We start from the raw sequence: 57,671 nt of genomic DNA, 5'->3' as shown, positions 1-57,671 counted from the left end.
ACGGCGGAAGTAATAGGGCGATTCCGTATGCAGGATTGGCGCGCGCGGCAGATCGAATGCGTTGTGGAAGGTTGCAAGCCCGGTCATGCTGCCCGTCATGATGCCCGAACCGTGATATCCGCGCCACCGTGAAATGATCTTCTTCTTTTCCGGGCGCCCCAGAATATTGTTGTAGTACCAGATCAGCTTAATGTTGGTTTCATTCGCGTCCGAACCCGAAAGACCAAAGTAAACGCGGCTCATATGTTCGGGCGCGCGGTCGATAATCATCTTGGCGAGCGTGATGGACACTTCCGTGCCATGACCGACATAGGCATGATAATAGGCAAGCTTGCGCGCCTGTTCGGCAATCGCATCCGCAATTTCCGTGCGGCCATAACCTACATTGACGCAATAAAGACCCGCAAAGGCATCAAGGCTCCTGCGACCGTTCACATCGGCGATATAGACCCCCTCACCGCCTTCCAGCACCCGCGTTGGCGTTTCACCACGCGCATGCATGCCCATATGGGTGGAGGGGTGAAAGAAATGATCCCGATCCCAGGCAGTAAGTTCATTGCTATTGTTCAACATAAGTATGTTCCTTTCCTGTGGCCATGCTTTCACGCGGCGGTATCGATGCAGAGATATTTGAGTTCGGTGAAGGCTTCGATGCCTTGATGGGAGCCCTCACGGCCAAGGCCCGAATGTTTCCAGCCGCCAAATGGGATCGGTGCGCCGGTGATCTTCGCGCGGTTGACGGCTACCATTCCATATTCAAGTGCACGTCCCATGCGGAGCTGCCGAGCGCCGTTTGCCGTTACGACATAGGCAACGAGGCCGTATTGTGTCGCATTGGCACGCACTATGGCTTCGTCTTCATCATCAAAAACCGTGACGGCAGCGATTGGTCCAAAAGTCTCTTCATGCATGATCGCCGCATCGTCCGGTACATCGACCAGCAATGTAGGCTCGAAGAGCAGAGTATTTTCTCCAAGCCGCTTGCCACCGACGAGCACCTTACTGCCCCGCTGCTCAGCGTCCCGCACATGATCGTCGACCTTGTCGACCGCGCGGCTATGCATCAGAGGCCCGATCTCGATATCGGGATCAAGCCCGTTACCGACCTTCAGCGCCGCAATGCGCACCGCAAACGCCTCGGTAAAGGCTTTCAAAATCCCGCGCTGGACAAAGATACGGTTTGCAGCAAGGCAGTCCTGACCGGAGGTCGCAAATTTTGCGGCCATGGCCACATCGACCGCCCGGTCGACATCGGCGTCATCAAAGACGATCAAAGGTGCATGCCCGCCGAGTTCCATGACTAGCCGTTTCATGGTGTTTGCGCATTTGGCGGCGATCAGCTTGCCGATCTCGGTTGAACCGGTGAAGCTCAGCGCCCGTACGCGCTCATCGCGGCACAATGCATCGACAATTGGCGCGGCCTTGCCCGTCACCACATTGAATATGCCCGCAGGCATTCCGGCACGCTCGGCCAGTTCAGCCAAGGCAAGCGCGGACAGCGGTGTTTCGGAAGACGGATGCACGACGACCGGGCAACCGGCGGCAATCGCCGCGGCTGCCTTGCGGGTAATCATGGCGTTCGGAAAATTCCACGGCGTAACAAGCGCAACGACGCCCAGCGCCTCGCGGCGCACGAGCATCTCGGCGTTAGGCAGATGGCTCGGTATGGTTTCGCCATTGAGCCGCTTGGCCTCTTCGGCAAACCATTCGATGAAGGCTGCGCCATAGTCGATCTCGCCGCGCGATTCCGCCAGCGGCTTACCCTGCTCCAGCGTCATCAGTAATGCGAGGTCTTCGCGGTTTGCCATAACCAGCTCGAACCAGCGGCGTAAAATTGCAGCTCTTTCCTGCGGCAACTGATTGCGCCAGGCCGGGAACGCCCTTGCCGCAGCATCGATCGCAAGCGTCGTTTCCGCTTCGCCAAGACTGGCCACGCGCGCAAGCCGCCCGCCGGTTGCAGGATCGAGAACGGCGAAGGTTTCAGCCTTTCCTCCTGCTACCCAGCGCCTGTCGACATAGCCAAGTTCGCGAAAAAGATGCTTGTCGCGAAGCCTGCCAAGCCCGTCATGTTGTATCGGATGATCCAGAACGGCATTCATTGTTCTTCTCCCAATTCAGGAAGAAGTTTGTCACAGGATGGCTCGGGATTCGGACCAAAGACATCTCAACGAACGGATGGATTGGACTAAATTGAAAAGCCAGACAGTCTGTTTGGGCTAATTAACGACATCCTTGAACAAGGCCAAGGGTGCATTCGCCTTCTCGTCCTTGACCAGTTTGGTCACGATATAAGTGAAATAGCGCTCGATGCCGATGTTCTGGTCCAGAAGACGGTCAATCAGGCGCTGATAACCGTCGATATCGCGCGCCACGATCATCAGGAAATAGTCCACACCGCCGCCAACTGACCAGCAGGACACTATTTCAGGAATAGCTGTGATGGCTCTCTCGAACCTGTCAAAATCGCTTTGGCGATGGTTGCCAAGCGTAATCTGCACAATGACATGCGCAATGGGGGCAATCTTTCGATAGGCAATGCGCGCGTGATAGCCGGTCACGATGCCCGCCTCTTCCAGTTTGCGCAGTCGCAGCCAGCAAGGCGTTGCAGAAAGCCCGACCTTTTCCGCCAGGGCAAGCTTGGTGATCCGCGCATTCTCCTGAACGGCTTCGAGAATACGCAAATCGACGGCGTCGAGCTTCAGGGCGGCTTTCATTTTGTTGATCCAGCATCTGCACACATTCCTGTTCTCATTGGCATGGCCCTGCTTCGCTGACAAGGCTCAAGCGTCGAAAAGTCGTTACAGATCAAAATTGTAATGATCCAATATAATCATTGACATGATCGGCATGGTCTTTCACACATAGGGACAAGAACAAAAATCAAGCATATGGGGAACGAAGATGCGGCCTTACGGTTTCGCACATGGTGCATTATTGCGCCTTTTGTCCGCTCATCCGTTGCCGCACTCGGCAAAACTCGACGCAGCTTTCCCCATTGCCATGACGCTATGAGAGGCGGCGCCGTGCCAAAAACGACTAATGAGACGATTGGTCTTGAGGAAATCGAAGCAGCGCGCGACAGGCTGAACGGTCTTGTCGTGCGAACGCCGCTCGTGCGTTCCGAATATCTCAGCGAACTTGTCGAGACACCAGTTTATCTGAAACTTGAAAATCGACAGACGACCGGCAGCTTCAAGCTGCGCGGCGCGACCAATGCCGTCCTTAGCCTGCCGCCGGAAGAGCGCAAGCGCGGAGTTGTGACCGCCTCAACCGGCAATCATGGCCGCGCCCTTGCTCACGCAGCGACCCAACAGGGATTGAGCGCTACGATCTGCCTGTCATCGCTGGTGCCGCGCAACAAGGTCGATGCGATCCGCGATCTCGGCGCAGACGTGCGTATCGTCGGGAAATCGCAGGATGACGCCATGGATGAGGTCACGCGACTGGCCGGCGAAGAAGGAATGAACGTCATTCCGCCATTCGACGATCCGCGCATTATTGCCGGACAGGGCACAATCGGTCTGGAAATCATCGATGACCAACCGGCCACGGAAACGGTCCTTATTCCTCTTTCGGGCGGGGGACTTGCTGCCGGTATCGCCGCAGCCGTCAAAGCCCGGCGCCCCACAATCCGCGTGATCGGCATTTCGATGTGTCGTGGAGCAGCCATGGATGCCAGTCTCAAAGCCGGCAAGCCGATCAATGTCGAGGAACTGGAAACACTGGCGGATTCACTGGGCGGCGGCATCGGGCTGGACAATCATTGGACTTTCGCCATGTGCCGCGCCTTGCTGGACGACGTGGTCCTGCTTGACGAAGAGGAGATTGCCGCCGGGATCAGACATGCAGCGACGCAGGAAGGCGAAATCATCGAAGGCGCGGCAGCGGTCGGCATTGCTGCCTTGTTGAGCGGCAAGGTCCAGCCAACGGGAGCAACCGCCATCATTATCTCGGGTCGCAATATCGATCCAGAACAGCATCGCGCAATCGTGGAAGATCGCTATCGGAGGGCAGGCTGATGGCCGAGATGAGAATTCTGACGGAAGCAGATCTGCGACAGATCATATCTCTCGACCTTGAAAGTGTGGCTTGCGTGGAAGGTGCTTTTCGGGCCCTCGCCAGCGGCGGCGTCAGCATGCCGCCCATTCTTCGACTGGATATCCCCGCCGAACGTGGCGAAGTTGACGTGAAGACGGCCTATATTCCGGGGCTTGACAGTTTCGCCATCAAGGTAAGTCCCGGCTTCTTCAACAATCCTTCCATCGGCCTTTCGTCCACCAATGGGCTGATGATCCAGTTTTCGGCTAAGACCGGGCTTATCGAAGCACTGTTGCTGGATAATGGCTATCTGACCGATGTGCGCACTGCGGCTGCCGGCGCTGTCGCCGCAAAATATCTGGCGCGGGAAGACGCCCATGTGGCCACCATCTTCGGCGCGGGGATGCAGGCAGCAATGCAGCTTGAAGCATTGACGCTCGTGCGTTCCATCCGCGAAGCAAGGATTTGGGCTCGAAACTTTGAAAATGCCGGGAACGCCGCCCGAACCCTGACCGAAAGGCTGGGAATAGCGGTCAAAGCGGTCGCAGATGCAAAAGAGGCCTGTGACGGATCTGACATCATCGTCACGACAACCCCGTCGGAAACCCCGCTCGTCAAGGCAGAATGGCTGGCGCCGGGGCAGCACCTCACTGCGATGGGCTCGGATGCCGAACACAAGAACGAGATCGATCCTGATCTGTTCCGGCGCCCAATCATCTATGTTGCCGACAGCCTGTCCCAGACGCGCAGGCTGGGTGAATTGCATCATGCAATTTCAGCGGGAATTATTGCAGCGGATACCGTCTTTCCAGAATTGGGTCAAATCGTTCTCGATGCCGCCGCATTCCAGCGGCAGGCAGACGACATAACCTTCTGCGACCTCACGGGCACAGGTGTTCAGGACACTGCGATAGCGCGCCTCGCAACGGAGCGTGCCAGCCTGCACGACGCAGGCGCGAAAATAGATTCAACCAAAACTGCAGGAGCCAGTCGATGAGTGTGGAACTCAACTTCACCCGCGCGGAATACGATCAGCGAATAGCCAAAACCCGTCGCGCCATGGAGAAGGCAGGCTTCGATATTATCATCGTCACTGACCCCTCCAATATGCATTGGCTCACCGGCTATGACGGTTGGTCCTTCTATGTTCATCAATGCGTTGTGCTTTCGATGGAAGATGAGCCGATCTGGTACGGTCGCGGTCAGGATGGCAACGGCGCGAAACGCACTGCATGGCTCAGCCACGACAATATTATCGGCTATCCCGATCATTATGTGCAGTCGCTGGAACGACACCCCATGGATCTGCTGGCATCAATGCTGGAAGAAAAGGGCTGGGCTAACAAAACCATCGCCGTCGAGTTCGACAATTACTGGTATACAGCTGCCGCGCATCATGCTTTGCAGAAACACCTGCCGAATGCCCGCTTCATGGATGCGCAAGGACTGGTCAACTGGCAGCGCGCCGTCAAAAGCCCGACGGAAATCGACTATATGCGCAAGGCCGGTCGCATCGTTGAAGCCATGCACCGGCGCATTGTCGACAAAATCGAGCCGGGCATGCGCAAATGCGATCTGGTTGCTGAAATCTACGATGCAGGCACGCGCGGCGTTGATGATTTCGGCGGCGATTATCCAGCCATTGTGCCGTTGCTGCCTTCCGGACCCGACGCATCAGCACCGCATCTGACCTGGAACGATCTGCCGATGAAGACCGGCGAAGGCACCTTCTTCGAAATTGCCGGTTGCTATAAACGCTACCATTGCCCGCTGTCGCGCACGGTATTTCTCGGCAAGCCGACGCAGGCATTTCTCGATGCCGAAAAGGCAACGCTTGAAGGCATGGAGGCGGGACTTGCCGCCGCCCGCCCCGGCAATACATGCGAAGACATCGCAAACGGCTTCTTCGCCGTGCTGAAGAAATACGGAATCATCAAGGACAACCGGACGGGTTATTCCATCGGCCTGTCCTATCCGCCCGATTGGGGCGAACGCACGATGAGCCTGCGCCCCGGCGACCGCACCGAATTGCAGCCCGGCATGACCTTTCATTTCATGACAGGTCTCTGGCTGGAAACCATGGGGCTGGAGATCACCGAAAGCATCGTGATCACCGAAACGGGCGTGGAATGCCTGTCGAATGTGCCGCGCAAGCTCGTGGTCAAGGATTAGGACGCCGCGATGATGCACACCTCGCCTCCCTCACGTCCCTCCCCGATCACGCCGACCGTCGATCTCGACCGCGACGGCGTGCAGCACGGGCATTTGCGGCTGCCATGGTCGAGGGACGATTCCGCCTGGGGATCGCTGATGCTGCCCATCTGCGTGATCCGCAACGGCGATGGTCCAACGGCCCTGCTGACCGGAGCCAATCACGGCGACGAATATGAAGGCCCGGTCGCTCTCTACGATCTCGCCGCCAATCTGAAGCCTGAAGAGATCAGCGGACGGGTCATCATCGTTCCTGCAATGAACTTTCCTGCCTTTCTGGCGGGAACGCGCACATCCCCCATTGACAAGGGCAACCTCAACCGCAGTTTTCCGGGGCGCCCGGATGGCACCGTCACAGAAAAGATTGCCGATTATTTCACCCGCTACCTTCTGCCCGCAGCCGATATCGTCATGGATTTTCATTCCGGTGGGCGAACGCTCGATTTCCTGCCTTATGCCGCCGCACACGCCTTGCCCGACACAGCACAGGAAGCTCGCTGTTTTGCGGCCGTCAAAGCCTTTTCGGCACCTTTCTCCATGCGGATGATCGAGATCGACGCTGTCGGCATGTACGATACGATAGCGGAAGAAGCGGGCAAGGTATTCGTCACGACCGAGCTTTCCGGCGGCGGCACGATTTCCGCCCGCACGGCCTCCATAGCCAAACGCGGCATCCGCAACCTTTTGCGTCATGCAGGCATTCTGCAAGGGGAAATGGAGCTATCCCCCACGACATGGCTTGATATGCCGTCGCAGGAATGTTTCGGCTTTGCCGATACGGAAGGCCTGCTCGAGCCTTTGGTCGATCTCGGTACGGAGTTACGCAAAGGCGACCTCATTGCGCGCGTTCATACCGTCGCCCGCACCGGCGTGGCTCCGCAGGAATACCGCGCAGCGCTCGACGGCGTTCTTGCGGCCCGGCATTTTCCCGGTCTCATCAAGATGGGCGACTGCCTGTCGGTCATTGCCACGATCAGTAAGGAGCCTGCCTCGAAGTAAACCGATCAATACCAGCCACCGACAAGCCGGGCAAAAACAACCGGCATTCATAAAGAGGAGTGAACACGATGCGCATGAAACTTCATACGATTTCCGCCCTGTTTTCGACAGCTGCGGTTCTCGCTCTCACGCTTCCGTCACAGGCCGTCACGGTCGACGATCTCAAGAGTGCGGGCTTCGTTCGCGGAGCGACAGCCAACGAAGTCCCCTATGGCTACATGGACGAAAGCGGCGCGGCCAAGGGCATCGGCCCTGATGTCGCGGCTGCAATCTTCAAGAAACTCGGCATCGAGGAAATCGACTGGACAGTTACTCCGTTCGGCTCGCTCATTCCCGGCCTGAAGGCGAAGCGGTTCGAATTCGTTGCCGCAGAGCAAAACGTCCTGCCCGATCGCTGCAGGCAGGTGCAGTTCACCGTTGCGAATTCGAGTTACGGTGAGGGCCTTCTGGTTCCCAAGGGAAACCCGAAGAACATTCATTCCTATGAAGACATCAAGAAGGACCCATCGCTGAAAGTCGCGATCGTTTCCGGCGCGGACCAGATCGATTTCCTGCATGGAATGGGCATTGATGAATCGCAGATCGTCATGATCCAGGGCAATGCCGACGCGCCATCAACGGTCCAGACCGGGCGCGCCGACGCCTATGCGGCGACCGAGCTGACGGTGGCCAAACTGGTCGATAATTCACCGGAACTGGAACAGGCGCACCCATTCACCGATCCGGTTGTCGACGGCAAATCCGCCAGAAGCTTCGGCGCTTTCAGCTTCCGCCCGGAAGACAAGGAATTCTATGAGGCCTTCAACAAGGAACTTATCGAATTCAAAAAGACCGATGACTACAAGAAAATCCTGATGAACTACGGGCTTAGCGAAGAAAGCGTAGAAGCTGCAAGAACCGTGGATACGGCCAGCCTCTGCAACGCAAAGTAAATCGATTTGCGGCCCGCCGAACCGGCCAGCGGCTCGGCGGGCATTGTCTCATCTCAACCGGGAGACGACCATATGCACTGGACGGAATATCTTCCCGCCCTTTTCAAGGGGGCGCAAATCACCGCCATTCTTGCCCTCAGTTCGATGGCCATCGGCACTATACTGGCATTTGCAGCCGGGATTGCCCGTTTCGCCGGCGGGCCGGTCCTATCCACGATTGCGGTGATCTATATCGAGATATTCCGCGGGACGTCTCTGCTCGTGCAACTGTTCTGGCTCTACTATGCCTTGCCGTTGATCGGCATTTCGTTCGATCCGATCACGACGGGCATCATGGGGCTTGGCCTCAACATCGGCGCCTATGGCGCGGAAGTGGTGCGCGGCGCCTTGCAGGCTGTTCCCGAAGCACAGCACGAAGCCGCACGCGCACTCAATTTCAGCAAGGGGCATACCCTGTTTCACGTCATCCTGCCGCAGGCGGTGGTCGAAATGATGCCGGCCTTCGGTAACCTTGCAATCCACAATCTCAAGGATACCGCGCTTGCCTCGCTGATTGCGATCAGCGACCTGACCTTCCAGGCTCAACGCTTGCGCAATCTGACCCTCGACAGCGTGACAATCTATTCGCTGACCCTGCTCGGCTATTTTGCGATGGCGCTCATGCTTGCCGCTGCCATTCGCTGGCTGGAGCGGCGCCTGAGACGCCAGACCATGGCTGGAGGTTTCGCATGATCTACGGCTATGCCTGGGACACCTCGTCCACACTTTCCTTCGCGATTTCCATTCTGCCAATTCTCGCAATCGGTCTGACCGTAACGTTGAAGGCTGCTGCCACCGGTTTCGCAATTGCGCTGGTGCTCGGTCTCGTTTTCGCACTGCTGCGCCGCAGCCCATATAAGATCATATCCTGGCCGACAGCCGTTGTGGTGGAGTTCCTGCGCGACACACCGCTGCTGGTGCAGTTGTTTTTCCTCTACTATGTGCTGCCGGTCTACGGCATTATTCTGCCTGCCTTCCTGACAGGCGCTCTGGCACTTGGCCTTCAATATTCAGCCTACACCTCGGAAGTTTATCGCGGCGGCATCGAAGCCATCCCGCGAGGCCAGTGGGAAGCGGCACGCGCTTTGAATCTTACACCGTGGCGTACCTATCGCGATATCGTCATTCCGCAAGCCATTCCCCGGATCATTCCGGCCATGGGTAATTACCTCGTTTCCATGCTGAAAGAGACGCCGGTTCTATCTGTCGTGAGCATTGTCGACATGCTGAACCTCGCCAATTTGATCGGCGACCGTACCTTCGAATATTTAGTGCCGCTGTCGATGGTCGGGCTGATCTTCCTTGTGCTGACTCTAATTTGTTCGGCGCTCATACGCCTGCTCGAACGCACACTTCCAAAAAACGGGATCGCTCTCAAATGACCCAGGAAATTATCCGCTTTCAGGACGTAACCAAGCGCTTCGGAGCACTGACAGTGCTGGATCGCTTCAACTTTTCGGTAAAAACCGGCGAGAAAGTGACACTCATCGGCCCTTCGGGATCAGGAAAGTCGACGGTGCTCCGTATTCTCATGACACTGGAACCGTTTCAGGAAGGCACACTTGAACTCGCCGATATGTCCTATCATGAGCCGAACGGCAAAGGACAATTTCAGGCGAGTGACGGCCATTTGCGCAAGATCCGATCGCATGTCGGCATGGTGTTCCAGAGCTTCAATCTGTTTCCGCATATGTCGGTGCTGCGTAATATCATCGAGGCCCCGGTTCATGTTCTGGGCATGAAGCGTAGCGAGGCGGAAGCTCGTGCGCTCGACTTATTGTCGCTTGTAGGGTTGACTGACAAGAAGGATCATTATCCTTCACAGCTTTCGGGAGGTCAGCAGCAACGTGTCGCTATCGCTCGCTCGCTTGCCATGCGCCCGCGCGTCCTGTTGTTCGATGAACCGACATCCGCACTTGACCCGCAGTTAGTAGGTGAAGTGCTTTCCGTCATTCGGGGGCTGGCGCAGGAACATGATCTGACCATGCTTCTTGTCACGCATGAAATGCGATTTGCCCGCGAAGTCTCTGACCGCGTTTGCTTTTTCGATAAAGGCCGCATTTGCGAGCAAGGCACGCCGGAGCAGATATTCCAGTCTCCAACGGAAGCACGGACCAAGGAGTTCTTGCAGTCGGTACTTTAGAGCGCATTTCGATCTGATTGAATCAGATCGGCTCCAACCTATTTTATTTTAAGCATAATCTTATCGATCCTCGTTTCACTCCGGTCGGATTATGCTCTAATCAATCGACTAGGCAATTGATCCTACATCATAGACAGGCGGCAGTTGGGCAAAAGTCTCACGGATCGTCTCAAGCGACGTCTGCAAAGCCAAACGCGAAAGCCGTCCGCCAAGACAGACCCGGATGCCCCCGCTTCCTCGATCTGCACCAGCCACAAAGGGATCGGACGGCGTGACCGCAACGCCTTTGCTGGCAAGCGCGCGCACCAACCCATCCTCAGACCAGTTGCGAGGAATTTTCAGCCAGGCGCATAGAGAAAGCGGATTGCTGCCTGCCACGAGTGGCCCCAGAATGTCGGTCACTTGTGCCTGACGGGATCGCAACTCGCTGCGCTGAATGTCAATAAGTTCCGCAGCCGTACCATCTTCGATCCAGCGACTGGCCATCTCAGCCATAAGGTTGACACCGCTCCAGCTCGTTACACGAAGAATGGATGTAACCCGAATGGAATAGTGTGTCGGAACAACAAGATAACCCGTACGCAATCCCGTCATGACCGTTTTGGTGAAGCTCGTTACAAAGAAGCCCAACTCCGGCAAAAGTTCCGGCATTGATGGCAGTTTATCTTCGAGAATAGGCTTGTAAACTTCATCCTCTATAACGCAGACATTATATCGTCGAGCGATTTCGGAAATAGCGATACGGCGTTCGGTTCTCATCAGATGGCTGGTTGGATTGCCGAGTGTAGGGATCATCACAAGTGCACGGACGTCACCAATCTTGCAGGCAGTTTCAAACGCATCCGGTAAAATGCCCTGTTCGTCGATCGGGAGCCCGCGCAGAGTGAACCCAAGCACATTGGCAAGACCGATAATGCCATGGTCGGTCAGGCTTTCCGTGAGCACCACCTCCCCTGGCTGGACGACAGCAGCGACAGCAAGAAACAATCCATGTGCAGCACCGTTTGTGATGATGATCCGCCCCGGATCAACGTCTACAGATAAGCTGCGCAGCCAATCTCGCGCGACAGCACGATGTCGATCCAGCCCCGCAATTGGACGACATGGACGCATGAAGCCTGCATTGTCCGATTGGCTCATTTCTTCCAGCAAGCGACGTGAGGCATTCTCATGTGCTTCTGTATAGACGGCCCGAATAATCGACAGATCCGCTGTCCCGCTCGGATCCCGGTCCAGCATGAACCGGTCCGCTCGCTCCGTCACACGGTTGCAGACATAGGTTCCCCGGCCAACCTCGCCGCGCAGATAACCACGCCGTTCCGCCTCTTTGTAGCTGATACTGACCGTCTGCACTGAAAGCCCAAGCTTGTGAGCCAGATCGCGATGAGTGGGCATGCGCGTGGCGGGCAAGAGAATGCCCTTCTCGATATCATCGACAATTCTATCCGTCAAAAGCCGGTGTTTGGTGGCTCCCTTGCGCATTTCCAATATGGGTTCCCACATACGTCCACCGACTCCATCATGACATATCACGAATTGTCTTATTATACTGAAAAATTGTCATGATAATCCAGTCAAAACAGCAAGTCCTGGGAAGCCTTTTCCAGTCCCGATGTGTCATGCCGCGATAGTCAAGAACCGCCCATCAGTGAACACTCGTTGGACGCGGTATATTCCATCAATATTCAGGCTACTTGGCCGGTGTCTTGCATAAAGCTGCAAACAGCGCCCAATCGACGATTCCATGACCAGCATCTTCCCGACCGTCTTCGTCGGCTTTTCACCGCTTACAGCGATGTTCATGACATGGACTGCAAGACTGTGACCGCCATACCGTCCGATAGAAACTGTAACGTCACAGATTTATTGCCATATCAATAAAAAGGGCGCTCATCGGAGCGCCCTTTCACCCGCATTAGAATAAATATGTATCAGGCAGCCTTGCCCACAAGCCCATGCGGATCGAGAACGAACTTCTTCGCCGCGCCCTGATCGAAGCTCTCATAGCCCTTCGCCGCATCCTCAAGCGATATGACCTGAGCGTTGACAATCTCGGCGATATTCAGGCGTCCGTGGAGGATAGCCTGCATCAACTGACGATTATATTTCAAAACAGGTGTCTGGCCTGTATGGAATGACTGTGCCTTGGCCCAACCGAGACCGAAGCGCAGCGACAGACTGCCTTGTTTCGCGGCATTATCGACGGCGCCGGGATCTTCAGTGACATAGAGTCCCGGAATACCGATTGCCCCTGCAGGACGGGTTATTTCCATCATCTGGTTCAGCACAATTGCCGGCTGTTCGCCACCGCTATGACCGCGCGCCTCGAAACCAACTGCATCAATTGCACTATCAACCTCATTGCTGCCAGTGACCTCTGCAATCATATCACCGAGACGGTCACTTGCTGAAAGATCGATAGGCTCAAACCCCACTTTCCGTGCGTGATCAAGGCGCTCCTTATTGAAATCGCCGATCATGACGACCGCAGCACCTAGAATGCGTGCGGATGCGGCGGCAGCAAGACCGACTGGCCCTGCGCCCGCGACATACACAACCGAGCCAACCCCGACTCCAGCCTTGACCGCACCATGAAAGCCGGTCGGCAAGATATCAGAAAGCATGGTAAGGTCACGGATTTTTTCCATCGCCTGTTCGCGATCAGGAAACTTCAGCAGATTGAAGTCAGCATAGGGTATCATGACGTAGCGGGCCTGCCCGCCAATCCAGCCGCCCATATCAACATATCCGTAAGCACCGCCTGCGCGAGACGGATTAACGGTCAGGCAAACGCCAGTGTCCTGAGACTTACAGCAACGGCAACGACCGCAAGCGACATTGAATGGCACCGAAACGATGTCACCCACATCGAGCATCTCGACATCGCTACCCTTTTCGATGATTTCACCAGTGATTTCATGCCCAAGTACAAGTCCGGGCATGGCTGTGGTGCGTCCACGAACCATGTGCTGATCCGAACCACAAATATTGGTTGAGATCACCTTCAATATAACGGCATGTTCCAGCTTCCTCCCGTCCGGTGCCGCTAACGCTGGATCTTCAATATCACGCACTTCGACTGTCCCGGGCCGCAAATAAACGACGCCACGGTTCTTGCTCATGTCTACCTCCTCCAGGTCGAACAACACTGACAGATTTCTAGCAATGCAATGATCGATATTTTTCGGGCATAAGTTGGATACACCCGTTCAAGGAGGTTACAGACTGAAAGCAAGCTATTCAGTCTCAATCGCGACACGTCTCATTCAAATTGACCTTGGGAACGTGGCTTGCAGCAGCATTAATACGTGGCAGGTTTCACGTCTCCCACATCTTCATCAAAAATGAAGGCCGGTCCGACAACGCGAACATTACGATCTGTTATGGGTGCAAACGAGGTTGCGGAAACACTAACATCGGCACCACGGGCCGGGCGTGTATCCGGCATGGGAACGACGACATCTTTGAACGCGCGACCGCGTTTATCATTGGCTCGCAGTTCGCTGATCTTACCGACATATCCGGCCCAGTTACACTTCTTGAAATCACCGTCTCCCTGATAGTTATAGGCCGTCGGCAATTCGACATAAGGCTTACCGCTCGAGACCGAAACCATATCAGCCGTCTCGCCATTCGGATTACTCAAAATATAGAGATCAACGTTTTCGCCCTGACAAATGAACCGGCATCGTGCCATTGTTTCCTTCACATTATCGGAGTTCTGAAACTGCGAATGCGGAGCTGGAAAGAGATAGCCATCCGACAAACGAACGCAGTAAGTCAAAGCGCCTTTAATGCCGTTTGGCACCCATGGTTTGTTGTTGGTCGCAACCGATATAACTTTCGGTCGATCAAGCTTCACTTTCGCGGTCTGCCTGGTCGATTGTTCAGCACATGAACGCGATGCAAGCGAACTAGAGGAAAGTTGCCGCTGGATTGCTGCGATGCGCTGGGAAAGATCGCGGCATGGGTTGAAGAATCCCCCACGCTCGTCGCCACTTTTGCAACCGCGGCTACGTTCCAGCGCGCGCAAAGCTGAGAGCTGGCGCTGCGTCATGATATCCGCAGCATCGGCTGCTCGCGTGCAAGACGCGGCAGCCATCTGCGGAAAACAAAACAGTCCAATCAAAAGAAGCAAGGCGAAAGATTTTGCCACCACAACACCTTTGGAACCTATAACTTTTGATGATCACCTCACTGACAAGAGCTGTAGAGGTGCTTCCATTTCTGAATTCTCTCGTTTGGAGTCCAACACCTCATCCGGATTCATTTCAGATACAAGCGCGGCTAATGCCAATCGTAAATAAAGAGGTGCGTCAGCGCGATTTATAGATTTCAACGCAACTCGCGAGATACCAAGAGAATAGGCCAGCTCTTGCTCGGAAGTGTTTAGGGATGCACAGATTTTCGCGAGTCTTTCATATGCACGTCTACCCATTACCGTTGTTCCCTCCTCTGAAAATATAGCGATCGACTCGACCGCCATTGCCTTCACCATTTTATGTTCAGCCCCAGATTACCTTCCCATATCCGGTTGCGTTCGCCACCGAGATTGGTTGTGTAATCCGCTGTCGCAAACAGGCTAGCCTTTTCAGTAATATCCAAAGTCAGCCCGCCACCCACTTCCAGCGAAGTGCCTTTGAGATCGGTTACAATCGGATCGGTAGCAAAACGCACGGTCTGGTCTGAAGAGAAATTATGCCAGAGATTGGCTTTCAAGTACGGCCGCAGTTTTCCGATCGATGTTTCCTGTTTGCCTTGCAGTCTGAATCCAGCCCGCCCCGTCCACGCTTTATTTGTATCGAACTCTACCGAAGAATAGCGATCAGCCTGATCGTCAAGCGAGAGGCGCCGCCAGATCAACTGCGCCTGAGGCTCCAGTGTCCAGCTTTCGCTCAGAGAGATAGGATAGCCCCCTTCAAGCGAAGCCGTAACCCCATGTCCGTCGAGGTCGATACTCTGGCCACCATTCGAGGTCGCATCACCACCGAACCACGTTCCCATCAGTATGGCGTCGAGATACCAGCCTTGAGGTCCTATATGCGTCCAATATCCGCCGAAACTCGTACCCGTAACTTCGAGATCACCGACAGCGAGATCGTTCCAGCCAAGTGCTTGCCCAGTGACGTCCCCGGTCGCACGCGCATAACCGAAAAACAGGCCGAGACGGTCAAAATGTCCGCCATTCGTCTCACGACCCAGGATATCCTGTCCAGCCTGAATACTAAATAGCTTTCCATCAAGTCCTGGGGCGACCGTACCTTTCCATTTCATGTCGGTGTCTTGTCCGAAAACTCTAGCCCAGCTGGCAGGCAGATATCCGGCCGTCTCAAGCAAGTCCTGTTCACCGCGACGCTCGTGAAAGGTGCCTAGAGTAGAAAGCGCAAGATGATGCGCAACCGGTGGCAAAGCCGAATAGACGGGCACCTCCGCACGATAGAGCGGGATCACGTCCCCCTGAACCCGCGTTGCCCCAGATGAGGGCGGAACTGCTTCATCGAAGGGCAGTGCAACCCCATATTGCTGTCCCGTTCTATTATCTGGAGGGTTGGGTGCCTCGGCGGAATCTGGTGGAGGAGGCGCCGCAGGTGCTGTGGCATCTTCTGTTACTGGAGTTGATGTGTCGTCCGGGTTCCCGTCATTGGGGTCGACGGGCAAAGTTGCTGGTGGCTGCTCAAGTGCAGGTGACGGCGCAGTCGTTTCAGGTTCTTGCGGTGAGACGGCAGTTCCGTCCGTCGTAGACGGTGGCTCGCTCCCGCGCATCAAAGTGGATCGCAGATACCAGTTATCGGCCGTGTTCGCCGTAACACCGCCTTTGAAAAGAAAGTACTCGTAAGCCCCCGCTGCAGCACGACCGTTCAGCGAAAACGCATTCTGGCTGGTGGAGCCGCCATTCAGCGCCTGCACAACCATGATCCCATCCGCGTTCGTTGCAGCACCCGTCCCACCCACATTCGTGACCGCAATACTGGTACTGCCTGATGCAGCGCCCGTGTCGATCACCAGTTTATCAGAAGGGGAATTATCGGAACCGAGAACGGTATCGACGAACAATAGACCATTCTGCCCGACATAATTACCCTTGATCGTAAATATGTCGACAGTACTCGTTCCGCCGTTGGTAAGATCAATTCGCCCGGCATTGAAGACGCTTGCCAGCTGACCTGGGGTGAATGGGTTCACGCTGCCTTTTGCAGCGCCGCCATAAACCGTGCTCGTCCTATCGATGTTAAGCGCCCCCGTTCCTGTTCCGGCGTCGCCCAACGTAAGAGCGCTATCTAAAACAAGACGCGTATCATCGGTAAGATCGATAGTCTCCCAGCTGTCGAAACGGGCAATTTTTCCCGTCTTTACGTTACCGAATGTGAGAACATCGGCCCCCTCGCCGCCGGTAAGCTGTTTGGTCGCGCCGATATTAGCATCCGTCAGATTGGTGAGAATTGCCGTATCGTTATCTGGTCCGAGGTCGATCTTCCCATAGATTATACCGCCGCCATTCCATGAGAACTGGTCGTCACCGAAACCGAGCAGGACATCGCCCGCGACCGTACCACCCGTCATGGTTACACTGTCGGTTCCGCTGCTGATGCTTATATTACCGCCAATCATGCCTCCCGAAATGATAATTGTATCGTTTCCGAGGCCGGCAATCAGATTGCGGTCAATCGTTCCACCGGACATGTTGAAATAATTGTTGTCGAGTTTGAGATTGACACGACCAATCCGGCCATCCGTCATGACGGCGTAATCGCCGTCGTCAAAGGCATCAACGATACGCCCGCCCGACATGGAAAAGTGATCGTAACCATTACCTTGATTAAGCGACCCAATCTCGCCGCCCGTTATCCGGAATTCGTCAATATCCTTTCCCTGACGGACATTTCCTGCGACGTGTCCGCCCGTAATGAGAAAGCTATTAAGACCGTCGCCCTGATCGACATCTCCCAGAATCGAACCGGAATGGACTTCCACATGATCGCCGCCAGAGCCGAAGACAACATCACCGTTTATGGCTCCTGCTCCTCCAGATGGCAGAAGCAACGTGTTGTTGCCGTCGGCATCGGTAAGGCCACCGGAAGATGTACCGCTATCGCAGATGAATGTGTCATCGCTGAACGTTGGAGAGAACGGACATGCAGCCAGGGAAGGAGTGCTGTGCAGCAAAACCACCCCCAAGGATATCAGTGCTGTGCCCGACATAAAACGAATGGCGTGCGAGCCGATATCGCGAGAATGCATTGAAACCCCTCAGCTCTTTACAATGCGGCGCTTGCACCAATAGAAGGGCATTTTCTTTCGTTAGGCAACGTAAAATATCACGTTAAAAATGAAACTACTTCTATAGAAGAAAGATAATCAAAAAATTCAAACAACCCTGCCAGTTGCTCCAATATGAAACACACTCTCACTGAGTAAACTAACTTTACATATACTTAGACCTATAAGCTATTAATTTCATTACAAAATCCATCACACCCCCTTGAACGGGGGAATGCATGCGCGCATAAAAATTACAATTTTTAATGGAAATAATATATTAAAAACAGATTATGATTGCAGATCAATGGTGATTGCAACTTGAGGCGAATATTAACTTTATCTGGGAAAAGTGTATCCGGCTTGCTGCCTTCATTGCATCAACCCGACACAGAGATTTAAATTGATTGCATCTCAAAATTAGTAAGGAATCACTCTTGAGTGGGTGCAACATTCTCACAGCCAAATTCATCGACTTTGGATTTAACCAAGTCAGATAAACAACACAGAAGATAGCTTGAACTTCTAGAAATCGTCTCTGTGTCGGATCGATTGTAGATAGGCGTAAGCCGTACCCAAAAGCACGGGCACAATGACCAAAGCGGTCCAGAATAGAATATTGCTCATCTCTGCCCTCCCTCCCATGGTGCGTAGCGATGTGCATCCTGCATCTTCTATTCTAACACGTAAAAAACCGTTTTGTTCCGGATTATTAACAAAAGGCTAACAACATCAGCTATTCTGAAGAGCGAATATTGCCACAAGCCAGTCAACGAACACCCTGACGCGTGGAGAAAGTTGGCGATCACGCGAATATACGACAGATACAGCTGATGAGCTTGGTGGATAGGCAGCGAGTATCGGCACCAATTTTCCATCAGCGACATACCTCATCGCATCATAACGGGGTATCTGGATAATGCCGAGCCCCGAACAGGCCGCCGCAGTATAACTTTCAGCAGCATTGACTGAAACCGAGGCCGGTATCGTGACAGTTCGCAGAGCACCGTCAATCGTGAACTCCAATGGCATGCGCGCTGTACTGCCGCTAGCCCTGAAACCGATCATCCGATGACCATCGGACAGATCATCTGGATGTTTTGGATGTCCAAATCGTGCAATATAAGAAGGGGATGCAAGGGTGACTTCATCCAGAGTCGTAACACGCCGGGCAATCATGTCACTATCCTGCAATGCGCCAACGCGCAGTACGCAATCAATACCTTCCCGAACCAGGTCGACGAACCGGTCCCCTTCAGTCATATAGAATTCAATCTCCGGATATTTCTCCAGAAAGGCTGGTAATTCCGGCAGGAGAAAATGACGCGCAAGCGTCCCCTGCACTTCTACCCGCAGCAAGCCTCTGGGTGTTGCCCCGGAAAATCCGCCTTCTGCATCTTCAACACTGGCGATAATTTCTATGCAACGCTGATAATATGCCTGACCGTCAAGCGTCGGATTGACATGGCGTGTGGTTCGCAGAAACAGCTGTGTGCCCAAGCGCTTTTCAAGCTGCTTGATCGCGTCCGTAACCGTTGAACGGGGAATCCCGAGATCTTCCGCCGCCAGAGTGAAACTGCGTCGTTCCAATACGCGGGTGAACACCCGCATTGCATCAAACCTGTCCATCTGATTGTTCGCTACTTTCGGATAGTAATGACAAATAATGCCGGATTAAACGGCGTTAGAAAAGTGCGATCTTGCTGTGGGTTGTACAAAACCAAACCACCGGAACGGAGCAGACAATGTCCGATATGAAAAACAAGGTTGCCATCGTCACTGGGGCATCGCGCGGCATTGGCGCTGCCATTGCCGAAAGACTGGGCCACGACGGTTTTACTATCATCGTCAACTATGCAGGCAATGCCGCTCTCGCCGACGCCGTCGTTAACAAGATCGAGGCTTCGGGCGGCATTGCGCGAGCAGCACAGGCTGATGTTGCCGATCCTGCCGCAGTAAAGAGAATGTTCGATGCGACCGAAGACGCTTTCGGCGGCGTAGATGTTCTCGTCAATAATGCTGGCATTATGGCACTCTCGCCTATTACAACAACTGAGGATGCTGATTTCGACAACCTCGTCTCGATCAACCTCAAAGGCACTTTCAACACCATGCGGGAGGCTGGAAAACGCCTTTGTGACAATGGGCGTATCATCAATTTTTCCACCACTGTCGTCGGCTTAAAACTCGAAAACTATGGTGTCTATACCGCGACCAAGGCCGCAGTTGAAACGCTGACAGCAATCATGGCCAAGGAAATGCGCGGACGAAACATAACCGTCAATGCCGTTGCACCCGGCCCCACTGCCACAGATCTTTTTCTGAACGGCAAGTCTGAAGAACTGGTCGCGCGCATGGCCAAGATGAGTCCGCTCGAACGTTTGGGCACCCCGGAAGATATTGCTGGAGTGGTCGCATTTCTGGCCGGACCGGATGGCGGCTGGGTGAATGGCCAGACATTGCGTGCCAATGGCGGTGTCATCTGAAGTACCGGGCACGTTCTGCGATGCGCATATCTCGCAGAACGTACTTTCCTCTAGAATTATCCTAATAGTTGTAGATATCCCCTATTCGCCTTGACAGTTTGTCACGGTGAGGCTTCACATGAGCCGGATTCTTTTCGCTTTTTCTAATAGAACACTAGAATTGGCACCGGTCGACGTGAGGGGATGCAAATGCGTATTGGTTTCAACCGACTTTTATGGGCTTTTGCAGTCACGGCCTGCCTGTCGGCAACTCCGCACGACACACACGCTGCCGAAACCCGACGAATAGAGATCACCAAGGATAGCGATTATTTCGGCTTCGACTTGCGCACGGAGAAGAATGTCTCGCTCGACCAGTGTAAGAACATTTGTCTGGGCGACAATGCATGTCTTGCTTTCACCTATAATCCGAAGGTCAAGTGGTGCTTCTTGAAATCCGATTTCAACAAGCTCAATCAGTCCGTGGGCTCCATTGCGGGCAAGGTCGTAACGCAATCCGCAGCCGCACGTGAAGCTGAAGATATGGGCGCCCCGCCCGCCATCTCGTTCTTTGCCGCCAATCTGGTTGATGAAGCCCGTCGTCTCAAGCGCGAAATCAGCGGCCTTGAAAGCTCTGACAGCCTGCGCGATCTGCGCAATGAAGCAGGCGCTGCTGGGATGAATGGCGATCCGCGCACGGCAATGGAAAAATTCCGACTGGCTGCCAGCATGTCGCCGGACGAAAGCGAAATCTGGGCCGGATATGCGCTGTCAGCGCTTGCGACCGAGCCGTCCAATGGTCAGGAACGTTCCAAGTTCCAGCGCGATGCGACGTCGGCCTCATGGTTTGCCTACCAGACCTCACGCACCAAGGATGAGCGCGCGCAAGCGCTTGCCGTCATGGCGCAGGCACTGGAAAAGCGCGAGCTATCCCGCCCGGCCCTGCAAGCCTATGAAGCGAGCCTCGATCTCGCCAATGCCGCATCCGTTCGTGCGGCCTATGAAGACCTGAAAGCCCGTAAAGGTTTCCGCATCATCGACAACACCGTCGATAGCGACAACGCCGCGCCGCGTATCTGCGCGCAGTTCTCGGAAGAACTGGTGAAAAGCGGTGTCGATTATTCAAGCTTCGTCAAACTCGACAATGGTGCGCCGCAGGCGGTTGAAGCCAAGGATCGTCAGATCTGCGTCGAGGGTCTGGAACATGGCCGCAATTATACGGTGACCTTCCGTCAGGGCCTGCCTGCTGCGATTGGTGAAACACTGCCAGCACCGGTCAATCTTTCCATCTATGTCCGGGACCGCGTGCCATCCGTCCGCTTTACCGGCGACAGCTTCGTGCTGCCAGCCAAGGCACGCCGCGGCATTCCGCTGGTGAGCGTCAATCTCGATGCAGCCAAGGCCAAGCTTTACCGCGTCGGTGATCGTTCGCTGGCACAGCTTCTCTCCGGCTATCAGTTCCTGCGCCAGCTCGACAGCTACGATATCAGCACGGTTTCCGATCAGATGGGTGCGCCTGTCTGGGAGGGTGAGATCGAGGTTGCAGGCAATGAGCTGAACAAGGAAGCAACGACCAGTTTCCCGGTTGATGAAGCACTGCCGGAACGCAAGCCTGGCGTCTATGTGCTGACCGCCGAGCCGCTGGTTCAGAAGTCCGATGATGAATATGGCACCAAGGCAACGCAGTGGTTTGTCGTTTCCGACATCGGCCTTTCGACCTATACCGGACAGGACGGCATCAATGTGTTTGCCCGTTCGCTGGAAAGCGCAGAGCCGCTTAAAGGCGTGAAGCTGACGCTGCTTGCACGCAACAATGAAGTGCTGGGCGAAGCGACCACCGACAGCGATGGCCGGGCGACGTTTACGCCGGGACTGACACGCGGCACAGACGGCATGGTGCCAGCGGTGCTGATGGCAAGTCAGCATGATGAGGATTTCACATTCCTCGATATGGCTCGCGCCGGTTTCGATCTTTCCGATCGTGGTGTGACGGGCCGTGCTGTGCCGAAAGCGCTTGATCTTTATGCATGGACAGAGCGCGGCATTTATCGCGCGGGCGAAGTTGTGCATGTAGGCGCGCTTGCGCGTGACGACACCGCAACTGCAATCGATGATCTGCCGCTCACCTTCATCTTCACGCGTCCCGATGGCGTGGAAGATCGCCGTCTCGTTTCCGACAGCAAACTGGCCGGTGGTCATGCCATCGACCTGACCTTGCCGTCGAACGCCATGCGCGGCACCTGGAATGTTTCGGTCTATACTGATCCCAAGCAGCCAGCGATTGCCACGCAGATGTTTCTGGTTGAAGATTTCGTGCCGGACCGGATCGAATTCGATCTGACGTCTGACAAGCCGGAAATCGCTGTTGGCGAAACTGCCAATATCACCGTGGACGGTCGTTTCCTCTATGGCGCGCCTGCCGCCGGTCTTGCGCTTGAAGGCGAAGTCACGCTTTCGACCAAGCGTCAGTGGGACCGCTTTAAGGGGTATTATTTCGGCCTCGCCGATGAAGAACAGGGCGAAGCCACACGCCTGCCGCTCGATGGCCTGTCAAAAGTCGATGACAACGGCAAGGCGACTTTCCCGGTTACAATCGATGAAATGCCGTCAACAACGCGCCTCGTAAATGCAGCCGTGACCGTTCGTATGCGCGAAACCGGCGGTCGTGCGGTTGAGCGTAAGATCGATGTTGCCATTCAGCCGGAAACCGATCTCATCGGCATTCGCCCGAATTTCGCTGGCGATGAAGTTCCGCAGGGCGGCACTGCAAAGTTCAGCCTGATCGCCTCTGACAGCAAGGGGGATCGCAAGGCGCTTGATGGCGCACAATGGTCGCTGGTCAAGATCGAGCGTAATTATCAGTGGTATCGCAGTGGCAACAGCTGGAACTACGAACCAGTGACTTTCACCAAGGCGATTGCCAACGGCAAGATCGACCTTGCAACCGATAGCGAAGCTGAAATCAGTCTGCCGGTCGATTGGGGCCGTTACCGTCTGGAAATCGAATCCGCTGATGCTTCGGGTCCGGCCACAAGCTATGAATTTGATGCGGGCTGGTTTGTCAGCTCAACCTCGACCGAAACGCCGGACGGGCTCGAAATCGCGTTCGACAAGGAACATTATGCGGCGGGTGATACGGCAGAACTGAAAATCTCCCCGCGTTTTGCCGGTGAGTTGCTCATCACCATTGGTGCGGAAAAGCTGCTCAAGACAATCACCGCAAGCGTGCCGGAAGGTGGCACGACCATCGATATTCCGGTGGGTGAGGATTGGGGTGCGGGCGCCTATGTTACGGCAACGCTGTTCCGTCCGGGTGAGGCTATTGAAAGCCGTATGCCTGCGCGTGCGATTGGTCTTAAATGGCTGAAGGTCGACCCTGCCGACAAGCAGCTTGCAGTCAAGCTCGCCCCGCCTGAAAAGATCGCGCCGCGCTCCACATTGTCCATTCCGGTTTCGGTTGAAAATGCGGGTGGCGAGCAGGCCTATGTCATGGTCGCGGCGGTCGATGTCGGCATTCTCAACCTGACACGCTATCAGCCGCCGAACCCTGAAAACTGGTACTTCGGCCAGCGTCAGCTGGGCCTTGAAATACGCGACATGTATGGTCGCCTGATCGACGGTTCGCTCGGTGTCACGGGCAAGCTGCGCACAGGCGGCGACGGTGGCAATATGGCAGCCGAAGGCAGCCCACCCACCGAAAAACTGCTTGCGCTGTTCTCCGGTCCGGTTGAACTCGACAGCGATGGCAAGACAACGATCACCTTCGACATACCGCAGTTCAACGGCACGGCGCGCGTAATGGCTGTTGCATGGACCAAGAAGGCCGTAGGTCATGCGGTCAGTGATGTCATCATCCGCGATCCGGTGGTCATCACTGCTGGTCTGCCACGCTTCATGGCCCCCGGTGATCAGGCCAATATCCACTTCGATATTGCCAATACGGATGCACCGGACGGCGATTATCATGTGAGCCTTGAAACCACCGATAATCTCGGTGTCGAGGTTGGCTCTTATCCTGAAAGCATTGCGCTGACCGGTGGCAAGCGGCAGTCGATCACCGTTCCGCTCAATGCTGTGGCCACAGGTGCCGGTGGCGTGACGATCCGGCTTTCCAATGATGCGGGCCTCAATGTTGAGCAGGCTTTGGCATTGCCGGTGCGCCCGGTCGATCTGCCGATCACGAGCCGTCATGTCGTCAATCTTGGCGCCAATGGCGGGAGTGTGAGAGTCGATGGCGGCCTTCTGTCTGAAAGCCTGCTTGATGGTGCTTTTGTCAGCGTTGGTGTGACGCGAAGTGCCGCATTTGATGTGCCAGCTTTGTTGATGGCGCTCGACCGCTATCCTTATGGCTGCACAGAGCAGACCACCAGCCGCGCACTGCCGCTGCTATATTTGAGCGACATGGCGGCAGGTACGGAAGCGGCAGCGGGTCTGGAAAGTCAGGAAGAACTTAAAAAGCGCGTACAGGATTCCATCTTCCGCGTGCTCAACAACCAGTCTTCGAGCGGTTCGTTTGGCCTCTGGTCGCCGGGATCGGGTGATCTCTGGATGGACGCCTATGTGACCGACTTCCTGACGCGTGCCCGCGAAAAGGGCTATGACGTGCCGCAGCAGGCGATGCTCTCCGCACTTTCCAATCTGCAAAATGCGCTCGGCTATACCACCGACGTCAAGGAACGTGGCAACGACATTGCCTATGCGCTCTATGTTCTGGCACGTAACAAGAAGGCTTCTGTTGGCGATCTGCGTTACTTTGCCGATACCCAGCTTGAAAACTTTGCAAGCCCGATGGCCGTTGCCCAGCTTGGTGCAGCACTTGCCCTTTATGGCGACCAGCCTCGTTCGGAACGCGTGTTCAATTCGTCGCTCCAGCTCGCAACCAGCCAGTCAAGCTTTGACTATAATCGTTCCGATTACGGTTCGCCGCTGCGTGATGGCGCAGCCATGCTGGCGCTTGCTACCGAGACCAAGCCTGCCCCGAAAGTGCTGCCGTCGTTGATTACGCTGGTCAAGTTCCAGCGTGAAAAGGCGCGTTACTTGAGCACGCAGGATCAGGCGTGGATGCTGCTTGCAGCACGCGGCCTGCAGGATGACAATGGCGCGATCAGCCTCGACATCAACGGCACCGCGCATCAAGGCTCGTTCTCCGAGCGTCTCAATGGCGCAGCCCTTGAAGCACAGCCGCTGGTCGTCACCAATAAGGGTCAGGGTTCGGTCGATGCGGTCGTGACTGCGGTGGCGCCGCCCGCACAGTCACTGCCTGCGGGTGGAGAAGGTTTCAACATCGAGCGCACCTATTATACGCTTGATGGCGAGCTGGCCAATGTCACAGGCGTCAACCAGAATGAGCGCTATGTGGTTGTTCTCAAAATCGACGATCTGCAGGAATGGCAATCGCGTCTGCTTGTGACCGATCTGCTGCCAGCTGGTTTCGAGATCGATAATCCGGGCCTTGTTTCCAGTGCCGATCTTGGCAATTTCCCATGGCTTGAAAGCACACAGGCAGCGCATCTCGAATTCCGCAATGATCGTTTTGTGGCCGCTTTCGACCGCTCTGCAGGCGAGAAGAAGCCGATCACGCTCGCTTATGTGGTGCGTGCGGTGACGCCCGGTCTTTACACGCATCCGGCAGCAACTGTTGAGGACATGTATCGTCCGCAATTTGCAGCGCGCACGGCAACGGGCATGATGGAGGTGGCCGCGCCATAGCGCGGCCAGACGAATGAAAAGGCGGTGGAAAATAACGATTGGCGGTGCCGCGTTTCTCGGCATCGCCGCTGTAGGAACGGTCGCTGGGCTTGACTGGCTCGACCGCGCTTATCCTCCGCCTTTGCCGGAACGGCTGACCATTTCCACCGAAGTCATGGATCGTGACGGCGCTTTGCTGCGTGCCTATGCAACGCCGGACGGCTATTGGCGCTTGAATACCCGCATTGAAGATGTCGATCCGAAATTCGTGAAAATGCTGATCGCCTATGAGGACAAGCGTTTTTACGATCATGGCGGCATCGATTTCAGGGCGCTGTTGCGCGCCGCTTACCAGCTTGCAGGCAGTGGCCGCATCGTGTCGGGCGGCTCGACGCTTTCCATGCAGCTTGCCCGTCTGATCGAGCCGCGCGAAAGCCGCAGCTTCAGCTCCAAGTTCCGGCAGCTGGCGCGTGCGATCCAGATCGAACGACGGCTGAGCAAGTCTGAAATTCTCGAACGCTATCTGACGCTCGCCCCCTATGGCGGCAATCTGGAAGGTGTACGGTCGGCATCATTAGCCTATTTTGGCAAGGAGCCGCTGCGCCTCACCATATCGGAGGCCGCATTGCTTGTGGCTCTGCCGCAATTGCCGGAGCGCCGCCGCCCGGATCGCGAGATGGAGAACGCAGTTGCCGCGCGGGATCGTGTTTTAAAACGCATGGTTTCGTCCGATGTGTTCACGAGCGAAGAAGCCGAGCGCGCATCGCGTGAGCGCATATCCGCTACGCGTCATCCCCTGCCTTCATTGGCCGCTCACTTTGCCGATCTCGCATTGAAGCAGGCGCCGACCGAGGCCCGGCATCAACTGACGCTTAAAAAGTCGGTGCAGGCAGGACTGGAAGCAGTGGCTCGGGAAGCCGCTGCCAAGCTTGGGCCAAAAGTATCGGTCGCCATGGTGCTGGCCGATAGCCGCAACGGCAATATCTTAGGCGAAGTCGGCTCCGCTGATTATTTCGACGGCAAGCGGCAGGGCTGGATCGACATGACCCGCGCCGTGCGCTCGCCCGGTTCCACGCTCAAGCCTTTCATCTATGGGCTGGCCTTCGAGCAGGGACTGATTGCGCAGGAAACCATCATCGAGGACCGCCCGCAGGATTTTGCAGGCTATCGTCCGCGCAATTTCGATATGAGCTATCAGGGCGATGTCAGCATCCGCCAGGCGCTGCAAATGTCGCTGAATGTGCCGACCATCAGCCTGCTTGATGCAATTGGTCCTGCACGGCTAACCACGCGCATTCGCCAGGTTGGCGTCAACCTGCAATTGCCGAAAGGCGAAGCGCCGGGGCTTGCCATCGGGCTTGGCGGCGCGGGCATCACCCTGCGCGATCTGGTGCAGCTTTATACCGGGCTTGCCAATGGCGGGCGAGGAGCAGCCCTTCGTGACGGCACCGAAGGTTCAGAACCTGTGCAGCCATCGGCTCCTATTCTGAGCGAGCAGGCATCGTGGCAGATTGGCGATATTCTGGCTGGTGTCGTGCCGCCGCAAGGCGCGAAACGCCTCGGCCTCGCTTACAAGACCGGCACCTCCTATGGATATCGTGATGCTTGGTCGGTCGGTTATGACGGGCGTTATGTGCTGGGTGTCTGGGTCGGGCGTGCCGATGGCGGCTCGGTGCCGGGGCTGGCCGGCTATGTCTCGGCGGCTCCCATCCTGTTTGAAGCCTTTGTACGGTCAGGCGTTGCGTCCGTTCCGCTACCGCGTGCGCCTGCTGGCGCGTTTCGCACAGCGCGCGCCGATCTTCCTGTGACGCAGATACGGTTTTCGTCGGCAAACGATCCTCTGCCGGTTCTTAAGGCTTCGATTGAGCCAGCGCCGCGCATCGTATTCCCACCGGATGGCGCGCATGTCGAACTGAAAGCCCTGACCGATAATGCATCGCCGCTCGTGCTGAAATTACAAGGCGGACGCGCACCGTTTCGCTGGCTTGCCAATGGTAAACCCATCGCTGAAATTGAGCGGAGGCGGACAACAAACTGGCAACCGGACGGAGCCGGATATTCGACATTGACCGTGGTTGATGCTGCCGGACGGGCCGCCAGTGTGAATATCTTTGTAGAATAGCGAACTACTGGGCCGCTTCGGACAAAACCGCGTTTAGCGCAGTTTTCTTCTCCAGCGACATGATTTTCAGATTGCCGGAAAACAGAATGCCGGTGATCGGAAGCACCGGTTCGGTAGGCAGTTCTTCGTGGTGGGCACTGTCTTTGGGAACATGCAGCCTATGCTCCACGCCCTCTTCGGCTCCAGACAGGGTCAGCGCCACATTTCCGCGAGCCTCCAGCAATTTCGCGCCGTAAAGAAACTCGAAACTCAACATCGAAACGAGAAATTTGTAGGTTCCATCGCGCACGCCGCCCTTCATCATCGCAGCGCGATGCACCTCCCCGCCCATCGCCACATCGAGCGGCGGAATGCGCGGATCGCACACATAGCCAAGCGCCAGCAACTGCCCGTTATCCACCTCAAAGCGCATTCGGTCCAAGCCAAGATCAAGCGCCGAGATCGAAAAGCGGCGATTGCTGTACTGGACCGGCACGCGGCCAAGCCGCTTGCAAAGTTGCTCGCCGCTCAAAGCTCGCGCATTGGCGAAATGGTCGGGATCAATCGCAAAGGGCAGCGCCTTGGCACGATGTGGAACCGACAAGGCTGGTTCAAGAACATCGGCGATCAGATTCGCAACGATGGTTGTCGAGACAGGCCGAGCATAATGGCCCTGATCGAGATAGAAGGCCGGGTTGCTCACGACATCGCGGCCATATTGCTGCATCAGCATGCGTGAGACATCGGCACAGATCGTGCCATACCATTGCGAGATATAATTGATGCCCGCATCGATCGATGGAACGGAATTGAGGAACGAGCCATTGCGCGCACCAAATACGAGCGTCGCAATACGCAGGTTCGGATTGCGTTCAAGTGCGTAGCGGATAATTCCCTCGTAAAATCGTGCCCAATGACGGAATGGACGCCGTTCATCACCATAAACGAACGCATCATTGATGGCATATTCGATCAGCAGCAATTCGCAGTCTTCCAGCTGCTCGAAAATCTTCAGTTGGTAAAGGCCGAAAGCACTCGTCGTACCGCCGACCGCGAGATCGGCCACGATATCCAGCTCGACTCCGCGCCGCGCCATGGTCGAAAGCAGGGTCGGCAGATAACCGGGCAGCATGACGGTATTGGAACCACCAATGATTACAGTCTTGAGTTTCATTTCGTCACCATTGCGGCCTGGCCTGCCGGGGTCAGAGCCCCGCAGCGCCAGACGCCGTAAGTTCCCTCATCCCAATCGAAATAATAAGCGGCCGCGATCTGGCCGCTATCCATCATCTGCCGGAAGCGCTCCCGCGCCTTTTCGACCAATTGCTGGCGATTATTATCATCTGCCGGGCAGGTCTTGGACTTGTTGGCAAAACCCCATTCCGTAATCCAGCATGGCTTTCCATCGGCACCGCCGCAGAAAGAAAGCGCATTGCTGATGTGCTTTGCACGTGCGGCCCGCGTGCCACTACTGCCCGGATAGATGTGAATGCCGTAGCCGTCCGCAGCGCCATCCAGACCATATTTCTTGAGAAGATCGGTAAAGGCGGCTGGGTCGACAGTATCTATCCCGCGCCGATCGGCATCGATGAAGGGGATGTCGGACAAGCCCGCAGATACGACCTTTGCCTTGGCGCTGTATCTGGTTTTCGCCAGTTCCGCACGCACGATTCGCAAAAGTTCGACGTACTTCTCAGCGCCTTTTTCGACCAGAGGCAGCTCTTCCATCTCGTCGAGCGAGCGAGCGGTCTTCATCTTTTCGTTGGGGAGAATGGCAAGATCACCATTATAGGCGCCCCAATTGATCTCGTTGCCGGGTTCCACGGCAACGAGAGGCACCCCAAGCGCATCGATCTTTTGAAGCGCATCACCAATCGCTGTCTGGAAACGTTTCTGATCAATATCCGATAGCCGGTACATGTCCCAGATGCGGCCTCGCCCCGAACGCGGCTTGGTACCTTCCGGATAGAAATCCACATTATTTAGCGAGACTTCCAACAGCACGGCCAGCTTCTTTTCATGCGCAAGCCGCACCGCATCGATGCTCTGGTCGATGGGCCGCGTCAGCGAAAGCCGCACGGCAACGACGCCATTCTTCACCATCTGGTCGAATATCTGTTCGCGTTCAGCGGCGGGCAACCAGGCCATATTGACCCGGTTGACGCCGAAGCGCGTGTCAGCAAAAGCACCAATCGGCATGATGCCGAGCATGGCAGCGCCCAAAAGCGCTGCGATTACCCGTTTTCTGCCCCCGGCGCTCCTAACCGTCAGTTTCATCGGATACCGATATCCTTCAACGCGCCGTTGAAATTGGCTTCGCATTCTGAATAGCGATTGATGGCGGCTGGCACGTCAATCTTCGAAAGGAAGTCGCGCAGGTAAGCCTTTTTCTGTGGCTCGCGATTCCAGACGCTGGCATCGATATGCGGAAAGCCGACAAATCCCAGCATTTCGCGCATACGATCATCGACGGCAATCATCAGCCCCGGAATCCCCGACTGCATGCCGATGATCGTGCCATGGAAGCGGCGGCTCAAACCGAAATCCTGACTGGAAATCCAGCTGCGCCATTTGTGCGTATCAAAGAACACCAGCAGCTCATTCTTGCGCTGCCATTTCTCCATATGCTTGTATTCGACAGGCGCGGTGATGCGGCTTGCCGCCTGATCATAGGCTTCCGAATGGTCTTCGCCGGCCATGTTCATATTGTAGACGATTACTTCATCCTGAAGGACATAGCTTGCAACACTGTCCTTTTCGAGCAGCGCATGCGCATCGACAATCGTATCGGCCACGCTGCCAAGATAGCCGCCGAAGGAGATTTTCTGTGCATCCGCAAGGCTTGGATCAGCAAGTCGGCTCAGCGAGCGCTTCATCTGATCCGGCGCATAATAGAGCGACGGACAGCCGGTCGGGCGGACATATTTCATGCCCGCATCTTTCAGGAATTCCGCCGTGAAATGACCGCGCGTCAGGAAGAAGCTTTCCTTGCGGCGCAGAATTTCAAGGAAACGGCGCGTGCCTTCTGGTAGCTCTTCCTTGAGGTTTTCCTTCTTCTGAATACCGATACCCATGACGACAATCGGCATATTCAGCTTTTCAAAGACGAAGGATTCCGTCGTTGCCGCATAGCCCGGACGCAAAAGATTGGCCGAGGCGAACAGGCATAGATCGAAGCTCTCATTGAGCTTCGCATAGGTGTCGGGTGACTTGAGGCTGTTAGCCAGATGCCAGAACGGAACATAGGTCACGTCGTGGCCGCGCACGGCATTGGCGGCACCTTCGCCGATGAGATAATTGCCCGTATTGGCAATCTTCTTGACCTGATCGATCACATCCTTCTTCGTGCGGATGGGTTCGAAATAGGGGCGATGCTTCACGCTCGCCCCGGAAACGCTTTCGACGGTCCGCATCAAATATGACGGAATGCCGGTAATCATTATGCGCATGATGATCCATCTTCGCTGGAGTTATAAAACGGCTCGTGGAATGGGAGTTATCCAATGCCGATTTCTGAAAGAGCGCTTCGGAAGTTGCGTTCGCGGTCCGAATATTTCTCGATCACATCGGGAATGTTCATCGCCGCAATATGATCGCTCACAAAAGCACGCCGGTCGTTGGCGGCGTTTAGATCGCGCGCGTCGATCTTCGGCAGACCGGAGAAATTGAGCATTTCGCGCATGCGATCGTCGACCGCCACCATCAGGCTCGGCACACCGGCCTGCATGGAAATGACATTGCCGTGGAAGCGGCGTCCGAAGGAGAAATCCATGGTCGAGCACCAGGCACGCCACTGGTTGGTGTCGAGAAAGGCGTGAACGCTGATCTTCTTCTTGAGATCGCCGGAGCCTTTGTAGGTGAGCGGGCCAACCAGTTCGCCGGTGGTTGAATCGTAGGCGCGTCCATTGGCGTCCGGCTCAAGCTGCATGTCGAAATGCAGAAGTTCGTCCTGAACCACATAGGCCGAGCGCCCGTCATCGGAGCTGAGCGCATTCATGTCGCCAATGGTTTCCAGTTCCGCCCCCATATAGCCGGTGAAGACAGTACGCCCCTCACCTACCTTCACTTGCGGCAGACGGCTGATCGCTTTGCGCATATTGTCTGGCCGGAAATAAAGCGACGGACAGCCAACCGGGCGAACATAGGAAAAGCCCTGATCACGCAGATAACCGGCGGCATTCTCGCCGCGCGTGAGGAAATAGTGTTCGCGGCCTTTCAATACTTCGAGCAATTTCTTCGTGCCCACAGGCAGCCCGTCCTCGCCTTCAATATCAGGCCGGTTCTGGATGCCGATGCCAAGCATGACGACGGGCATGTCGAGTTTGGACAGAACAAGCGCTTCGGCATCCGCTGAAAGTCCCTTGCGCAGAAGGTTTGCGCAGGTGAAGACGCAGATATCGAATTCCTTGTTGATCTCTTCCAGACCCGTTCCGTTATTGACACAATTATAGAGATGCCAGAACGGAACATGCTTGGCGGATGGCAGAAGGGCGGTCATGGCGCCTTCTCCAATCAGATAATTACCCGTATTGCTGATGTTCTTCAGCTCCTGGATAAAATTATCCTTGGATTCCGAATCCCGCTGCTTTTCGGAATAATAAACCTGAGCCTTGTCCGCGCGCTGGATAAGGCGGGTCAAATGGCTCGGGATGCCAGTGACGAGAATTCGTGGGTTGGCTGGGCGGCTCATAGGTCGACCTTTCTGGTATAATCAGGCAACCGCGCGACCGGGGAGAACGGCAATCGCGCTGGCATCATCTGTAACGTCCGGCTGTGAAGACCGGGATTTCGGATAGACAGGGCTGATTTCATTGGCCCAATCCGTGAAGTCGGAAAATGCAGCACTCCATGTGCGGTGCGCCGCCGAGGCAAGCGCGCCTTCAGCAGTGCGCATCAGGGCGTCATTGTCCTGCGCAAGAATGGTCAGGATACGCGTCATGTCGGCGACGATTTGCGCATCATTGCCATTGCGGATCAGGATGCCGTCGCGACCATGATTGATGAGTTCATCGACCGCGCCAACTGCTGTTGCCACTGGCACACAGCCAAGCTGCTGCGCTTCGGCGATCATCAATGGAGCGCCTTCCCAACGCGAAGGCATCAAAAGCACATCGGCCCAGGCAAGATGGTTTGCGATGTCCTTGCCGTCGAAAACCGGCGGTGACACACAAACACCCGCGTCCTGCAGCTTCGTCATCCAGGACGCGCTCGGATCGTCGGACAGAATCTCTCCGCCAATCGCTTGCGCGTCGAAGGAAATGCCCTGCTCTCTCAGCTTCATGATTGCATCATGCAGCCGATCAATGCCTTTCTGGCGGTCGAGACGGCCCATATAGAGGATGCGCATGGGTCGGTCTTTGCGGCCTTCCTTGCGGGCAGCCGTCACCTGCGCGCGCTGCTTCGCATCGATGGAGAAGCTCGCGCCATTTGGCACCGAGAAGACCTTCTCAAACGGTACGCCAAAACTGTGCAGATAGATCTTCAGCTGATCCGAACAGGTGAGAAACGCATCATAGGCATGTTCGAAGGCGATAGCCGCATAGGGTTGCCCGGCCTGACGGCGAAAGACCGTCTCGTCCACAACATGGAGATAGCAGGCCGTGCGCGTTCCCTCGGATCTCAGCTTGCCCATCAGCGGATGCGCCGCCATGACATGGTTGTTCACGACCAAATCGAAACCTGAAAGCTGGCCACGGAGGATACTCCAGTCAAGTGGATGGTCCTCGGTGATGAAGTCCTGACCGAGAAAGCGGTTTGTATCGCCCCAGGCAGGAATGCCATCCTTCCAAAAGTGGAGATAATCGAAGGACTGGTCGAACTCGTCCAGCACATCCATGCGTTCATTGCCGAGCACGAAGAGATGGGTTTCAAAGCCCTGATTCTTCAGTTCGCGACCAGCCGCATAGGCCACCTTTTCCGCGCCGCCAAACGATGCATTCGGCACCAGAACAGCAGCTGTCTTTTTCTTCGCGGTATTATGTGCGAGCGGCAGGACAGGCCCACCGCCAAGCTCATCGCGCAGCACTTGATACATGTCCGACAAAGCGGGCAAGCGGCGCGGGCGCCACGTCCAACGGATGGCAGCGCTCTGCTTCAGCGGGCTTGTGGCAATCGATGTGACCAGATTAAGCATCGACTGCTCAGGCCGCGACAAGGCCCGGCGTTGACGTACGCGCGGGAAAGGAAAGCGGACCTTCATCCGCGCCGATGTGGGCCACAATTGCTGTGTACCCAACGAAGCGAACCAATCCAGTGCATCATTTTCAATGATGTCCTTGATCAACTTCGTCGAGACGAAAATCAGATCGGCATGTGGCTGGCGCGTACCCGACGGCATGATCTCGGTGTCGATACGCCGTTCGTCTTCGACATTGGTCAGTTCCACAAAGACGATGTTGGCCTGTTCCGACAGCTTCTCGAGCCGCGACAGGATATTTGGCAACAGCCGTGAACGCGCCAGAAGCTTAAGCGTCTCCGTATTGGACGAGGCAAGGAATGGCGGAAAATGAAAATTATCCGGTTCGGAAACACTGCCCCAGAATGCACGAATTGCATCATCGAACTTAAGATCCGTGGTGCCTAGGCTGAGATCGGTGAAAAGACTGACCGTCCCCTCGCCTGCCCGGATCACGCCATAGCGCGGACATTCCTCATGCTCGAAGCCCACAAGCGTCGGGCGGCGAAACAGCGCCTTGTGCCGCTTGCGCAAAAAGCTGATCGAACCGGAACGATCACGATTGGCTTCCTTGAAACGACTTTCTGCACGCAGGCGATATTCAAAGCCAGTATCGTGACACGGCGCGCCGACAAAACCCGCTTCAATCGCCGAGAGCCAGAACTCCCAGTCTTCAAAACCATTCTGGCGGTCATCGTCGAAACGGACGCCGCTGCGGAAGACATCCGCGGAAATCATCGATCCCGTATCGCAGATATTATCGGTGATACAATGGATCAGACGCGAATAGCCGTCACCATAATGCGCGCGCCAATTTACTGAGAAGGTGTCGATATTAGTGTAGACCCAACCTGCATTCGACGCCAGAAGCTTTCGATAAAGCGTATCGATGGTTTGCGGCTGTACCCGGTTGTCGGCATCGACGAAATACACCGCCTTCACATCTGGCATTTCTTCGAGAATATAATCGACAGCGCGATTGCGCGCGCCACCGGGACCGGCATTCTCACCAAAGATGATGTGAATATTGGGGTGGGCTGCCGCATAGAGCGTCAAGCTGTCGAACACTTCGCGGCGCGGATCGCCATCGACCGACACCACGACCTGGGTTCGAAAAACAGTTTCCGATGCCAGCACGCTTTCCAGCGCTTCAAGCGCCAGCGCCGCATGGCCATAGAGCGGCATGGCAACGACGATCAAATCCTTCGATCTATCGTACATTCGCGGCCTCTTTGGCTATTTCCTGGACGGGACGCGCCTCGATGTGCTTGACCAGCCGGAAGTTGAAGACTTTAAGCCAGGAAAAGTCGACAGAATCTGCGGCTGCCTTGCTCAGGACAACGAGATCCATGGTGCGATCAATCGGTTCTTCAAGCATGAAGTTGATGTCGATCGGGCGATTGGGCGCAACTTCCGACCAGCCGCTGAACAACACCTGCTGACGACGGCGGTCGAGACTGGAAATCGCATCGATTTCCTCCTTCACATCCGAAGCCAGATTGACCAGCAACAGGCCGACCGCGCAGGGCTGGCCTTCCGGATGGTCGATCACGGCACGCGCCGAAACCCGCACGGTACCCGGTGCAACCACGCGACGGATTGCGGCTGCGGTGATTCCTTCTTCAAGAGGATGACAGCCGATGGCATCTTCGTGTTCCAGAAAACGCACAGTCGGGAAATCGGGCGTAATCGGCGTAACGGAAACGTTGGCCACATTGCGTAACAATTCAATCGGCAGACGATAATCATCTACCTTGCGACCGTTGATCAGCGAAGTCGGCACGATGGCGTTCGGCAATGACGCCGGACGAACACCCGGTAAGCCGGTGAAAATGCGCAACGCCAGCGGGCGCATGTCGAGATCGGCATGCGGAATGCGGGCCCGCGCCGCATAACGTTCATTGGCGATCACGTTACCAAGCGATAGTTCAGGTGGCACTCCTCCCGTAGCGGAGATGCGCAGACGCAACGTACGATGGTTTCCGTCACATGCCTTGGGAAGTGAGAAGAAGTTCCATTCCGAATGCAGCGCACCGTAAGGCACCAGCCATTCGGCGATCCCCTCACCGTTTTCAAGATAGTCCAGCGTGACGATCAGCTGGCCGTTGCGATTGGCAGGCAAGTCACGGAAATGCAGAGAAAAACCTGAAACAGCGTAGCTCGAAACCGGGAATAGCTGTTCAATTTCCGATTCACGCAGAAGGCGTGCAAAGCCTTCATCCTTCGGATCGACCAAAGGGGAATGACTGAATATCTCTGTCGAGGAATCCCAGTTGCGAGCATGAAATGCATCTTCGATTGCCCGGTAATTCTCGAACATCGTCTCGCGTTCGCGACGCAGCATTGCAAGCTCGGTATGAACCCTGCTGACATGGCCGACAAGACGATCCAGACTGCTCTCGAGCAATTGCGTAACCAGCAGGGGAACAGTTTCAGCTGTCGCATCGTCGATCCGCACGACGGGAAGTTCCGGAATGGTACTCAGACGATAAACCTGCTGCAGAATCGCCTTCAACTCATTCTCGCCCTCTTGCGAAGCAGCAACCGCGATGAGCGGAAATGTGTTCGCCAGTCGAAGACGTTTTCCATCTCCTTCGACAAAGGTAGTCAGCTCGCCCAGAGACGTCGCTTCCAGCGCTTCACGATCACGCATCGAAGCAATGGCATATCGGCGGGATTTCCGCGCCGAGATCGCAGGAAGTGGTGTGCTCAACATAATCATCCATTGTGTGAGGGCCGACTTGGGAGTCTCGGCCTGCACGTACAATGAGAAAATACAGACTATGTATTGTCAACAGACTTATAGCATCAACTATATGATAATATTGCGAATATTTGGAGTGATTTTAATTCAAATTTTGAAATAATGTTCATGTATATTGAAAATACAGCGTAAACACGTAGAAACACGGCATTTTATATTTCTAAATCATTGTTTGAACGCCAGATTTTCGCCACATACTGATTATCTCCCGTTCAATACTGCGTCGATCAAGGTTTTTTGCTGTTGTAAACAATCCGACAACTTGAACCGATTTTCAACGGTTCGACGTGCTGCCGCCCGCATCTGAAGGCATGCATCGGGATCACGAAGCACGTTCATGATCACTTCCGCCAACACATCCGAGTCAAAAAACGGCACGAGCAGCCCATTCTGACCCGAACGGATCACTTCCCGCACAGGCGGCGTGTCCGAACCGATGATGAGTGCTCCGCAGGCCATCGCTTCCACGACCGACCAGGACAGAACGAACGGGTAAGTCAGATAGATATGGGCAGTCGATATCTGATAGAGTTTCCGTAGCTGGGCATGCGGGATTGTGCCTGGGAACACGATACGATCCGGCGGCAGATCGAAATTCCTGATAAGATGCTCACGCCACGAACCGCCGCCCGGCGGCGGTGTTCCATAACTCACGCCATCGCCGCCGACAAAAACGAAGATCGCTTCGTCGTTTCGGCGAATGACCTTCGCCGCAGCTTCAAGCGCTTGTGGAAATCCACGATAGGGCTCGAGATCGCGGGCGACGAATGTAATCACCCGCGATTCTCCTACTTTCAGCGTCCGCCCATCCGGCAACTGAATTGTTGCATGTCGATCCGGATAGAAAAGTTTTGTATCTACCCCTTCATGCACCACGGCAATGCGATTCTGCACGGATCGTGGGTAGAGGCTTTTCTGCCAGTGCGTCGGACTAAACCCGCCGTCAATCCCCTCAAGGGTAACGAGCTGCGCCATATTGCGCAGACGCAGGCGCTTGCGAGTCTCGATATCCGGCTTATCGCCGGGCGCAAAGCCCACATCTGCACCATTGGCACGGTAGAAAAACTCGCAATACCCCAGAGCAGCTGTCGAGGGCAATACGTCCTTGACGAACATCATGCTGCCCCAGCCAATATGACCGACGACGATATCAGGCGCCTGGCCATGACGAGCCATGGATTCAAGGGTTTCAGCCACACGGTACCCGATCCTCGTATGATGATCGGGTACTTCAAGATATCTGGCCATCGCACCGCCGGTGCGAGGACCAGATTCAACCCTATGGCGTATGACGCGGACCGCTGGGAGGCGACGGTCCACCGTCTCGCAAATCAGGCTTACATCATGTCCACTGGTAGCCAGATTTTCGGCTAGCGCAGCGAATTGGCCGAAACCGCGCCTATGCACAAATGCTATACGCATGTTACGAAACGTGCTCGGCCAGCGGCCGAAAGTCGTCGCAACATATCAAATGCCAAATCGTGCGGCATTGCCCCACACGAGCTCCAGCCTGTGCAGAGTCTGGTAGGCAATCTCAAGATTTCTGAGATCGTCATCATCCCGGGTGAGGATATGGTTGTAAGCCCGGCTTGCATTCCGCAAGCTTGCGCACAGCCGTTCCCCCTTATCTGTCAGGCGGATACGAGCGGACCGTTTATCCCTCTGCGAAGCGACGCGATCAACGTACCCACCGTCCGTAAGCTGTTTAAGATAATAGGAAATGTTGGAACCGACGTAATGTCCGCGATCCAGTAGTTCACCCACAGTGAGCTCGACATCGCCGATAGCCATCAGAACCAAGGTCTGGGCCGGACCGATATCTTCCACGCCTAACTTTGTCAGCTCGGTTTTCAGCAGACTCACAAAGCGGCGGTTTACTCGTTCTATCATCCGGGCCAGTTCGAAATGCGTGATAACAACTGTATGAACCGGATGTCTGCGTTCCTGTTTTTCGGCGGTAACTTCAGGAAAATCAACGGCAGTAAAGCCATCGACTGATGTTTCGACTTCCACTCCCTCGTGTAGAAGTTTTTGCATCTTTTGCTCTCCATTTTCAATTTTACTTCAAATTTTGAAGAAATTTTCAGTTATATTTTCTTTTCTCCTTTCGCATTTCCCCGCCGTAAGAACTTTTTTCTGTCACATTCTCTGCAGTATTACTTTACTGACCTTGAGAACTAGCACACAGTTTTTAGGGATATCCGCCACCTGTGACCATTCCAAGGCAGATAGCGTATGAATGATACTCGCGAAATCAATTCGATTGGCAAGAGCCCTGCATACAAAAAGGGGCAGGACGATTCGGTAACTACGCCCAAAGGCCTGATTTTCAAGGCGCGCCGCGTTTTCCTGTCGGGACTACTTTATGCGGTACTCCTCAGTGCCTGTATCAATTTGCTACAACTCACTGTACCCCTCTATATGTTGCAGGTTCATGATAGGGTGCTGAACAGCCGAAGCATGGATACGCTTACCATGCTGACCGTGCTTGCCATCGGAGCCATGTTGGTCTTCGGCGTGCTGGAATATATCCGCTCGCTTTCCTTCCAGGCCATGGGTAGTGCCCTTGTACGTCGTCTAAACCTGGCGGTTCTGACGGCAGCGGTACAAGCTTCGGTGAATCAGGGTATGCCGAAAGCGACTCAGACGCTTCGCGATCTCAACGAATTGCGCAGTTTCCTGACCTCACCCGCCATCAATGCCCCACTTGATGCAGCATGGTCGCCTATCTTTCTCGGCGTTCTATTCCTGCTTCACCCGATGTTGGGCGTGATTGGCCTCGTCGCCGTGATCATTCTGGTCGCGTGTGGACTGCTGACTGATCTCCTGACCCGAAACCTGATTCAGGAAGCGAATCAAGCCAACATCGAAGCGGTCTCGAAAATCGGCAGCAGCTTGCGCCACGCCGAAGTCATCGAAGCCATGGGCATGCTCCCGGCACTCGCGCGTCGCTGGCGTACGATGCAGGTTCAGGCGCTCGAAGTGCTCGACCTAGGCGGCACTCGTGCCCGCGCCCTATCCTCGATTGCCCGCACAGCGCGCTTCATCATCCAGATCGGGTCGCTCGGCATAGGCACACTCCTCGCCATGCAGCAGGAAATCACCCCCGGCGCGATGATTGCAACCAGCATCATCATCGGTCGTTTGCTGATGCCGTTCGATCGAATCGTCGAAAACTGGCGTCAGTGGGTCAGCGCTATTGCGAGCTGGAAGCGTGTCCAATCACTGCTTTCTGAGAATCTGGCCGTTCGACAGACCATGCCGACACCGCGCCCCAACGGTGATCTCGTAATCGACAAGCTCATTTACGCCGCTCCCGGCGTCGATGTTCCGATCATCAAGGGAATCTCGTTCTCTGTTTCGCCAGGTGAAGTTCTTGGTGTCGTTGGCCCCTCGGCTGCGGGTAAATCAACGCTTGCCCGTCTGCTGATCGGCATCGTGAAGCCGACATCCGGCGGCGTTTTCCTGGACGGCAACAACGTTTTTCTCTGGGAACGCGGCTCATTTGGCGAGATAGCCGGTTATCTGCCGCAGTCTGTCTCGCTGCTTGATGGAACCATCAAGGACAACATCGCCCGCATGGGAGACAGCGAACCGCACCGCGTGCTTGAAGCCGCGCGCCTTGCCGATGTGCATGAAATGATCGGACGTATGCCACTCGGCTATGATACGCCGGTCGGTGACGGTCGCCTGACGCTGTCGGGTGGCCAGCGCCAAAGAATCGGGCTGGCTCGCTGCCTCTACAACCGCCCGCGCCTGATCGTCCTCGATGAACCGAATTCAAATCTTGATGCCGTTGGCGAACGTGCGCTGATCCGGGCGGTCGAACACGCCCGTGACGATGGCGCGATTGTCATCATGATCGCACATCGGCCGTCTATCATGCAGGTCGCCGACAAGCTGCTCGTCCTCGAAAACGGGCGCATTTCACAGTTCGGCCCGCGCACCGATGTCGTCGCGTCACTGACACCCGCCAGTAATGGCCCACAAATGGGAGCAGCAAACGCATGATGGGTAAATCGGTTATTCCTCGTCGTGTTTCCAGCCTGCTCGCGCCGCGTGCAGAATCGTCGGATCACAAGGCCCTCACCCGCTTCGGAAGCGTCAAACCTGAATGGGCGCTTGATCTGGAGCAAGAGGATTCGAGATCACCATTGCGCGGCCTCATCATTGCTGGCCTTGCCACAATCGGCGTCGCTTTCGGCGGTTTTTTCGCCTGGGCTTATTCTGCCAATCTGGGCAGTGCAGCAGTCGCAATGGGCACAGTGATCGTCGATTCGAAGCGCAAGACGATCAGCCATCTTGAAGGCGGCATTCTCGATCGCCTGCTCGTACAGGAAGGCGACATAGTCAAGGTCGGCCAGCCACTTCTCCGGCTTGACGACACCAAGGCCCGCTCCGATCTCCAGTCGCTGGAAAGCAGGCGCATCGGTTTGATCGCAAAACTGGCCCGCCTGCGTGCCGAGCAATCCGGTCAAAAAGAAATCAGCTTTCCAGAAGGTTTCGCCGATGGCGGCGAGAACGCGCAAAACGCCATTCGTGCAGAAAACATCTTTTTCCAGAAGCGGCTTGCCCAAAAACTGAGCAAGATCGACATACAACAGAAGACTATCGAGCAATATACGGAGCAAGCCAAGGCTTCCACATCACAGATTGCTGCCACAGATCGGCAGATTGAACTCATCAGCGATCAACGCAAAGCAATTGCCAGCCTCGTTGAAAAAGGCTTTGCCCAGAAGTCGAAGCTCACGGAAATCGATACGCGTCTCAGTCAGCTTGCGGGTGATCGTGGCGAATATGCCGGTGACAAGGCGAAGGCAGAACAAGCAAAGGCGGGAGCTGAATTCGCCCTGACGGGAATCGAAAGCGACCTGCAGTCCGAAATCGCTGGCGAGATTACATCGAGCCAAGTCGAACTTTCGGATGTGCGAGAACGCATCGTTGCCGCCAAGGATGTGATGCGTCGTGTGGAAGTCACCTCTCCGCAAGACGGTATCGTTGCGAACATCCGACTGCGCACGCCGGGCGGCGTCATCGCACCGGGCGAAGCGATCATGGATATCGTTCCGGAGAACGAGCCTCTGGTCGTTGAAATGAAAATCAGCCCACGCGATATCGACAGCATTTCGGTTGGCGCAGGCGCACAGATCCGGTTGACTGCATATAATCAACGCTCAATGGCGCCGCTCGACGGAAAACTGACCTATATCGCGGCCGATCAGTCGCTCGACGAAAAGACAGATACCGCGTTTTTCGTCGCGCGAGCCGAAATTACTCCGGCGTCACTTGCCGCAAATCCAGCGGCACGGCTTTATCCAGGCATGCCTGCCGAGATAATCATCGTACACAAGGAGCGTCGTGCCATCGATTACTTGGTTTCACCTATCACGGATAGTTTGAACCGCGCCTTCCGCGAAGATTAGCGACAAGAGTATTCCGAAGTAGAAATCGATCATAGGTTGAAATTCTAGAAAATTTGGACACCGCGTATAAATCAACGTACGTGGTGTCATATTATTGAAATAAATTGGTATTTTTCGATGTAAAGCAATATTATTCAAATTTTGAATTAATTTAAATAGAAATACGTAGCAAATATAAATTATAATAATCACAAATGTAATTCGCATATGTGTTTACACAACTGAAATATAAATTAATGGTAATAATTTGTTACTTATAGATGCCGCAATTATACCAATTACCAATGTTGCAATTCCAATTAATGCAGCGCAGACTACTAAGAGCATAATGGTCGGAGCATTCCGGCTTGTGGAAACCCCATACAGGAACACAAGGAGAAGCAGATGGCCACTTTAGAAGGCGGCGCCTACGACGACGTGTTGTTCGGCTCCCGCTTTGACGATTTCATCCGTGCCCATGGCGGCGATGATCTCGTATTCGGAGGTGATGGCAATGACACCATCTTCGGCGACAACGGGAACGACACCCTTTTCGGCGGAAACGGCGATGACCTACTTTTCGGCGGAAATGGGAATGACATTCTGTTCGGTGATGCAGGAAACGACGTCCTGAGCGGCGGCAATGGGAATGATGTGCTGTTTGGCGGTGCTGGAGACGATGTTCTTCAGGGCGGCAATGGCGCAGACCTTCTCTTTGGCGGCGACGGAAACGATATCCTGCAAGGTGGTAACGGCAACGACATCCTCGATGGCGGTGCCGGTGACGATATCCTTATCGGCGGAAATGGCAGCGATACATTCCTGTTCAATGGTGGCGGCGGAAACGACGTCATTCTCGACTTCAATCCCGGTGAAGACATTCTGCAGATTCAGAAGGGCATCAATGGCCTTGATGTCTCTTCCGCAGACGATCTTGCCGATCGCGTCACGCAGGTTGGTGGCAATGTCGTTGTCGATCTCGGCAATGGCGATACCGTTACCCTCGTGAACACCAATGCAGACGACGTACAGGCCCATCCCGACCAGTACTTCACTGTTCACTAATTGAACAATTGAGAACGTGCCCGGCAATCCTCCCGCCGGGCACGTTTCGTCTTCACCGGGCACGCATACTCCCTGGCGGTGCGTGCCCGGGCCTTCCGGCAAGCGGGATTTTCCTGCAAGCCGATATTCCTGCAAGAATGAAAGGGCCTCACATTGAACCTCGACCATTCGGCGGACACTGAAAGCAAAACCGAGAACCTCTCCATTTGCCGTCTCTGCGCCGATGTCGCTGTGGTCATCTGGGATATCCCAGGCCCGGCTCGAACAACCACCAAATGCAAGTTTGAAATGCCAGTTCAGCCAGTCCCGCTGCTGAGCGTCGGCATTCCGCTCGAGAATGGCGGCTTACGCATGTTCTGGGCCCTGCGCACCGGCAACGAGCCCGCAGAACTTTCGCTCTCTGCTGGCTCCCTTGGCCCCACTGCTCAAGCGGCCATCTATCCGGCCAACGAACTTGCTCCCTTCGATGTCGAATATGTCGTCAGGGAACTTACTCTGCCCGGACATATCAAGCTTCTCACTAATTTGCTGACCACGTGGCGCAGCACTTTCCGGCTTTCGCGAAACCAGACTTTCGCATCCCTCGTGCGTGACCTGACTTTCGCACTGACGCCGGAACCGCGCGAGGCCCAGCATTGCGGCGAACCGGTTCAGGGTCATCATCTCCTTGAAACTGCGGTCGACCCGATGCTGGGTGAGATTTCGGCCATCTACGGCATCACTTCCGGCAGCGTCATGGTCATTCCGCCACGATTTGTGGTGGGCAAGCAGGCTCGCAACGCCTGGCAGCCATGCCATTTTCTGCTGGAAGCAGCGCAAGATCTGCCGTCATCGCTGTTGCTGGTCCTGACCGGCCAGAAAGGTGTTGCCGTTCGCAAACTCGCGGCTACGACCGGCGAACAAACAGATTTCGCCAAATGGTGGACCAAATGGCAGGGCAATGGCGCATTGCGGGAGTTTCTTGTTCGCCAGCTCGGCAAGCTAAGCTCCGCTGGTGCTGCGGTTGCCATTGATCTGCAAACGCGTACGCCATTGCCTGTTCGCCAGATCGCGCAGTCTGCTACCCATCCGGCAGCGGAAATCGATCTCGCGTTGGCGCTTGACGGTGGCTTGATCGTTGGCGGATGGATGCATGATCCGGCCGCCATGCTTGCAGATATCGAATATCTTCCAGAAGGTGGCAGCGCATTGTCGCTGAAGCCCAATTTTCATAAATTTGCCGGAAAGATCGCGAAACGGGAAGACGAACCGCAGCAGGATGTGACCGGCTTTGTCGCCTGGCTTCCTTCGGTGCAAAATCTCGGGCCGCTTTTGCAGCCGCGGTTCCAGATGCGCCTTGCATCGGGCGCGACCGCGCCGCTGGTGCCCGCGCCGCAGCCCTTTGAACCTTCCGCTCAACGCAACCGTATCTTGCGGTCGGTGCCACCGCAACAGGCAAGGCCGCACGTCTTCTCGCATATTCTTGGACCGGCGCTTACCGAAGTCGAGAATAAGCTCGCCGCAACGGTGCGGATATCCGAGGTGAAGGATTACGGAACGACACCAGCATCCCCGTTCGCCTCCATCGTCATTCCGCTGTACCGCAATCTCGACTTCCTGCGTTTCCAGTTTTCGTCCATGGCGACGGACCCATGGCTGGTTGAAAACGCAGAATTCATCTTCGTGCTGGATTCACCTGAAATTCAGGACGATACCGAACACATGCTGGGCGGATTGCACATCCTGCACGACATGCCGTTCAAGCTTGCCATCATGAACCGCAATGGCGGCTATGCGCGTGCCTGCAATGCCGGCGCCAGCATTGCCACCGGCACGACTATCGTGATGTTGAATTCCGACGTCGTGCCTGCTGAACATGGCTGGTTGCAGCGGCTGATCCAGCCTTTATTCGACCAGCCAAAGCTCGGAGCAATCGGCCCTCGCCTTCTGTTCGAGGATGGTTCACTTCAACATGCGGGGCTTTATTTTGCTCGCGACCGTCAGGGTATCTGGCTGAATCACCACTATTACAAGGGTATGCCAGGCAACTATCCGCCAGCGCTGCGTCCGCGCGAGGTGCCGGGCGTCACCGGCGCCTGCCTGATAACGCGCAAGGATATATTCGATCTCGTCGGCGGTTATACGGAGGACTATATCATCGGCGACTACGAGGACAGCGATCTGTGCCTGAAGATCAGGCAACTGGGCTTTCAGATATTCTATGAACCATCCGTAGCACTTTATCATTTCGAGCGCCGCTCGATCCGCCGCAGCGCGGATTACATGCGCGGCCTTGCCAGCCAATATAATTCCTGGCTCCACACACAGCGCTGGGATGATGACATTACTGAATTAATGGCTCTGCCACAGGAACAGGAAGGCACTGCCGACCTGTCCAATGTGATCATGACCAAATCTGAAAGGAGCGCCGCTTGACGGACGTGGTAGCGCTGAAACAGCCAGACCTTGAAGCCAAACCAGCAATACCCGATGCGCAGATCGACTGGCTGATGCAGTCTGTTTTGAAGAACCGCTTTTTGCCCTCACCCGATCCGAACAGCGTGTTCGTCGGCGATGGTGATTATCGTGCGGTCGGAGCGGAGTTTCTCGGGCATTTTATTCGCAAGGGCGGCCTTCAGCCCGACGCGCGCGTGCTCGACATCGGTTCGGGCATCGGCCGCATGGCAGTGCCGCTGACCCAATATCTCGACCCGGCAAAAGCCCGTTATTCCGGCATCGATCCCGTAGCGGGCGGCGTGAATTGGTGCCGCCAGAACATCACGTCGCGTTACCCGAATTTCGAGTTCCGTCACATCGATATCGCCCATGACCTCTATAACCCCAAAGGGGCGGTAAACGGGCTCACTCTTACTCTGCCATTCGCGGACAAGAGTTTCGATTTCGTCATCATGACATCCGTGGTCACGCATTTGCCATCAGATGAAGTCAAAACCTATCTCGATCAGGTATCCCACGTCCTCGCTCCCGGCGGAAAACTGTTCATGACGGCGTTCGTCGTGGATGATGTGGCCGCGCGCGACCGCAATGGCAAACGCGACAAGCGGCTTGCATTTGAACGCCACGGCAGCGGGCCGTGCTGGTTCGTGCCGGAACTGCCGCCGCTTGCAGCCGTGGGGTTTGAAAATGGTTTTCTGGACCGCGCCCTTGCCGGCGCGAAGCTTACGCTCGACACAAAATCCTTCGGTCACTGGCGTGGTATTGAGGCGGATCACTATCAGGATATTTTCATCGCCTCGCGAGGTGCTGCCTGATGGCTCAGCGTGTTCTCATAGCAGCCCATAACCATCCGTCTCTGCACCCCGGTGGAACGGAAATTTTCGCGCATGATCTGTTTCGCGCCTATCAGCGTGCAGGTTGCGAAGCCATGTTCATGGGCGCCACCAACAAGGTGCATCGTGAGGCCCGCCCAGGAACAAGCTTCCAGAGCATTGGCAATGGCGGTGACGAAATCCTGCTCTGGTCTGGCCATTTCGACCGCTTCTACATGAGCCAGATCGACCTTTACGGGATCGTTCCCGACATCGTTGAACTGTTGCAGGACTTCAGGCCAGATGTCGTCCATCTGCACCACCTGCTTTTGCTCGGTGCCGAATTCCCGCATATTGTCCGCCGCACTCTACCGGATTGCCGTATCGTGCTGACCTTGCACGATTATTACCCCATCTGCCACCATGACGGTCTGATGGTCCGCACCACCGGCAAGGAACTATGCCATGGAGCCGGTCCTGATCGCTGCCATGCCTGTTTCAAGGACATTGCGCTGGATAAATTCGTGCTGCGCGAACGGCATATCAAATCGCTTTTGAGCGCTGTCGATGCTTTCGTTTCACCGAGCGAATTTCTCAAGCAGCGTTACGTCGAATGGGGTCTTGCGGAAGAACTGATCACCGTCATTCCCAACGGCCAGCCGGAGCGTCCTTCTATGGAAATGCGGCCGGTCGAACGCAGCAAACCGGTCTTTGGCTATTTCGGCAATCTCAATCCGTGGAAGGGCGCGACAGTCCTGCTTGAAGCAGCACAGCAGCTCATTTCAGAAGATTTCGATTTTGAATTGCGCGTACATGGAGCAGCGCCGTTTCAAAGCGAAAGCTTCGTCAGCGAAATCGACCGGCTCTTTACCGAGACATATCCTTTCGTCCAGCGCCGGGGCGCTTATCGCCGCGAGGATATCGCCGAACTAATCCAGACCGTGGACTGCGCAATCATGCCGTCGATCTGGTGGGAAAATGCGCCCCTCGTCATTCAGGAAGCACAGGGACAGAACCGTCCCGTTATATGCAGCAATATCGGCGGAATGGCCGAAATGATCGAAAACGAGGTCAATGGCCTCACCGTTCCGCCGAATGATCCGCTCGCACTCGCCCAAGCGATGCGCCGAATGGCGGAAAACCCGGATTTGCGCCAGTCGCTCAGCGAGAATGCGCGTCATCCGGACACCATCGACACGACCGCCGCACGCTACCTCGATCTGATCGGGACATTGCGTATTGCACGTGTCGAGGCAGCATAAGAGGTAAATCATGAACATCGCGACCAAAGTTCCATCCGAGGGGGATACCAAGCAGGCAGCGGCACCCAATGCCACCGCCGGGCCTCAAAGGACCGAAGCCATGAAAGGACGCGTTGACGCCATCGAAGAAGGCCGTCTCTACGGCTGGGCCTTCGACCCTTCCGTTCCGACGGAACGGCTTCTGATCCGCGTCCTGCTCGATGATAAGCCTATCGCTGAAGCACCTGCTGACAAGGATCGCCCCGACCTGAAGCGCAACGGCATCGGCGATGGCAAACATGCATTTGAAGTGATGCTGCCGCAATTCGCAGCTGTTCGGGCTGGCGAACTGGTGGTGGTTGCCGCCAATTCGGCTGGCACAGAGCAGAAATTGCGCGTGCCGAAGCCCGACGAACAGGCCGCCGAAGCGCTTATCGCCGCGCCCATGACGCGCATTCTGGACAAGCTCGACATGCTGATGGCGGCGCAACGCCAGTTGCAGGTCAACCAGCGCTCGTTGCAGCGTGTCGCGCCAACGCTCGATGCATCCGGCAATGCCGCACCGGCGGAACTGCTGGATATTGCCAGTTCCGTCGACGGCCTACGCACCGATCTTCATCAGCGCATGACTGAACTCGACGTGCATATCATGCGCATGGACGGTGTTGTTGCTGGGCTGGAACAGCGCATGGATGACGTGCGCAAGCGCAGCGGCGGTGACCTCAAATTCCTGTTCTTGCTGGCTGCCGTTTTGACGGGGTTCGTCGCTGGCGCACTTCTCACACTTGCGGTCATGCCCTAAGGACGAGCCGCATGGTGCAAGACGAACGCCCCAACACGCAAAAAATTGCCTCGAGACAGGTACGCACGCCGGATCGTCCCCCCATGATGATGGAGGGCGAAATGGTCGTCGGCAGTGTGATCGAAGATACACTGGTGCTGGTACTTGGCATCGGCAGTGCTGCAAGCGATCAGGTGACGGCTTTTCTCAATGGCGATCCCGCCATGAGCGTGAAGACAAGTTTGATCACGTGGCCACTCAAGGAGCCTTCGCCTGCCGGGACACATGGTTTTGTCGCCATCGTGCCAACCGCTGCTTTGCGCCGCGGTACTCTCAAGACGATCATGTTTCAGCACCGGGCAAAGGTGGCCCGCTACAATTTCGCGTCCCGCTCTGCCTCCATCGCCGATTTTGTCGCGATGATCGGCGATCTTGCCGGACCGAGCTTGCCGAGCGTCATTGATGAACTGGTGGAAGGGCTGATTTCCGGCCCCATCAGCCGAAAAAAACTTTCGGCCATCACCGTTCTGCTGCAGGCAGGAGCCCGCTCCGATGGTTGCATAGAACTTATCGGTGGCAGCGATGAAGGCGAGATTTTTGTTCAGGGCTGGTCACAGGATCTAACCCCCGCCGTCACACGACTGCTGATTAGCGGCAAGAATCCTTCGCTTGCTGAATGCGCGATCAGTGTTTTTGCACGGCCTGACCTCAACGATGAAGCTTCCGGATTTGCAGGTCTTCTGCTTGCCAATGAACCAGTGGAACCAACTGATATCGAACGACTTCTGTTTCGCGGGCGAAGGGGCTGGCGTTTTACGGAAGTTTATGACCGCAGGCTGTTGTCCGGTTCGCGTGAAACGCCGGGCCATATTCGGGCGATCCTGCCACGAGTACGAAGCTCGACTGACATTCTGCTGCGCATGCGTTCCGCCGCAAACCGTTTCGATGGCGCGGATACGGTGTCGGGCCTCCCCTTTCCTGTCCGAATGGGGATCGACAATGTCTTCCGGGTGGAAGGCAGCGGCATGCTGGTTTCCGGCTGGCTGCTCGATCCCGACAGCCATGTGGAAAGCGTGAAGCTGCGCCGTCATCGCGGTGAAATTCAGATCGATACGACCTGGACCCGCATCGACCGGCCCGACGTCACACGCGAATTCGACAACCAGCCGCCCTTCAATGCGGGCCTTGACCCTAGCCGTCATGCCCATGGTTTCGTCGCCTTCGCGCCGGAGCTTGCCGGTGACAGCACCGCGCCTTTCTATCTCGAACTTGCGATCAGCGATGGTCGGCGCGCGTTCTTTCCATTGACACCGACCCGCGTGACCTCGCGGGATGCCATCGTCCGGCAAATTCGCGCAACCGACCCGAATGCATGGGCGCTGCGCCATATCGTCGATCAGCAGCTCGTGCCATTGCTGCGGGGCGTCAACCGTCCTGCACCGGAAGTCTTCGGTGTGATTGACCTCGGCCCCTTTGAAGATGCGATAGGACCGGCGCTCATCATCGGCATCGACGAGCGCGTCGAGGAAATCGAACCCTTGCTGGCGCTGCTTGCGCTCGACCCTGAAACCCGCATCGCGCCAATCGTGGTCGCGGCTGCGACCGAGATCATTGACCGTGTCGGCGTGCTGATCAGGCGTCTTGCGGATTTCTACCGCCTGCGCATCAGGCTCGTTTCGGCCACGGGATCGGAAGACCTCTACGATGCGCTGGAAGTCGGCGCCCGCACGGTTTCAACGGATCAGGTCATATTTCTGGCTGGATCGTTGCTGCCGCGCCGCGCCGGATGGCTGAACAAGCTCATCAGCGCCTATGAAGCGCACAAGGATTGCGTTCTGTCTCCCACTCTTGCCTATGAGGATGATTCAATCCGCTGGGCGGGAACCTGGGTTGCCGGACCGCAATCCGGCATGTCGGCGGATCGCGCCCTGATCAGCCGCTATGCCGGTTATCCCATCGATGCTGTTTCTGGAATGTCCCTGACGGAAGTGGCAACGGCGACGTTTGAATGCTGCATTCTGCCGCGTGAAGCCCTGTTTTCCGTCGGCGGCTTTACCCGCGGTTATCTCGGCACCCATGAAAAGGGACTGGACCTTGGCTTGAAATTGAAACAATCGGGCTTGCGCTCCTATTGGTTGCCTTCGGCACAGATGCTGGGAGCGGACGATACATCCGTAACCGACAGGGCATCGACCATAGCTCTCATCGAGCGCATCGACCGACAGGTCTTCGACGCCCGCTGGTCGTCCATTCTCGCCGGCAGGCGCAAAATACAGGCGGAGGAACTGGCATGAGCGATAAACTCCGCGTTCTTGTCATCTCGCACGCCCACCCTTCGATTTCGCTCGGCGGCGGTGAGATCGCTTCCTACAATCTGCACAAGGGGCTGAACGCCCTTCCCGATGTGCAGTCGGTCTATCTGGCGCGAGCCGCACACCCGATTCCGCGGCACGGCACGACGGCGCTCATGAGCATGCGGCGCGCCAGCGACGAAATCCTGTTCCATGCCGACGAATACGACCACTTCTACCTGTCGAACAAGAACACCGATGAGATCCGCCGTGACCTTCTACGCTTCGTGCGCGATTTCGACCCGGACATCGTGCATTTCCATCATGTTCTGGGCCTCGGGCTTGAAACGCTTTATGCCATTCGCGAGGCGCTGCCGGATCGCATCATTCTGGTGACGTTTCACGAGTTCCTGTCCATCTGCAATAATGACGGACAAATGGTCAAAGCTGGCACATCCAAGCTCTGCAATGAAGCATCCCCCATCGATTGCCACGCCTGTTTTCCGCAAATTCCGCCAGCGCGTTTCCTTAAGCGAGAACGTTTGGTACGCGGCATGCTGGAACTGGCCGACGCATTCGTCTCGCCGAGCGAGTTCCTTGCCAATCGCTATCTCGAATGGGGCCTGAACCCGGACAAGATGGCAGTCATCGAGAACGGTATCGCCATCCGCGATGTTACCCCTCCGCGCGAGCTGACCGGCCCGAACCCGCGTCGCAGCCGCTTTGCCTTTTTCGGTCAGATCAACCCGTTCAAGGGCATAGACGTTCTGGTCGATGCCGTATCGCGTGTACCGGAACAGGTATGGGGTGAGGATTCCCGCCTGATGATCTTCGGCGGCAATCTGGAGAAGCAGCCGCCCGCTTTTCAGGAACGTATGCAGAAACTGATTGAAGAGGCTGGCCCGCGCGTGCGTTTCTACGGCGCTTACCAGAATGCCGAAATGCCACGCCTCATGCAGTCGGTCGACTGGGTGGTGATGCCGTCCATCTGGTGGGAAAATTCACCCATCGTCATTCAGGAGGCCCTGCATCATCGCCGCCCGGTCATCTGTTCCAACATTGGCGGCATGGCCGAAAAAATCCGCGACGGCGAAGACGGCCTGCATTTCCGCGTTCGCAGCGCCGAGGATCTGGCCGACCGCTTTACAGAGGTGCTGAGCGAGCCGAGCATATGGGACAGGTTGCATCACTCCATCCGCAATCCGGTCCATTATGTCGACTGCGCCAGAGAGCATCTCGATCTTTATAACCGGCTGCGTGATTCAAAACCCCGCAGGCAAAAACCGGCGGTTTCGGAAACTGCCCTTTCTCAGGCAAGCTGAGCCTGGCTTGCCGGTATCTTTAGAAGAAGGAAGACCGTATGGCACGCGCCCTCGTCATGATCCCTGCGGGAGAAGTGTACGATCACGACAATGTCCGCTGGTATCGTCACACCGACGTTCAGGGCAGCATCAATCATTATCACAATATCGGCGATGCTTTCGTCTTCGAGTCATCATTGAAGCTGATGAATTACGAAAAGGCTTCCGAACTCCCGATCACCAACTTTTCTCCGGAGAAGATCGATCAGCTGCGCGAAGAGTATGATTATGTGATCCTGCGCGGCTCGAACTATATCCACAAGGACATGAACTGGCGCGACACAATCCCGGTATTGCAGCGGCTGAAACTGCCGGTCATTGCCTTTGGTGTCGGAGCACAGGCGCCGGTCAGAGGGGAAATACAACTTTCCGAAGAAACGAAAGCGGTCCTACGCATCATCGCAGATTCCACGACGTCCATCGGTGTGCGTGGCGCTTATACCGCCCAGGTGTTGAACGATATCGGCATCCGCAATGTGCGCATTATCGGTTGTCCGACTGCGTTTCGTCGCAACAACCAGCATTTGCGTATCAAATTGCCACCGCTGGAAAATGTTGCAAAGGTCGGCGTTACGGTTCGCCGCGAGGTTTCACCAGCCTATGCGCAGGATATCGAGCAATATCTGACCCGTCACCGCGACCTCATCAAATCCATGGCCAAACGCTTCGATGTGACATTGATGGCGCAGGGCGAGATTGATGAAAAGAAGATGGTCTTCGGCACGGCGGAGCAGAAGGAAGAGGCTATTGCAGCCCTCAAGAACCATCGCTGGACAGCGGACTGGTATTTCGACGAAACGATAGAAAATCTCTATCGCCATCGCATGTTCTATTCGGATGTCGTTGCCGATTACGAGGAACTGGTGCGCAGGCAGCATCTCGTTCTCGGCTATCGTCTGCATGGTAATCTGATGGCACTGGCCAATGGCGTGCCGTCCATCTATTTCACCTATGACAGCCGCACTGCCGAATTCGCCGAAACCTACAAGATACCGAGTTATGACGTCTTCAGCGACAAACCTTTCCGACTGGAAGACTATTGGGACCAGGCGCTGTTCGACAAATACAACCGGGCCTGGTTCGAGACCTATGCCGAGATGAAGCAGTTTCTCGATGAAAACGGTGTCGACAACAAGATGACCGAAACCGGGCTTCCCATCGCAGAACTCAAGGTCGCCTAAAGGTTTAGTCTTTTGGCAGTTGAGCGGGACTATTACCCTTCTGTTCTTCTGCTAGAAGCGACCAGGCTGCAATAAACATCGCAGCAATCAGCGGCCCCACCACGAAACCATTGATCCCGATCAGTGAAATGCCCCCAACCGTGGAGATCAGCACGACGTAGTCCGGCATACGGGTACCTTTTCCGACGAGCGGAGGGCGCAAGAGATTATCGACCAGTCCGATCACGAATACGCCGACAAAGACCAGAATACCGCCGCTAATCCATTCCCCACTTGCAAAGAACCAGGCCGCCGCCGGAACCCAGACAAGTGCAGCACCGACAGCTGGCAGCATGGAGAGGAACGTCATCAACACGCCCCAAAGCAGAGCCGCTTCTACGCCCAAAGACCAGAAAGTCACCCCGCCTATCGTGCCCTGAATGATGGCAATAATGATATTGCCTTTCACTGTGGCACGGATGACTGCTGTAAACTTTTCCAGGAATTGCCGCGTATAATCATCGTTGAGCGGAATGGCCTGCCTGATCTTCCGCCCCAAATCCGCACCGTCGCGGAACAGAAAAAACAGCAGATAGAGCATGATGCCGAAGCCGATAAAGAATTGCAGCGTATTCTGGCCAAAGCTGACTAATCTTCCGGCAAAAAGTTGACTGCCCTGCATGATCGCAGACGATATGCGCGCGCGCCATTCTGCGAAATCACCCAATTCAAATCGAGTCAGCCATTCTTCCAGCGAATCCGGCAAAGCGCCGAGAATGCGTGAGATATAGCTGTTCAGATCGAATTCACGACTGCTCAGGCGCTGATAGAGAGAATTCCCCTCCTGCACCAGTGAGCCGAAAATCGCGAGCATGGGAATGATGACCAGACAGATGCACATCAACACGGACAGCAGCGCCGCGATATTCTTCCTGCCCCCGAGCAGGCGTTCAAGGCGCTGCTGCACCGGCGAGAAAACCACGGCAAGGATAACGGCCCAGAGAACCGCCGAATAATAAGGCAGGAGCAGCCACGCAAAGGCGATCGTGACCAGTGCCAGTAAAATATAGAAGCTCGCGCGCTGGACGGACATAATCACCTGCTGCAGATTTCCGGGTCAGGAAACCCTGCCCGGAAAACCATTTCAATTCAATAGAGAAGCATAGGCCCGACGGGTTATGCTGCTTTCAGAGGCACCTGTTGTTCATTGGGAAGTGAACGCGCAAGCGTGCTTAGAAGATCGCTTTGCGATACCAAACCGATGATGCGGCGCATTTCATCAACGACCACGACAGCATGCGCCAGTCCATCTGTCAGGCTGGGCAAAAGGCTCATCGCCGGATCGACCTGCGAAGCGGTCGGAGCCTCCACAATATAGTTTTTGAAATCGTCGCCCGGATGCATCAATTCGCGCAAACCGACGACGCCCCTCAGGCGGCCATCGAATCCGCGTACCGGCAATGTAATGAGATTATGTCGCAGAATCAGGTCACGCGCCTGGCTCGCCGTTGCATCTTCATCGATACTGACGACATCGCGAGACATAATGTCCGCGCATGTCAGATCACCATGCGAACGAATGGACGCTTCAAGCTCCACCTGCCGCAACAGACGTCCAAGATCGTTTCGGTCAATATCGAAGCTTTCATCCAGTGCAAGCAAGGCGCGATCGATGTCTTCCTCGCGGATACCTATCCGAACTGAAGGCGGCAGATCTTCAGTGCTGTGTTTGTTTACCGGAACAGCCGCCGCCACATGCGGATATTTCCGGCGAGACAGTTTGTGAAACAAGATACCAAGGCCGACGAGAAGGCAAGAGTTCAGTGCAACCGGCACAAGCGGAAACAGCAAGCCCCACTTGGCAACCGCTGAACCACCAAGAACGGCAGTGAGCGCCGCTGCGCCACCGGGCGGATGGAGGCTGCGGGTAACGGACATCGCCGCGATGGCGAGCGCCACGCCAAGGCCAATTGCCAAAGCCGGATCATCGACAAACCGGGTGACGGCCAGCCCCACAAAGGCTGAAATCGTGTTGCCGCCGATAATCGACCATGGCTGGGCCAGCGGACTTGTTGGAACGGCAAAGAGCAGAACCGCCGAAGCGCCGATCGGCGCTACGATCAAGGGCAGATGCGGACCACTCCCCAGCAACATGCTTGATAAGAAACCGGTCAGCGCAATACCCAGCAGTGCACCGAGGCAGGCCATTGAACGTTCTCGCAGCGTCGCACCGGCAAGCACCGGTTTGAACAGTCGGAACGCGCGCGACTGGTGTTGTTCAGTATCTCTCTGGGACATTCCGTCAATCAGGCCGATGAAAGGGAGCTTTAGCGAAAACCCGTTAAAGCTAAAGACTATTCTCTTGGGGGTGAGACAATATCCTGCCCTTGCCGGATTCGAACAAGAAAGCAAATCCGTATCCGCGCGTCAGAAGGGAAAAATCGTTCTCCTTTCATCAACTCATCGAGAACAACGGTCTCAATGCCATCTCAAGCCCAAGTATCATAAGGCCGATCAGAAACCACCGACGGAAGTTTTCCGGTCGGATCTTGCGGCGGCAAGCCTGCCCTATGAACATGCCAACCAGCGAAGGAACGACCGCCAGAACGGATGCAAGCAGGAGATCACCCGAATAGGCCTGTCTGCTCGAGAGCCCGACCGCAAGTGCTGCGGTCGAAACGGTGAAGGAAAGCCCAAGCGACTGCACGAGATCGTCTTTTCGGAAACCCAGCGATTGCAGATAGGGCACAGCCGGAATGACGAATATTCCGGTTGCACCCGCAATCAAGCCAGTCAACAGTCCGACGACAGGAGACAGCAGGCGTTCAAGCCTTTCCGGCACCCATAATTGGCGGGCAAACAACGTATAGGCTGCATAGATAACAAGCGAGAAGCCCAGCATCGATGTAGTAACTGCAATGTTTCCGCCAACCAGAACCGCAGTTCCCGCGATGGTTCCGGCTACTATGGCAAACATCATACTCCAGAGACGTCGCGAAAGTTGGCCGAAGCGAGGCCCAGCCAAAAGCTGCCAAAGATTGGTAACGAAGGACGGAATAATCAACAGGCTTGCTGCTGCAAGCGGAGATATCAGCGCGCCCAGTATGCCCATGGCGACCGTGGGCAGTCCCATTCCTGTCACACCTTTGACAAAGCCGGCGCCGAGGAACGTAATCACAATCGTCAGGATCAAGAAGAATGAATAAGTCATGCTCCTCCTATAGCGACATGACCAGCGGACGGAATGCGGAAGTTCCTCATCCAGCCTTCGGCTTTCCCATAGGCAGAATTCACGTTACCATTGCTTATGCGTTTTGATCTTACCGACCTCCGCCTGTTCCTCGCCGTCGCCGATACCGGCAGCATCACCCACGGTGCGGCTGAAATCGGACTGTCGCTTCCAGCCGCGAGCGAACGCCTGCGTGATATGGAGGCTACAGGGCAAGTCTTGCTCTTGGAACGAGGGCGACGTGGCGTTGCCCTTACCGAAGCGGGAGAAGCACTTGTCCACCATGCAAGGACAGTGATGCGACAGATGGCCGACATGCATAGCGAATTGGGCTTGCATGCCAAAGCCATGCGTACGGCCATTCGCGTCGCGGCGAATACCGCTGCCGTTACTGAGTATCTTCCGGTAAGGCTTGCCGCCTGGATGTCGAAGAATCCTCGCATCGATGTGGAGCTGAAAGAACGGCAGAGCAACGATATCGCCCGTGCGGTTTTGCGGGGTTTCGTTGAAATCGGAATTTTATCGGATGCGGCAGACACCGCGGGAATGGAACTGGTCCCATTTGCGACAGATCAACTTGTGGTAATCACCGCCAGGCACCATTCACTGACCGAATCTAAGCACGTGAGTTTCTCGGATCTCCTGCAGGAACAATTCATTGGCCTGTCAGCTGGCGCCTTGCAGGAACACATCGAAATGCAGGCAGTCCGGCTAGGGGGACGGCTTAAAATTCGAACGCGGCTCCGCACTTTCGAAGGGATCGGCAATATGGTTGCCGCTGATGTTGGGATTGCGATCCTTCCACTGTCAGCTGCCCGTCGGATCGGAAAGACAGTGCCAATTATGGCTGTCACGCTAACCGATGCATGGGCAAGAAGAAACTTGGTAATCGCTGTGCGGTCTCTGGAAGATTTAGCCACACCTGTGCGAAATCTTGTCGATTATCTCACTTTGAGTGGTCAACCTCTCGCAAGCAAGCCGACAAGAGGTTGATCCGTAGAACTCTTACGAATTGAGATCGGCAAGCAGATCGTCATAGACCTTGCATGCGCCTGCGAGATCGCTCGTTGCCTGTGTCTGG

The 57,671-nt window shown here is 55.7% G+C and carries 43 protein-coding genes (2 of these 43 cut by a window edge); 23 read left to right on the top strand and 20 right to left on the bottom strand.

Features of this window, described 5'->3' with window-relative positions:
• The 3 genes from JNC70_RS11995 to JNC70_RS11985 form a co-directional block, all read right to left on the bottom strand.
• Window positions 1–573, bottom strand: the beginning of a protein-coding gene (locus JNC70_RS11995) for an aspartate aminotransferase family protein (protein ID WP_104754477.1). The gene continues 801 nt to the left of window position 1, outside the view; only the first 573 of its 1,374 coding nucleotides appear in the window; the start codon lies at window positions 571–573; the stop codon falls past the left edge of the window.
• 29 nt (window positions 574–602) lie between these two features.
• The gene (locus JNC70_RS11990; RefSeq protein ID WP_104754476.1) at window positions 603–2,099 is read right to left on the bottom strand and encodes an NAD-dependent succinate-semialdehyde dehydrogenase; all 1,497 of its coding nucleotides are present in this window, start codon (window positions 2,097–2,099) and stop codon (window positions 603–605) included.
• A gap of 117 nt (window positions 2,100–2,216) precedes the next feature.
• Window positions 2,217–2,702, bottom strand: coding sequence for an Lrp/AsnC family transcriptional regulator (locus tag JNC70_RS11985; RefSeq protein ID WP_208623430.1), 486 nt, complete (start codon window positions 2,700–2,702; stop codon window positions 2,217–2,219).
• A 306-nt stretch (window positions 2,703–3,008) separates the two neighbouring features.
• Here JNC70_RS11985 and eutB point away from each other — a divergent pair, with 306 nt between their 5' ends.
• From eutB to ehuA, 8 genes are all read left to right on the top strand, one after another.
• Window positions 3,009–4,019, top strand: coding sequence for a hydroxyectoine utilization dehydratase EutB (gene eutB, locus JNC70_RS11980; RefSeq protein ID WP_167394022.1), 1,011 nt, complete (start codon window positions 3,009–3,011; stop codon window positions 4,017–4,019).
• On the top strand, window positions 4,019–5,035 hold the full coding sequence (locus JNC70_RS11975) for a cyclodeaminase (RefSeq protein WP_104754473.1): 1,017 nt from the start codon (window positions 4,019–4,021) through the stop codon (window positions 5,033–5,035). The genes eutB and JNC70_RS11975 overlap by 1 nt, the downstream gene beginning before the upstream one ends.
• Window positions 5,032–6,210: an ectoine hydrolase DoeA gene (doeA, locus tag JNC70_RS11970; RefSeq protein ID WP_104754472.1), complete on the top strand. Its 1,179-nt coding sequence runs from the start codon at window positions 5,032–5,034 to the stop codon at window positions 6,208–6,210. Before JNC70_RS11975 ends, doeA begins: the two co-directional genes overlap by 4 nt.
• A 9-nt stretch (window positions 6,211–6,219) precedes the next feature.
• Window positions 6,220–7,248: a N(2)-acetyl-L-2,4-diaminobutanoate deacetylase DoeB gene (doeB, locus tag JNC70_RS11965; protein ID WP_104754471.1), complete on the top strand. Its 1,029-nt coding sequence runs from the start codon at window positions 6,220–6,222 to the stop codon at window positions 7,246–7,248.
• Window positions 7,249–7,316: 68 nt separating this feature from the next.
• Window positions 7,317–8,180: an ectoine/hydroxyectoine ABC transporter substrate-binding protein EhuB gene (gene ehuB, locus JNC70_RS11960; protein WP_104754470.1), complete on the top strand. Its 864-nt coding sequence runs from the start codon at window positions 7,317–7,319 to the stop codon at window positions 8,178–8,180.
• 72 nt (window positions 8,181–8,252) lie between these two features.
• The gene (gene ehuC, locus JNC70_RS11955) at window positions 8,253–8,912 is read left to right on the top strand and encodes an ectoine/hydroxyectoine ABC transporter permease subunit EhuC (RefSeq protein WP_104754469.1); all 660 of its coding nucleotides are present in this window, start codon (window positions 8,253–8,255) and stop codon (window positions 8,910–8,912) included.
• On the top strand, window positions 8,909–9,601 hold the full coding sequence (gene ehuD, locus JNC70_RS11950; RefSeq protein ID WP_104754468.1) for an ectoine/hydroxyectoine ABC transporter permease subunit EhuD: 693 nt from the start codon (window positions 8,909–8,911) through the stop codon (window positions 9,599–9,601). Before ehuC ends, ehuD begins: the two co-directional genes overlap by 4 nt.
• Entirely contained in the window at window positions 9,598–10,362 is a 765-nt protein-coding gene (ehuA, locus tag JNC70_RS11945) for an ectoine/hydroxyectoine ABC transporter ATP-binding protein EhuA (RefSeq protein WP_104754467.1), read from the top strand. Before ehuD ends, ehuA begins: the two co-directional genes overlap by 4 nt.
• A gap of 108 nt (window positions 10,363–10,470) precedes the next feature.
• Here ehuA and ehuR read toward each other — a convergent pair whose 3' ends face one another.
• From ehuR to JNC70_RS11930, 3 genes are all read right to left on the bottom strand, one after another.
• Window positions 10,471–11,865 carry a MocR-like ectoine utilization transcription factor EhuR gene (gene ehuR / locus JNC70_RS11940; RefSeq protein ID WP_104754466.1) on the bottom strand — a complete coding sequence of 465 codons (1,395 nt, stop codon included), beginning with the start codon at window positions 11,863–11,865 and terminating at the stop codon, window positions 10,471–10,473.
• A 428-nt stretch (window positions 11,866–12,293) separates the two neighbouring features.
• Complete coding sequence (fdhA, locus tag JNC70_RS11935; protein ID WP_104754465.1) at window positions 12,294–13,484, bottom strand: formaldehyde dehydrogenase, glutathione-independent; 1,191 nt, start codon at window positions 13,482–13,484, stop codon at window positions 12,294–12,296.
• 179 nt (window positions 13,485–13,663) lie between these two features.
• Window positions 13,664–14,419, bottom strand: a complete 756-nt coding sequence (locus JNC70_RS11930) for a DUF2865 domain-containing protein (RefSeq protein WP_245414719.1) — start codon at window positions 14,417–14,419, stop codon at window positions 13,664–13,666.
• Here JNC70_RS11930 and JNC70_RS11925 point away from each other — a divergent pair.
• Window positions 14,418–14,669, top strand: a complete 252-nt coding sequence (locus JNC70_RS11925) for a hypothetical protein (protein WP_245414718.1) — start codon at window positions 14,418–14,420, stop codon at window positions 14,667–14,669. The genes JNC70_RS11930 and JNC70_RS11925 overlap by 2 nt on opposite strands.
• A 184-nt stretch (window positions 14,670–14,853) precedes the next feature.
• Here the strand turns inward: JNC70_RS11925 and JNC70_RS11920 are convergent, their stop codons facing one another.
• Together JNC70_RS11920 and JNC70_RS11915 are read right to left on the bottom strand one after the other, a co-directional pair.
• Complete coding sequence (locus JNC70_RS11920; protein ID WP_104754463.1) at window positions 14,854–17,601, bottom strand: autotransporter family protein; 2,748 nt, start codon at window positions 17,599–17,601, stop codon at window positions 14,854–14,856.
• 750 nt (window positions 17,602–18,351) lie between these two features.
• Window positions 18,352–19,248: a LysR family transcriptional regulator gene (locus tag JNC70_RS11915; RefSeq protein ID WP_104754462.1), complete on the bottom strand. Its 897-nt coding sequence runs from the start codon at window positions 19,246–19,248 to the stop codon at window positions 18,352–18,354.
• Window positions 19,249–19,364: 116 nt separating this feature from the next.
• Between JNC70_RS11915 and JNC70_RS11910 the strand changes: the two genes are divergently transcribed.
• The 3 genes from JNC70_RS11910 to pbpC all read left to right on the top strand — a co-directional run bounded on the left by JNC70_RS11910 (window position 19,365) and on the right by pbpC (window position 27,894).
• A complete protein-coding gene (locus JNC70_RS11910) occupies window positions 19,365–20,105 on the top strand; it encodes an SDR family oxidoreductase (RefSeq protein ID WP_104754461.1) in 741 nt (246 codons plus the stop codon).
• A gap of 183 nt (window positions 20,106–20,288) precedes the next feature.
• Window positions 20,289–25,793: an alpha-2-macroglobulin family protein gene (locus JNC70_RS11905; RefSeq protein ID WP_104754460.1), complete on the top strand. Its 5,505-nt coding sequence runs from the start codon at window positions 20,289–20,291 to the stop codon at window positions 25,791–25,793.
• A 13-nt stretch (window positions 25,794–25,806) separates the two neighbouring features.
• On the top strand, window positions 25,807–27,894 hold the full coding sequence (gene pbpC / locus JNC70_RS11900; protein WP_104754459.1) for a penicillin-binding protein 1C: 2,088 nt from the start codon (window positions 25,807–25,809) through the stop codon (window positions 27,892–27,894).
• Between the two features lie 4 nt (window positions 27,895–27,898).
• Here pbpC and JNC70_RS11895 read toward each other — a convergent pair whose 3' ends face one another.
• The 8 genes from JNC70_RS11895 to JNC70_RS11860 all read right to left on the bottom strand — a co-directional run bounded on the left by JNC70_RS11895 (window position 27,899) and on the right by JNC70_RS11860 (window position 38,849).
• A complete protein-coding gene (locus tag JNC70_RS11895) occupies window positions 27,899–29,047 on the bottom strand; it encodes an SGNH/GDSL hydrolase family protein (RefSeq protein WP_104754458.1) in 1,149 nt (382 codons plus the stop codon).
• Complete coding sequence (locus JNC70_RS11890; RefSeq protein ID WP_245414717.1) at window positions 29,044–30,150, bottom strand: glycoside hydrolase; 1,107 nt, start codon at window positions 30,148–30,150, stop codon at window positions 29,044–29,046. The genes JNC70_RS11895 and JNC70_RS11890 overlap by 4 nt, the downstream gene beginning before the upstream one ends.
• Window positions 30,147–31,322, bottom strand: a complete 1,176-nt coding sequence (locus JNC70_RS11885; protein WP_104754457.1) for a polysaccharide pyruvyl transferase family protein — start codon at window positions 31,320–31,322, stop codon at window positions 30,147–30,149. Before JNC70_RS11885 ends, JNC70_RS11890 begins: the two co-directional genes overlap by 4 nt.
• Window positions 31,323–31,369: 47 nt before the next feature.
• Entirely contained in the window at window positions 31,370–32,563 is a 1,194-nt protein-coding gene (locus JNC70_RS11880; RefSeq protein ID WP_104754456.1) for a polysaccharide pyruvyl transferase family protein, read from the bottom strand.
• A gap of 21 nt (window positions 32,564–32,584) precedes the next feature.
• Window positions 32,585–35,269, bottom strand: coding sequence for a glycosyltransferase (locus JNC70_RS11875; protein ID WP_104754455.1), 2,685 nt, complete (start codon window positions 35,267–35,269; stop codon window positions 32,585–32,587).
• Entirely contained in the window at window positions 35,259–36,764 is a 1,506-nt protein-coding gene (locus JNC70_RS11870; protein WP_104754454.1) for a DUF6212 domain-containing protein, read from the bottom strand. The genes JNC70_RS11875 and JNC70_RS11870 overlap by 11 nt, the downstream gene beginning before the upstream one ends.
• 249 nt (window positions 36,765–37,013) lie before the next feature.
• Window positions 37,014–38,234 (bottom strand): glycosyltransferase family 4 protein, encoded by a 1,221-nt coding sequence (locus JNC70_RS11865; protein ID WP_104754453.1) that lies wholly within the window; start codon window positions 38,232–38,234, stop codon window positions 37,014–37,016.
• 45 nt (window positions 38,235–38,279) lie between these two features.
• Window positions 38,280–38,849, bottom strand: a complete 570-nt coding sequence (locus JNC70_RS11860; protein WP_010658636.1) for a MarR family winged helix-turn-helix transcriptional regulator — start codon at window positions 38,847–38,849, stop codon at window positions 38,280–38,282.
• Between the two features lie 198 nt (window positions 38,850–39,047).
• Between JNC70_RS11860 and JNC70_RS11855 the strand changes: the two genes are divergently transcribed.
• The 10 genes from JNC70_RS11855 (at window position 39,048) to JNC70_RS11810 (ending at window position 53,382) form a co-directional block, all read left to right on the top strand.
• Window positions 39,048–40,823, top strand: a complete 1,776-nt coding sequence (locus JNC70_RS11855) for a type I secretion system permease/ATPase (protein WP_104754452.1) — start codon at window positions 39,048–39,050, stop codon at window positions 40,821–40,823.
• Window positions 40,820–42,235 carry an HlyD family type I secretion periplasmic adaptor subunit gene (locus JNC70_RS11850; protein ID WP_104754451.1) on the top strand — a complete coding sequence of 472 codons (1,416 nt, stop codon included), beginning with the start codon at window positions 40,820–40,822 and terminating at the stop codon, window positions 42,233–42,235. The genes JNC70_RS11855 and JNC70_RS11850 overlap by 4 nt, the downstream gene beginning before the upstream one ends.
• 384 nt (window positions 42,236–42,619) lie before the next feature.
• Window positions 42,620–43,279: a calcium-binding protein gene (locus tag JNC70_RS11845; RefSeq protein WP_104754450.1), complete on the top strand. Its 660-nt coding sequence runs from the start codon at window positions 42,620–42,622 to the stop codon at window positions 43,277–43,279.
• A 153-nt stretch (window positions 43,280–43,432) separates the two neighbouring features.
• A complete protein-coding gene (locus JNC70_RS11840; RefSeq protein WP_104754449.1) occupies window positions 43,433–45,694 on the top strand; it encodes a glycosyltransferase family 2 protein in 2,262 nt (753 codons plus the stop codon).
• Window positions 45,691–46,530, top strand: a complete 840-nt coding sequence (locus JNC70_RS11835) for a class I SAM-dependent methyltransferase (RefSeq protein WP_104754448.1) — start codon at window positions 45,691–45,693, stop codon at window positions 46,528–46,530. The genes JNC70_RS11840 and JNC70_RS11835 overlap by 4 nt, the downstream gene beginning before the upstream one ends.
• Window positions 46,530–47,789, top strand: a complete 1,260-nt coding sequence (locus JNC70_RS11830) for a glycosyltransferase family 4 protein (RefSeq protein WP_104754447.1) — start codon at window positions 46,530–46,532, stop codon at window positions 47,787–47,789. The genes JNC70_RS11835 and JNC70_RS11830 overlap by 1 nt, the downstream gene beginning before the upstream one ends.
• A gap of 10 nt (window positions 47,790–47,799) precedes the next feature.
• Window positions 47,800–48,570 carry a hypothetical protein gene (locus tag JNC70_RS11825; protein ID WP_104754446.1) on the top strand — a complete coding sequence of 257 codons (771 nt, stop codon included), beginning with the start codon at window positions 47,800–47,802 and terminating at the stop codon, window positions 48,568–48,570.
• Window positions 48,571–48,581: 11 nt separating this feature from the next.
• Window positions 48,582–50,843, top strand: coding sequence for a glycosyltransferase family 2 protein (locus JNC70_RS11820; RefSeq protein ID WP_374788594.1), 2,262 nt, complete (start codon window positions 48,582–48,584; stop codon window positions 50,841–50,843).
• Window positions 50,840–52,162, top strand: a complete 1,323-nt coding sequence (locus tag JNC70_RS11815) for a glycosyltransferase family 4 protein (protein ID WP_104754444.1) — start codon at window positions 50,840–50,842, stop codon at window positions 52,160–52,162. Before JNC70_RS11820 ends, JNC70_RS11815 begins: the two co-directional genes overlap by 4 nt.
• 38 nt (window positions 52,163–52,200) lie before the next feature.
• Window positions 52,201–53,382, top strand: a complete 1,182-nt coding sequence (locus JNC70_RS11810) for a polysaccharide pyruvyl transferase family protein (RefSeq protein WP_104754443.1) — start codon at window positions 52,201–52,203, stop codon at window positions 53,380–53,382.
• A gap of 4 nt (window positions 53,383–53,386) precedes the next feature.
• Here JNC70_RS11810 and JNC70_RS11805 read toward each other — a convergent pair whose 3' ends face one another.
• From JNC70_RS11805 to JNC70_RS11795, 3 genes are all read right to left on the bottom strand, one after another.
• Entirely contained in the window at window positions 53,387–54,454 is a 1,068-nt protein-coding gene (locus JNC70_RS11805) for an AI-2E family transporter (protein WP_104754442.1), read from the bottom strand.
• A gap of 83 nt (window positions 54,455–54,537) precedes the next feature.
• On the bottom strand, window positions 54,538–55,659 hold the full coding sequence (locus JNC70_RS11800; protein ID WP_104754441.1) for an HPP family protein: 1,122 nt from the start codon (window positions 55,657–55,659) through the stop codon (window positions 54,538–54,540).
• Between the two features lie 157 nt (window positions 55,660–55,816).
• Entirely contained in the window at window positions 55,817–56,572 is a 756-nt protein-coding gene (locus tag JNC70_RS11795) for a sulfite exporter TauE/SafE family protein (RefSeq protein ID WP_104754440.1), read from the bottom strand.
• A 96-nt stretch (window positions 56,573–56,668) separates the two neighbouring features.
• On the opposite strand from JNC70_RS11795, the gene JNC70_RS11790 reads away from it, so the two are divergent.
• Window positions 56,669–57,583, top strand: coding sequence for a LysR family transcriptional regulator (locus tag JNC70_RS11790; RefSeq protein ID WP_104754439.1), 915 nt, complete (start codon window positions 56,669–56,671; stop codon window positions 57,581–57,583).
• A 12-nt stretch (window positions 57,584–57,595) separates the two neighbouring features.
• Here JNC70_RS11790 and JNC70_RS11785 read toward each other — a convergent pair whose 3' ends face one another.
• Window positions 57,596–57,671 carry the 3' portion of a hypothetical protein gene (locus JNC70_RS11785; RefSeq protein WP_104754438.1) on the bottom strand. The gene runs 170 nt beyond the window's last position, so 76 of the gene's 246 nt are visible here — the last part of the coding sequence; its start codon lies beyond the right edge, outside the window; its stop codon occupies window positions 57,596–57,598.

Origin of the sequence: Brucella oryzae, from assembly GCF_041929965.1 — a bacterium.
GTDB lineage: Bacteria > Pseudomonadota > Alphaproteobacteria > Rhizobiales > Rhizobiaceae > Brucella > Brucella oryzae.
Note: the sequence above shows the minus strand (reverse complement) of the source record. Positions and strands in the feature narration are given on the sequence as shown.

What these genes read in the sequence shown, in the direction of transcription:
- ehuA (WP_104754467.1), top strand. Translation starts at nt 9,598, where the DNA reads ATGACCCAGGAAATTATCCGCTTTCAGGACGTAACCAAGCGCTTCGGA.
- JNC70_RS11865 (WP_104754453.1), bottom strand. Translation starts at nt 38,234, where the DNA reads ATGCGTATAGCATTTGTGCATAGGCGCGGTTTCGGCCAATTCGCTGCG.
- JNC70_RS11790 (WP_104754439.1), top strand. Translation starts at nt 56,669, where the DNA reads ATGCGTTTTGATCTTACCGACCTCCGCCTGTTCCTCGCCGTCGCCGAT.
- ehuB (WP_104754470.1), top strand. Translation starts at nt 7,317, where the DNA reads ATGCGCATGAAACTTCATACGATTTCCGCCCTGTTTTCGACAGCTGCG.
- ehuR (WP_104754466.1), bottom strand. Translation starts at nt 11,865, where the DNA reads ATGTGGGAACCCATATTGGAAATGCGCAAGGGAGCCACCAAACACCGG.
- ehuC (WP_104754469.1), top strand. Translation starts at nt 8,253, where the DNA reads ATGCACTGGACGGAATATCTTCCCGCCCTTTTCAAGGGGGCGCAAATC.
- JNC70_RS11890 (WP_245414717.1), bottom strand. Translation starts at nt 30,150, where the DNA reads ATGAAACTGACGGTTAGGAGCGCCGGGGGCAGAAAACGGGTAATCGCA.
- JNC70_RS11895 (WP_104754458.1), bottom strand. Translation starts at nt 29,047, where the DNA reads ATGAAACTCAAGACTGTAATCATTGGTGGTTCCAATACCGTCATGCTG.
- JNC70_RS11825 (WP_104754446.1), top strand. Translation starts at nt 47,800, where the DNA reads ATGAACATCGCGACCAAAGTTCCATCCGAGGGGGATACCAAGCAGGCA.
- JNC70_RS11815 (WP_104754444.1), top strand. Translation starts at nt 50,840, where the DNA reads ATGAGCGATAAACTCCGCGTTCTTGTCATCTCGCACGCCCACCCTTCG.
- JNC70_RS11820 (WP_374788594.1), top strand. Translation starts at nt 48,582, where the DNA reads ATGGTGCAAGACGAACGCCCCAACACGCAAAAAATTGCCTCGAGACAG.
- ehuD (WP_104754468.1), top strand. Translation starts at nt 8,909, where the DNA reads ATGATCTACGGCTATGCCTGGGACACCTCGTCCACACTTTCCTTCGCG.
- JNC70_RS11800 (WP_104754441.1), bottom strand. Translation starts at nt 55,659, where the DNA reads ATGTCCCAGAGAGATACTGAACAACACCAGTCGCGCGCGTTCCGACTG.
- JNC70_RS11860 (WP_010658636.1), bottom strand. Translation starts at nt 38,849, where the DNA reads ATGCAAAAACTTCTACACGAGGGAGTGGAAGTCGAAACATCAGTCGAT.
- JNC70_RS11880 (WP_104754456.1), bottom strand. Translation starts at nt 32,563, where the DNA reads ATGAGCCGCCCAGCCAACCCACGAATTCTCGTCACTGGCATCCCGAGC.
- JNC70_RS11875 (WP_104754455.1), bottom strand. Translation starts at nt 35,269, where the DNA reads ATGTACGATAGATCGAAGGATTTGATCGTCGTTGCCATGCCGCTCTAT.
- JNC70_RS11850 (WP_104754451.1), top strand. Translation starts at nt 40,820, where the DNA reads ATGATGGGTAAATCGGTTATTCCTCGTCGTGTTTCCAGCCTGCTCGCG.
- JNC70_RS11845 (WP_104754450.1), top strand. Translation starts at nt 42,620, where the DNA reads ATGGCCACTTTAGAAGGCGGCGCCTACGACGACGTGTTGTTCGGCTCC.
- JNC70_RS11930 (WP_245414719.1), bottom strand. Translation starts at nt 14,419, where the DNA reads ATGACGCAGCGCCAGCTCTCAGCTTTGCGCGCGCTGGAACGTAGCCGC.
- JNC70_RS11975 (WP_104754473.1), top strand. Translation starts at nt 4,019, where the DNA reads ATGGCCGAGATGAGAATTCTGACGGAAGCAGATCTGCGACAGATCATA.
- JNC70_RS11810 (WP_104754443.1), top strand. Translation starts at nt 52,201, where the DNA reads ATGGCACGCGCCCTCGTCATGATCCCTGCGGGAGAAGTGTACGATCAC.
- doeB (WP_104754471.1), top strand. Translation starts at nt 6,220, where the DNA reads ATGATGCACACCTCGCCTCCCTCACGTCCCTCCCCGATCACGCCGACC.
- JNC70_RS11915 (WP_104754462.1), bottom strand. Translation starts at nt 19,248, where the DNA reads ATGGACAGGTTTGATGCAATGCGGGTGTTCACCCGCGTATTGGAACGA.
- JNC70_RS11920 (WP_104754463.1), bottom strand. Translation starts at nt 17,601, where the DNA reads ATGCATTCTCGCGATATCGGCTCGCACGCCATTCGTTTTATGTCGGGC.
- JNC70_RS11925 (WP_245414718.1), top strand. Translation starts at nt 14,418, where the DNA reads ATGATATCCGCAGCATCGGCTGCTCGCGTGCAAGACGCGGCAGCCATC.
- fdhA (WP_104754465.1), bottom strand. Translation starts at nt 13,484, where the DNA reads ATGAGCAAGAACCGTGGCGTCGTTTATTTGCGGCCCGGGACAGTCGAA.
- JNC70_RS11870 (WP_104754454.1), bottom strand. Translation starts at nt 36,764, where the DNA reads ATGTTGAGCACACCACTTCCTGCGATCTCGGCGCGGAAATCCCGCCGA.
- JNC70_RS11990 (WP_104754476.1), bottom strand. Translation starts at nt 2,099, where the DNA reads ATGAATGCCGTTCTGGATCATCCGATACAACATGACGGGCTTGGCAGG.
- JNC70_RS11805 (WP_104754442.1), bottom strand. Translation starts at nt 54,454, where the DNA reads ATGTCCGTCCAGCGCGCGAGCTTCTATATTTTACTGGCACTGGTCACG.
- JNC70_RS11795 (WP_104754440.1), bottom strand. Translation starts at nt 56,572, where the DNA reads ATGACTTATTCATTCTTCTTGATCCTGACGATTGTGATTACGTTCCTC.
- JNC70_RS11885 (WP_104754457.1), bottom strand. Translation starts at nt 31,322, where the DNA reads ATGCGCATAATGATTACCGGCATTCCGTCATATTTGATGCGGACCGTC.
- JNC70_RS11905 (WP_104754460.1), top strand. Translation starts at nt 20,289, where the DNA reads ATGCAAATGCGTATTGGTTTCAACCGACTTTTATGGGCTTTTGCAGTC.
- doeA (WP_104754472.1), top strand. Translation starts at nt 5,032, where the DNA reads ATGAGTGTGGAACTCAACTTCACCCGCGCGGAATACGATCAGCGAATA.
- JNC70_RS11910 (WP_104754461.1), top strand. Translation starts at nt 19,365, where the DNA reads ATGTCCGATATGAAAAACAAGGTTGCCATCGTCACTGGGGCATCGCGC.
- pbpC (WP_104754459.1), top strand. Translation starts at nt 25,807, where the DNA reads ATGAAAAGGCGGTGGAAAATAACGATTGGCGGTGCCGCGTTTCTCGGC.
- JNC70_RS11855 (WP_104754452.1), top strand. Translation starts at nt 39,048, where the DNA reads ATGAATGATACTCGCGAAATCAATTCGATTGGCAAGAGCCCTGCATAC.
- eutB (WP_167394022.1), top strand. Translation starts at nt 3,009, where the DNA reads ATGAGAGGCGGCGCCGTGCCAAAAACGACTAATGAGACGATTGGTCTT.
- JNC70_RS11830 (WP_104754447.1), top strand. Translation starts at nt 46,530, where the DNA reads ATGGCTCAGCGTGTTCTCATAGCAGCCCATAACCATCCGTCTCTGCAC.